Annotated in this window: 47 protein-coding genes (2 of these 47 cut by a window edge); 33 read left to right on the forward strand and 14 right to left on the reverse strand. The window is 36.1% G+C overall.

Going from position 1 to position 57,671, the window contains the following annotated elements:
* From KXJ69_RS01985 to KXJ69_RS02000, 4 genes are all read right to left on the reverse strand, one after another.
* On the reverse strand, window positions 1-220 hold the start of the coding sequence (locus KXJ69_RS01985) for a carbohydrate kinase family protein (protein WP_219050747.1). Its footprint begins 683 nt before the window's first position; 220 of the gene's 903 nt are visible here — the first part of the coding sequence; it begins with the start codon at window positions 218-220; the stop codon falls past the left edge of the window.
* Window positions 210-1,556: a sugar porter family MFS transporter gene (locus tag KXJ69_RS01990; RefSeq protein ID WP_219050750.1), complete on the reverse strand. Its 1,347-nt coding sequence runs from the start codon at window positions 1,554-1,556 to the stop codon at window positions 210-212. Before KXJ69_RS01990 ends, KXJ69_RS01985 begins: the two co-directional genes overlap by 11 nt.
* Complete coding sequence (locus KXJ69_RS01995) at window positions 1,546-3,102, reverse strand: glycoside hydrolase family 32 protein (protein WP_219050752.1); 1,557 nt, start codon at window positions 3,100-3,102, stop codon at window positions 1,546-1,548. Before KXJ69_RS01995 ends, KXJ69_RS01990 begins: the two co-directional genes overlap by 11 nt.
* Before the next feature lie 72 nt (window positions 3,103-3,174).
* Window positions 3,175-4,194 (reverse strand): LacI family DNA-binding transcriptional regulator, encoded by a 1,020-nt coding sequence (locus tag KXJ69_RS02000; protein WP_219050754.1) that lies wholly within the window; start codon window positions 4,192-4,194, stop codon window positions 3,175-3,177.
* Window positions 4,195-4,768: 574 nt separating this feature from the next.
* On the opposite strand from KXJ69_RS02000, the gene KXJ69_RS02005 reads away from it, so the two are divergent.
* The 24 genes from KXJ69_RS02005 to KXJ69_RS02120 all read left to right on the forward strand — a co-directional run bounded on the left by KXJ69_RS02005 (window position 4,769) and on the right by KXJ69_RS02120 (window position 38,532).
* Window positions 4,769-7,888, forward strand: a complete 3,120-nt coding sequence (locus tag KXJ69_RS02005; RefSeq protein ID WP_219050757.1) for a SusC/RagA family TonB-linked outer membrane protein — start codon at window positions 4,769-4,771, stop codon at window positions 7,886-7,888.
* 11 nt (window positions 7,889-7,899) lie between these two features.
* The gene (locus KXJ69_RS02010) at window positions 7,900-9,450 is read left to right on the forward strand and encodes a RagB/SusD family nutrient uptake outer membrane protein (RefSeq protein ID WP_219050759.1); all 1,551 of its coding nucleotides are present in this window, start codon (window positions 7,900-7,902) and stop codon (window positions 9,448-9,450) included.
* 172 nt (window positions 9,451-9,622) lie between these two features.
* On the forward strand, window positions 9,623-12,925 hold the full coding sequence (locus KXJ69_RS02015) for a VCBS repeat-containing protein (RefSeq protein ID WP_219050761.1): 3,303 nt from the start codon (window positions 9,623-9,625) through the stop codon (window positions 12,923-12,925).
* Between the two features lie 12 nt (window positions 12,926-12,937).
* Window positions 12,938-16,276 (forward strand): VCBS repeat-containing protein, encoded by a 3,339-nt coding sequence (locus tag KXJ69_RS02020; protein WP_219050763.1) that lies wholly within the window; start codon window positions 12,938-12,940, stop codon window positions 16,274-16,276.
* Complete coding sequence (locus KXJ69_RS02025; protein ID WP_255571154.1) at window positions 16,245-19,505, forward strand: CRTAC1 family protein; 3,261 nt, start codon at window positions 16,245-16,247, stop codon at window positions 19,503-19,505. Before KXJ69_RS02020 ends, KXJ69_RS02025 begins: the two co-directional genes overlap by 32 nt.
* On the forward strand, window positions 19,498-20,820 hold the full coding sequence (locus KXJ69_RS02030) for a vanadium-dependent haloperoxidase (protein WP_373422831.1): 1,323 nt from the start codon (window positions 19,498-19,500) through the stop codon (window positions 20,818-20,820). The genes KXJ69_RS02025 and KXJ69_RS02030 overlap by 8 nt, the downstream gene beginning before the upstream one ends.
* Window positions 20,821-20,911: 91 nt before the next feature.
* Window positions 20,912-21,805, forward strand: coding sequence for a GyrI-like domain-containing protein (locus KXJ69_RS02035; protein WP_219050767.1), 894 nt, complete (start codon window positions 20,912-20,914; stop codon window positions 21,803-21,805).
* A 28-nt stretch (window positions 21,806-21,833) separates the two neighbouring features.
* Window positions 21,834-22,991: a glycoside hydrolase 100 family protein gene (locus KXJ69_RS02040; RefSeq protein ID WP_219050769.1), complete on the forward strand. Its 1,158-nt coding sequence runs from the start codon at window positions 21,834-21,836 to the stop codon at window positions 22,989-22,991.
* 156 nt (window positions 22,992-23,147) lie between these two features.
* The gene (locus tag KXJ69_RS02045) at window positions 23,148-24,464 is read left to right on the forward strand and encodes an MFS transporter (RefSeq protein WP_219050770.1); all 1,317 of its coding nucleotides are present in this window, start codon (window positions 23,148-23,150) and stop codon (window positions 24,462-24,464) included.
* 12 nt (window positions 24,465-24,476) lie between these two features.
* Window positions 24,477-25,703 carry an MFS transporter gene (locus KXJ69_RS02050; RefSeq protein ID WP_219050772.1) on the forward strand — a complete coding sequence of 409 codons (1,227 nt, stop codon included), beginning with the start codon at window positions 24,477-24,479 and terminating at the stop codon, window positions 25,701-25,703.
* Window positions 25,703-27,574 carry an alpha,alpha-trehalase gene (locus KXJ69_RS02055; protein ID WP_219050773.1) on the forward strand — a complete coding sequence of 624 codons (1,872 nt, stop codon included), beginning with the start codon at window positions 25,703-25,705 and terminating at the stop codon, window positions 27,572-27,574. Before KXJ69_RS02050 ends, KXJ69_RS02055 begins: the two co-directional genes overlap by 1 nt.
* Window positions 27,575-27,576: 2 nt before the next feature.
* Entirely contained in the window at window positions 27,577-28,512 is a 936-nt protein-coding gene (locus KXJ69_RS02060; protein WP_219050774.1) for a carbohydrate kinase family protein, read from the forward strand.
* Window positions 28,513-28,531: 19 nt separating this feature from the next.
* The gene (locus KXJ69_RS02065) at window positions 28,532-30,184 is read left to right on the forward strand and encodes a solute:sodium symporter family transporter (protein WP_219050775.1); all 1,653 of its coding nucleotides are present in this window, start codon (window positions 28,532-28,534) and stop codon (window positions 30,182-30,184) included.
* Between the two features lie 85 nt (window positions 30,185-30,269).
* Complete coding sequence (locus KXJ69_RS02070) at window positions 30,270-31,019, forward strand: DUF481 domain-containing protein (RefSeq protein WP_219050776.1); 750 nt, start codon at window positions 30,270-30,272, stop codon at window positions 31,017-31,019.
* Between the two features lie 105 nt (window positions 31,020-31,124).
* Window positions 31,125-31,454 (forward strand): arsenosugar biosynthesis-associated peroxidase-like protein, encoded by a 330-nt coding sequence (locus KXJ69_RS02075; RefSeq protein WP_219050777.1) that lies wholly within the window; start codon window positions 31,125-31,127, stop codon window positions 31,452-31,454.
* A 9-nt stretch (window positions 31,455-31,463) separates the two neighbouring features.
* Window positions 31,464-32,528, forward strand: coding sequence for an arsenosugar biosynthesis radical SAM (seleno)protein ArsS (gene arsS / locus KXJ69_RS02080; protein WP_219050778.1), 1,065 nt, complete (start codon window positions 31,464-31,466; stop codon window positions 32,526-32,528).
* The gene (locus tag KXJ69_RS02085) at window positions 32,528-33,025 is read left to right on the forward strand and encodes a rhodanese-like domain-containing protein (protein WP_219050779.1); all 498 of its coding nucleotides are present in this window, start codon (window positions 32,528-32,530) and stop codon (window positions 33,023-33,025) included. Before arsS ends, KXJ69_RS02085 begins: the two co-directional genes overlap by 1 nt.
* A gap of 1 nt (window position 33,026) precedes the next feature.
* Window positions 33,027-33,704 (forward strand): TIGR04282 family arsenosugar biosynthesis glycosyltransferase, encoded by a 678-nt coding sequence (locus KXJ69_RS02090; RefSeq protein ID WP_219050780.1) that lies wholly within the window; start codon window positions 33,027-33,029, stop codon window positions 33,702-33,704.
* Window positions 33,697-34,509, forward strand: coding sequence for a purine-nucleoside phosphorylase (locus KXJ69_RS02095; protein ID WP_219050782.1), 813 nt, complete (start codon window positions 33,697-33,699; stop codon window positions 34,507-34,509). Before KXJ69_RS02090 ends, KXJ69_RS02095 begins: the two co-directional genes overlap by 8 nt.
* A gap of 45 nt (window positions 34,510-34,554) precedes the next feature.
* Window positions 34,555-35,523, forward strand: a complete 969-nt coding sequence (arsM, locus tag KXJ69_RS02100; RefSeq protein WP_219050784.1) for an arsenosugar biosynthesis arsenite methyltransferase ArsM — start codon at window positions 34,555-34,557, stop codon at window positions 35,521-35,523.
* Window position 35,524: 1 nt separating this feature from the next.
* Entirely contained in the window at window positions 35,525-36,409 is an 885-nt protein-coding gene (locus KXJ69_RS02105; protein WP_219050786.1) for a sterol desaturase family protein, read from the forward strand.
* A 32-nt stretch (window positions 36,410-36,441) separates the two neighbouring features.
* Entirely contained in the window at window positions 36,442-37,242 is an 801-nt protein-coding gene (locus KXJ69_RS02110) for a DUF547 domain-containing protein (RefSeq protein WP_219050788.1), read from the forward strand.
* Between the two features lie 18 nt (window positions 37,243-37,260).
* Window positions 37,261-37,962, forward strand: a complete 702-nt coding sequence (locus tag KXJ69_RS02115) for a TIGR04283 family arsenosugar biosynthesis glycosyltransferase (protein WP_219050790.1) — start codon at window positions 37,261-37,263, stop codon at window positions 37,960-37,962.
* Window positions 37,963-38,220: 258 nt separating this feature from the next.
* Window positions 38,221-38,532 carry a hypothetical protein gene (locus tag KXJ69_RS02120; RefSeq protein WP_219050792.1) on the forward strand — a complete coding sequence of 104 codons (312 nt, stop codon included), beginning with the start codon at window positions 38,221-38,223 and terminating at the stop codon, window positions 38,530-38,532.
* 16 nt (window positions 38,533-38,548) lie between these two features.
* Here the strand turns inward: KXJ69_RS02120 and KXJ69_RS02125 are convergent, their stop codons facing one another.
* A complete protein-coding gene (locus tag KXJ69_RS02125; RefSeq protein WP_219050794.1) occupies window positions 38,549-39,553 on the reverse strand; it encodes a glycoside hydrolase family 113 in 1,005 nt (334 codons plus the stop codon).
* A 97-nt stretch (window positions 39,554-39,650) separates the two neighbouring features.
* Between KXJ69_RS02125 and KXJ69_RS02130 the strand changes: the two genes are divergently transcribed.
* From KXJ69_RS02130 to KXJ69_RS02155, 6 genes are read left to right on the forward strand one after another with little or no spacing between them, the layout of a single operon-like run.
* Window positions 39,651-40,961, forward strand: coding sequence for an NAD(P)/FAD-dependent oxidoreductase (locus tag KXJ69_RS02130; RefSeq protein ID WP_219050796.1), 1,311 nt, complete (start codon window positions 39,651-39,653; stop codon window positions 40,959-40,961).
* Window positions 40,958-42,547 carry a 4Fe-4S binding protein gene (locus tag KXJ69_RS02135; RefSeq protein ID WP_219050798.1) on the forward strand — a complete coding sequence of 530 codons (1,590 nt, stop codon included), beginning with the start codon at window positions 40,958-40,960 and terminating at the stop codon, window positions 42,545-42,547. Before KXJ69_RS02130 ends, KXJ69_RS02135 begins: the two co-directional genes overlap by 4 nt.
* A 20-nt stretch (window positions 42,548-42,567) precedes the next feature.
* Window positions 42,568-43,263, forward strand: coding sequence for a glycosyltransferase family 2 protein (locus KXJ69_RS02140; protein WP_219050800.1), 696 nt, complete (start codon window positions 42,568-42,570; stop codon window positions 43,261-43,263).
* Window positions 43,260-44,750 (forward strand): cellulose synthase family protein, encoded by a 1,491-nt coding sequence (locus tag KXJ69_RS02145; RefSeq protein WP_219050802.1) that lies wholly within the window; start codon window positions 43,260-43,262, stop codon window positions 44,748-44,750. Before KXJ69_RS02140 ends, KXJ69_RS02145 begins: the two co-directional genes overlap by 4 nt.
* 58 nt (window positions 44,751-44,808) lie before the next feature.
* Entirely contained in the window at window positions 44,809-45,720 is a 912-nt protein-coding gene (locus KXJ69_RS02150) for a lipid A-modifier LpxR family protein (protein WP_219050804.1), read from the forward strand.
* On the forward strand, window positions 45,704-46,606 hold the full coding sequence (locus KXJ69_RS02155) for a lipid A-modifier LpxR family protein (protein WP_219050807.1): 903 nt from the start codon (window positions 45,704-45,706) through the stop codon (window positions 46,604-46,606). The genes KXJ69_RS02150 and KXJ69_RS02155 overlap by 17 nt, the downstream gene beginning before the upstream one ends.
* On the opposite strand, the gene KXJ69_RS02160 is transcribed toward KXJ69_RS02155, so the two are convergent.
* Window positions 46,603-47,835 carry a M28 family peptidase gene (locus tag KXJ69_RS02160; protein ID WP_219050809.1) on the reverse strand — a complete coding sequence of 411 codons (1,233 nt, stop codon included), beginning with the start codon at window positions 47,833-47,835 and terminating at the stop codon, window positions 46,603-46,605. The two genes, KXJ69_RS02155 and KXJ69_RS02160, sit on opposite strands and share 4 nt — an antisense overlap.
* Before the next feature lie 30 nt (window positions 47,836-47,865).
* Here KXJ69_RS02160 and KXJ69_RS02165 point away from each other — a divergent pair, with 30 nt between their 5' ends.
* Entirely contained in the window at window positions 47,866-48,969 is a 1,104-nt protein-coding gene (locus tag KXJ69_RS02165; protein WP_219050811.1) for a TolB family protein, read from the forward strand.
* An 84-nt stretch (window positions 48,970-49,053) separates the two neighbouring features.
* The gene (locus KXJ69_RS02170; protein ID WP_219050814.1) at window positions 49,054-50,397 is read left to right on the forward strand and encodes an MptA/MptB family glycosyltransferase; all 1,344 of its coding nucleotides are present in this window, start codon (window positions 49,054-49,056) and stop codon (window positions 50,395-50,397) included.
* Here the strand turns inward: KXJ69_RS02170 and KXJ69_RS02175 are convergent.
* The 6 genes from KXJ69_RS02175 to KXJ69_RS02200 all read right to left on the reverse strand — a co-directional run bounded on the left by KXJ69_RS02175 (window position 50,366) and on the right by KXJ69_RS02200 (window position 55,714).
* A complete protein-coding gene (locus KXJ69_RS02175; RefSeq protein WP_219050816.1) occupies window positions 50,366-50,779 on the reverse strand; it encodes a VOC family protein in 414 nt (137 codons plus the stop codon). The two genes, KXJ69_RS02170 and KXJ69_RS02175, sit on opposite strands and share 32 nt — an antisense overlap.
* 138 nt (window positions 50,780-50,917) lie before the next feature.
* Window positions 50,918-51,214 (reverse strand): hypothetical protein, encoded by a 297-nt coding sequence (locus tag KXJ69_RS02180; protein ID WP_219050818.1) that lies wholly within the window; start codon window positions 51,212-51,214, stop codon window positions 50,918-50,920.
* A complete protein-coding gene (locus KXJ69_RS02185) occupies window positions 51,214-52,188 on the reverse strand; it encodes a deoxyhypusine synthase family protein (RefSeq protein WP_219050820.1) in 975 nt (324 codons plus the stop codon). Before KXJ69_RS02185 ends, KXJ69_RS02180 begins: the two co-directional genes overlap by 1 nt.
* Window positions 52,178-53,119 (reverse strand): agmatinase, encoded by a 942-nt coding sequence (speB, locus tag KXJ69_RS02190; RefSeq protein ID WP_219050822.1) that lies wholly within the window; start codon window positions 53,117-53,119, stop codon window positions 52,178-52,180. Before speB ends, KXJ69_RS02185 begins: the two co-directional genes overlap by 11 nt.
* Window positions 53,109-54,506, reverse strand: coding sequence for an arginine decarboxylase (locus tag KXJ69_RS02195; protein ID WP_219050824.1), 1,398 nt, complete (start codon window positions 54,504-54,506; stop codon window positions 53,109-53,111). Before KXJ69_RS02195 ends, speB begins: the two co-directional genes overlap by 11 nt.
* Window positions 54,507-54,850: 344 nt before the next feature.
* Complete coding sequence (locus KXJ69_RS02200) at window positions 54,851-55,714, reverse strand: pseudouridine synthase (RefSeq protein ID WP_219050826.1); 864 nt, start codon at window positions 55,712-55,714, stop codon at window positions 54,851-54,853.
* 503 nt (window positions 55,715-56,217) lie between these two features.
* Here KXJ69_RS02200 and KXJ69_RS02205 point away from each other — a divergent pair.
* On the forward strand, window positions 56,218-56,445 hold the full coding sequence (locus tag KXJ69_RS02205; protein WP_219050828.1) for a hypothetical protein: 228 nt from the start codon (window positions 56,218-56,220) through the stop codon (window positions 56,443-56,445).
* Window positions 56,446-56,448: 3 nt separating this feature from the next.
* Here KXJ69_RS02205 and KXJ69_RS02210 read toward each other — a convergent pair whose 3' ends face one another.
* A complete protein-coding gene (locus KXJ69_RS02210) occupies window positions 56,449-57,369 on the reverse strand; it encodes a geranylgeranylglycerol-phosphate geranylgeranyltransferase (protein ID WP_219050830.1) in 921 nt (306 codons plus the stop codon).
* A gap of 21 nt (window positions 57,370-57,390) precedes the next feature.
* Window positions 57,391-57,671: the 3' portion of a mevalonate kinase family protein gene (locus tag KXJ69_RS02215; protein ID WP_219050832.1), read on the reverse strand. The gene runs 658 nt beyond the window's last position; only the last 281 of its 939 coding nucleotides appear in the window; its start codon lies beyond the right edge, outside the window — the gene reads right to left on this strand; the stop codon is at window positions 57,391-57,393.

Genomic DNA, 57,671 nt, shown 5'->3' on the forward strand with positions numbered 1-57,671 from the left:
CTATCTGAATTCCTTCGATAGGGAAACTTTCCCTTTTAAGATATTCTAAAGCGTTTTTACCATTGTCATCATCACCTAATCTACTTATTATACCTACTGAATGTCCTTGACTATGTAATCGTAAAGCTACATTTAGAGGAGCGCCTCCAATCACTTTTTTTGTTGGAAAAACATCCCAAAGTATTTCTCCAAAGCATACGATGTCTTGATTACTCTTCATTAGGCACCAATTGTTTTTCTAAATCTTCTAAGGAGACTCCTTTGGTTTCTGGCATGACAAATAATACCCATATAAATTGAAAAACCATCATGATAGCAAAGAAAAGGAACATACTTCCAGCTCCAATTTTTGCAATTAAAAGTGGCACTGAAGAAGGAATTATAAAAGCCAATATCCAGTGTGTCGATGTGCCTATAGATTGTCCATAAGAACGCACGTGGTTTGGAAAAATTTCAGAAATATATACCCAAATTACTGCTCCTTGTCCTATGGCATGGGCTCCTATAAATACAAATAAGGAAATGGGAACAATCATTCCTGTCCATCCGTTAAAAAATGCCAAGGCCACAAAAGTTAAGGAAGCAATGTAACCAATGGAGCCAATGATCATAAGTTTTCTTCGTCCAAGTCTATCTATTAAATACATCCCTAATAGGGTAAAGATTAAATTGGCAACTCCTATACCAATGCTACCAAGCAATGCCGCTTGGTTGGCTAGACCCGCCTCTTCAAAAATTCGCTTGGAATAGTATAAAAAAGCATTTATTCCCGAAAATTGATTAAAAAAAGCAATGGCAAAAGCCAATAAAATGATGCGTTTGTATTTTTTTTGAAAAACCGTCTCTTTACTATGACCGCTTTCTGCTTCCATGATTTTTGCAATGGCCACATCTGGGTCAATATCTGGGTTAATTAAAGCAATCACTTTTAATGCCTCCTCCTTCCTATCCTTTATAAGTAACCAGCGAGGACTTTTGGGGACTCCCATTACCATGAGTGTATAGATAATGGCAGGGACAGCTTCTATGCCTATCATCCATCGCCAAGCATTTTCAGAAACTACATAGGTACTAATTAAGTAATTGGAAACGAAGGCGACTAGGATACCAAATACAATATTAAATTGATAGGAAGCTACCAGTTTGCCACGGTTTTTAGGCGAAGCAATTTCTGCAATATAGGCAGGTGCGGCTATAGTTGATGCCCCCACTCCTAATCCTCCTAAAAAACGGAAGAACGCAAACAGCCAAGGATCATTGGAAAGTCCCGAACCTAATGCAGAAACTGTGTAAAAAATACCAATCCAAATTAAGGTGTTTTTACGACCCAATTTATTGGTTGGGAACCCTCCAAAGAGTGCCCCAAAAATGGTTCCGAATAAGGCAGAGCCCACTACTATATATCCGTGAAAATTGTCGTTGCTTCCAAATAGCGTATAATCTTTCCAAAGTTCCTGAAGCGTTTGTTCAGCTCCGCTTATCACAATAGTGTCAAACCCAAAAAGGAATCCTGCCAAGGCCACTGTAATGGACCAAAAAAATATTTTAATTTTCATTCCAAATGGATTTTATATTGTTGATTACTAAATTCGAAATAACAGCGCCTTCTGCACCAGAAATGTCTAGCTTAGTATAGACTTTCTTTGGAAAAATTTGATTGGTAAAAACATATTTCCCTTTATCGATGAATACTTCCACCGAAGATTGATCGATTATAATTTTTACCTCAACTCCTTTATCGATTGGCATATAGGGTTGTGACTGAATTTCTTTTCCGAAGGAGTCTTCAAAATCAACTATACCAGAACCGGTCCTGTCGAATAAAATTTTATTTTCTTTTGGATTAAAGGCTAAGGAAACTTTTTCAGAAAGACTGTTCCTCACTGAAACTGTAATTTCATCTTTAAAATTCATGGTGAAGGAAATTTCTTTATGATTTAAATTTTCAGCCTCCCATTCAAATGGCGCATCCAAAGTAATTGCATTAATTTCCTTCTCAAGTTTTTTGAGTTTATTGAAGTTAGCAATGGGATAGTTTTTTAAAAAGTATCCAGATTCATCCTTATCCAAAGTCAACTTTCTCGGAAGGGTCATAGCACTTCGCCAAACCTCAGTAGGTGTATCGCGTGCATAATTCCAGTTACTCATCCATCCAATAAAAAGGCGATCCTTGTTGGGAACATTATTATAGGTAACCCCTGCATAGTTATCCATGCCGTAATCAAGCCATTTTATATCTTCATGATTTGTAGTAAAGTTGGTGCCATCAAACTCCCCCACAAAATATTGGGTGCCAGAGCCACCGTTAGGAGCACCAGGGTTAATACTAATAAGCAAGACCCATTTTTCTTCCTCCGTTTCACCCACTTTTAGTTTAAATAAGTCTGGGCATTCCCAAACGCCTCCATGTGCTCCCTTGTCTTTTCCAAATTCACTCATCAATTCCCAATCTTTTAGATTTGGAGATTTGTAAAATTTTGCATGGTCTCCTGCTACTAAAATCATCACCCATTGAGAAGTGCTTTCATCCCAAAACACTTTAGGGTCTCTAAAATCTTTAATCCCGTCATTAACAATAACAGGGTTTCCTTCATATTTTGTCCAAGTATCCCCGTTATCAAGGCTATAAGCGATTCCCTGCGTTTGAAAATCTTTACGCCCTGCCTTTTCCCCTTCCATTAAATGGTATGTAAAAATGGCCACTAAAGGAGGGTTTTCTTTGGTTCCAAAACCTGAAGAATTATTTGAATCCACAACGGCACTTCCCGAGAATATGAGTCCCAATTCGTCCGGATATAAAGCAATAGGTTTATGGTCCCAATGAATCATGTCTTTACTAGTTGCATGTCCCCAATGCATAGGACCCCATACGATATCCTCTGGATAATATTGGTAAAAAAGATGATACACTCCGTCGTTATAAACCAAGCCATTAGGATCGTTCATCCATTTTTCTTGAGGCGTAAAATGAAATTGAGGTCTAAAGGGTTCTGAATAGCTATTTTCTGAAATTGTTTCAACAGGAATAGCTTCGTTTGCTTTGTTTGCATCTTTACAAGAAAAGAGAATTACCGAAAAAATGATGAGGAAGTATTTAGTCATCTTGAGAAATAAATTTTGTTAAATATAATTTATTTCAGCAACTAATTTAGATGAACTTATGGAAGTGTTGATTTACTTTGTGGAATTTCTCTTAATAACGTAAGTATCCAAAACCACCGTTTTAGGCTCGAATGGAACACCTTTCTTTTTGGCTTTCATTTCTTTGTAGAGAAGTTTAAAACTTTTTTTACCCATTTCAAAACCAGGTTGGTCCACTGTGCTTAAAGAAGGGGTAATCGCTTGGGATAAAAACCAATTGCTAAAGCCCATAATTGAAATATCGTCTGGAACTTTAATTCCTTTTTCATTAAATACGGCTATAGCACCTGTAGCGGCCATATCTGTGATGGCAAAAATTCCATCCACATCTTTTTTATCTTTTAATAATTGAAGTGCGGCTCTTCTTCCATCTTCATAATCCACATTCTCACAAAGATATACCAATGACGAATCGTATGGAAGCCCATGGTCTTCTAGTGCTTTTTTGTATCCTAAAAATCGGTCAATTGAATTTTGAGGCTGTAGGGCGCCTCTAAAATGAGCTATCTTTTTACAACCAGAATCGATTAAATGTTTTGTGGCCTCATACGCAGCCTTGCGATCATTAATAATAATTTTCGAGCAATTAACCATTTTTGAAATCTTATCGAACATAACCAAAGGAATATCATGACTCTGTAGTTCTTTTAAGTGAGCAATGTCAATACTCTTATTTGCTAATGACATCATGACGCCATCTACCCTTTTACGGATTAAAAGATCTATTTGTTTTTTTTCAAGCTTGTAAGATTCGTTGGATTGAAGAATTATAACAAGATATCCTTTTTTTTCTGCTTGCTCGATGATGCCGTTTACAACGCTAGAAAAAAAGTGATGGACCACTTCAGGAATAATAAGCCCTACCGTTTTAGATTCCTTAGTCCTCAAATTAACAGCAAAAACATTGGGCTTGTAATTTAGCCTTTTGGCTTCTTCCTTTACGCGCTCCTTTGTGCTTTTACTGACGTCTGAATAGTTTTTTAAAGCTTTTGAAACCGTGGTTATAGAAATACCCAGATTCTCGGCAATTTGTTTTAAGGTTACTTCTCTCATTAAGAAATTATTGTGTTGTTAGCAGACGCTGAAATATCAAAAGTATCCAAAAATAATCTTTTATTGACAATAAAACTTTTACGAAATAAAAAATCGAAAACGTTTTCGCCTGTTAAAATGGTGATTTTGTTGTGAATTTTTTAACAAATCAAAAAAAATAAATGAAATTAGCCCAACGAAAATTTTACAATTTAATAAGGTTTTCATAATTAAAGTCAAGTATTTGTTTGTTAAACCAGCTTGCCTTTTCAGCAAAATAGATTGACATTTTGTAAGAGCCAATTGGGTTAAAATAAGCGAAATATTTTACTCAATTGTATCAAAGGTAAGTAGGATTATTTTAAATCAATCCCCTTTATAACAACAAAGCTTAAAAAAGACATTAAGTTTTGAAGGGTGCGAAATTGGAATTAGCTATTTTTAAAGGGGATTGATTTATTTTTTGAAGATGTATAAAAAACAATAAAAATTTAGTTTTCTATGATGCAGGATAACTCCTGAAATCTTGGAAAATTATTGTATATTTCATAATTATTTATTAACATTAAAAATTAACTTTTAAACCTAAAATTATATGAAAAACAAACTACTAACTAAACTTTTGTTGCTCCCATTATTTATACTAATGGGTAGTTCCGCATTAGCGCAAATTACTGTTGGTGGAAATGTATCTGATGCTAACGGGCCTGTTCCTGGAGTAAACGTTATTGTTAAAGGGACGTCAAACGGAGCACAATCAGACTTTGATGGTAACTATTCTCTTGATAATGTTGCCACTGATGCTGTGCTAGTTTTTAGCTATATTGGATACACCACTCAAGAGGTTTCAGTTAACGGAAAATCAACTGTTAATGTATTTTTACAGGAAGATGTTGAGTCACTTGCCGAAGTTGTAGTAATTGGTTACGGTACAACTACTGTAAGAGATGCTACTGGTTCTGTTACGGCTGTAACCTCTGAGGATTTTAACCAAGGGGTAATTACATCGCCAGAACAATTAATACAAGGTAAGACCGCAGGGGTACAAATTTCACAAAGCAGTGGTGAGCCTGGAGCGGGTATTGACATCCGTATTCGAGGTGCTAACTCAGTTAGATCTAACAACAATCCATTGTTTGTAGTAGATGGTATTCCACTATCTGGTGGAAACACATCTGCAGAAGGAGCAAATATTGGGGTTGGTACTACAGCCTCTAAAAACCCTTTAAGTTTCCTTAACCCTAATGACATTGAAAGCATAAGTATCCTAAAAGATGCTTCTGCAACTGCTATTTACGGTTCTAGAGGTGCAAATGGGGTTGTGTTTATTACCACAAAATCTGGTAAAGGTGCACGTGGTAGTTCATGGGACTTTTCTTCAAATTTGAGTATTGCATCTGTTCCAAAAAAGTATGACTTACTTTCTGGAGATGAATTTCTAGAACAAACCGAGCTTGCTGGATTTAATGTTTCAGAAAAAGATTTTGGTTCAAATACAGATTGGCAAGATTATATTTTCAGAACTTCAGCTTCAACTAACAATGACTTATCGTATTCGAACAACTATGGTAGTGGTAACTTAAGAGCTACCTTTGGATATGGTAAAACTTTTGGAGTTGTTGAGAATAGTGATTTAGAAAGAATCACGGGTCGTTTAAATATGAATCACAGATTATTGAACAATAAACTTAAATTAGGTTTACAATCTTCAATTTCTCGTGTTAATGACGAAACTGCTCCACTTGGTGGAAGTGCAGGATTTAGAGGAGATTTAATCGGTGCTGCTTATTCAGCCAACCCAACTTGGCCAACAAATCCTGATTTTGATGGTACTGGAGGTCTTTTAAGTCCAGCAACGGCTTTAGCTTATACTCAGAATATTTCTAACACGAACCGTGCTTTAGTAAATTTCTCTGCAGAATATGCTATTATCCCAGAACTTTCGGCTAAAATTAACTTAGGTTATGATACTTCTGAATCAACAAGAACAGCTGTTGCCTCTGGAAGAGCAAGAAATTTTGACCAAGGAGCTTTTGGTAATGGTATTGGTGCTATTAATGACCTTAATACCGAAAGTAAACTTCTTGAAGCTACACTTAACTACAAAAAAGATTTCTCAAACTCATCTTTAGATGTTCTTGTAGGGTATTCATTCCAAGATTTCCAAAGAGATGGAAGAAATATAAGTGGATGGGGATTCTTTACAGAGGATATGAATGAAATGGGTGAAGACCTTGAAAACACAGCAAATAGAATTGAAGATAATATCACTGGAGATTATCAACAATACGGATATGCAGGAAATATTTCTGATGGTATTTTTGTAAACAGATTATTCCCAGAGCCATCTACAGATTTTATCGTAGGTCTTGGTAATCTAGGGGTTAAATCTTTATTTGTTGACACTTTTGATAATACCGATGAAATTCAATCGTATTTTGGTAGAATTAACTACTCAATCGCAGACAAGTATTTATTTACAGGAACAGTTAGAGCAGATGGTTCATCAAGATTTGGAGAGGATAACCAATATGGTATCTTCCCTTCTGGAGCGTTTGCTTGGAAAATCAATAATGAAGATTTTGTAGGAGATTCAGTTTCAACTTTAAAACTTCGTTTAGGTTATGGTATTACTGGTAACCAAGAAGGTCTAGGATACGGAAACTTTACCCAAAGACAACGTTACGCTGGAGGAGATGTAATTAGTGATGGTGGTGAAATCAACATTCCTGGTATTGTGGATGTATCATTCCCTAATCCTGAATTAAAATGGGAAGAAACAACTCAATACGGAGTAGGTCTAGACTTTGGATTTAACGATGACAGATTTACTGGAACAGTTGATGTATACAGAAAAGAAACAACAGACTTGTTATTTAATGTATTAGCAGCTCAGCCTTCTGTACAACCATTCTTATTCTTAAACTTACCTGATTCAAAAGTTGTAAACGAAGGAATTGAATTCTCTCTTGCTTATGATATTATTGACGGGGAGGATATTTCCTGGAATGCTGGATTTAATGTGGCTTACAACAAGAACATGGTTGAAGAATTACAAGGAGAATTTAACGCAGGTACTATCCGTGGACAAGGATTGTCTTTAGCATTTGCTCAAAAGCTTCAAGCTGGACAACCTTTATTCTCTTATTTTTTAAGAGAGTTTGAAGGATTTGATCCTGCAACTGGACAACCAATCCAAACAGACGTTCAAGAGTTTGTGGATAAAAGTGCTTTACCAGATTTAACTGGAGGATTTTCTACATCTTTCTCTTATAAAAACTGGACCGCTTCTACTTACTTTGCTGGACAATTTGGACACTACATCTACAATAACACAGCTAATGCATTCTTTACGGCTGGTGCTTTTAGAGGAGGTAGAAATGTACCTTTAGATGTATTAACGACTGGAGAATCTTTTGATGCAGCAGCAGATGTTTCTACAAGATTCTTAGAGAGCGGAGACTTTATACGTATGCAAAATGCTACTGTTAGCTATGCTTGGCCTTTAAAAGAAGATGCTTTCTTCTCAAACTTAGTTTTATCAGTAACAGGTCAAAACCTATTTGTAATTACAGATTACACAGGTCTTGATCCAGAAGTAAGCTCTTCACCTGCAGGTGCAGACTTACTTAATGGTTTACCTGTTTTTGGTATTGACTATGCATCTTTCCCAAGACCAAGAACTTTCACATTAGGATTTAATGCTAAATTTTAAAAAAAATGAATATGAAAAAAAGATTTTATAACTACTTAAAACCAATTTTTACAATTGCGTTTTTATCTATAATTACTGTATCATGTACAGACCTAGCAATTGAAGAAACTGATTCAATTATTGCTGAAGGATCTGTAGTATTTGAAGGAGTAGCAGATGTAGATGCTTCTATTACAAACCTTTATAATGATACTTATGGACAACTAGGAGATCAAGCAAATTTCTTTGCTTTGAACGAAGTTTCTACAGATGAAACTCTAGTACCAACAAGAGGAACCGACTGGGGTGATAATGGAATTTGGAGAACACTTCACTCTCATACTTGGAGTGCTACTCACCAATATATCCTTTCCACTTGGAATAACTTAAACCAAAATGTTTTGAGAGCATCTCAAATCATTGACCCTTTAAGTGGTCCAACTGCAGCCCAAGAAGCTGATGCTCGTTTCTTAAGAGCATTTAGTATGTACTTTGTATTGGATATGTGGGGTGTTGCTCCATATAGAAACCCAACAGATGGAGCCGATGTGAATCCTTCTGTTCTTTCTGCCCAAGAAGCCTATGATTTTGTTGTTAATGACCTAGAAACTGCTATTCCTAATTTACCCGCGAATGGCCCAAGTGAGAGTAACAATAGAGCTACAAAAGCAGCTGCTAATTTTCTTTTAGCAAAAGTTATTTTGAATTCTGAAAGATATACTGGCAGCGCGCCTAACTATCAAAGAGTAGTGGATCTTGTTGACGCAATCGCTGCAGATGGTTATGCATTACAAGCAGGTTATTTTGATTTATTCGAGCAAACTCTGGATAACGAAACTATTTGGTTCGCAAATACAGGTGTTGGAAATAGAATATGGAATGGATTACACTATAACCAAAACTCTCCAGATAACACTGGGGGTGGATGGAATGGTTTCTCAACCTTAGCTGAATTTTACGATAGTTTTGAAGGTGATCCAAATAGCAACTACGTTGGAGATAATCAAGAAGAAAGAAGAGGATGGGTGCCAGATGCATCTAATGCCAATTCAGATAACTTAGGTATTGGCTACGGATTCCTAATTGGACAACAATACAATGAGGATGGTTCAATATTAAATGATAGAACAGGTGAGCCACTTGTTTTCACTAAAGAAATGCCAGGACTTTCTGGAAATGGTGAAAACACTGGTGTTCGTATTATAAAATATCACCCAGGTGGAGAAGGTGGTTCATTTAGAGGACACGAAATCGTATTCCGTTATGCAGATGCTCATTTAATGAAAGCAGAAGCTATGATGAGAATGGGAGGAAGCGCAACAACTTTAGTTAACGAACTAAGAACTCTTAGAGGAGCAACTCCACTAGGAAGTGTATCTGAAGCAGATATGCTTGCTGAAAGAGGGCGTGAACTTTATGTAGAATTCTGGAGAAGAAACGATATGTTACGTTTTGGACAGTTTACTAGAAACTGGGAATTTAAGAATGAGGCTTCTGTTGGAGATCCAACTTGGAACCTTTATCCTATTCCAGTTAACGCATTACTTTCTAACCCTAACTTGGTTCAGAATCCTGGTTACTAATTTTAACCAGAAGCAAACTATAAAAGGTCGCCTAAATGGCGACCTTTTTGTTTAAAGTACTTCCTTAATTTTTCATTAATCTTTTTAATGTTCAATTAATTCAATGATGTTATTCTAAACCATAAATTAGCTTGCTAATTTAACTGCGCAAAATACCTCTCAAAATTTAGGCATGACCACTCAAAAAATTCTGCTTTTTATTTTACTATTTGTCATATTTGGGTGTTCAAAAAAAGAAAACACACTTTTTGTATCACTATCACCAAGTAAAACAGGTATTAATTTTGAGAACAAGATTGAATCTTCAGTAAATCTCAATATTCTCAATTATATCTATTATTATAATGGTGCTGGTGTTGCTTCGGCAGATTTTAATAATGATGGTCTTATAGACCTTTATTTTACCGCAAATCAATCGGATGATAAATTATTTCTTAACAAAGGTGATTTTCAGTTTGAAGATATTTCAAAAGAAGCAGGTATCAATAACGAAAAAGGATGGACCAACGGTGTCTCTATCGTAGATATTAACCAAGATGGATGGATGGACATCTATATTTGCAAAACCGGAAATTATCTCAATGTAAAAGGTCATAATCTATTATTTATTAACCAAGGAATCTCTAATAATGGGCATCCTACTTTTAAAGAAGAAGCAAGTCAATACGGATTAGATTTTATTAGGTTTTCTACCCAAGCTAGTTTTTTTGATTACGATCTGGACGGAGATTTAGATATGTATCTCTTAAACCATAGCACTAACCCTAATCAAAACTATGGAAAAGGCAGTATGCGAAATATCCCCAACAAAGAATCGGGTGATAAACTTTTTGAAAACAAAGACGGTTTATTTGAAGATGTTTCGGAAGTCTCAGGAATATTTCAAAGCAAATTTAGCTATGGACTTGGTGTTTCAGTAAGTGATGTCAATAATGATGGGTTTCCTGATATTTACATTAGCAACGATTTTTTTGAGAATGATTATCTCTACATCAATCAAGGTGATAAAACTTTTAAGGAGGTCATTCATTCAGAAAATTCTCCCATAGGGCACACCACGCATTATTCTATGGGGAATGATATAGCCGATATTAATAATGACGGTTTTACCGATATTATTTCGGTAGATATGCTTCCCGAAGAATTAAAAACCTATAAAACTTCGGGTACCGAATTTAATTACCAAAATTACTCCAACTATGTTAAAAATGGTTATGCCTATCAATTTATGCAGAATACACTGCAACTTAATAATGGTAATGGCAGTTTTAGTGAAACAGGATATCTAAGTGGTATTGCTGCCACCGAATGGTCTTGGAGCCCTTTAATAGCAGATTTTGACAACGACGGACTTCATGATATATACATTACCAACGGAATATTGGGAGCTACAAATGATATGGATTTTATCAACTTTATTGCCAATGATAATATTCAAAAGTCTTTAGGAAAAAATATGTCTGAAAAGGAAATGGAATTCATTAAAAAAATTCCTGAAAAGAAGACGGCCAATTATTTTTTCAGAAATACAAAAAACAATCAATTTGAAGATGTCTCTGAAGCTTGGTCTATAGAAACACCCTCTTTTAGCAATGGAGCTTGTTATGCAGACCTAGACAACGACGGTGATCTGGACCTCATTGTAAATAATGTAAATGAACCTGCTTTCGTTCTAGAAAACAAACAAAACGAATCCCCACAAAAAAGAAATTATCTTAAGGTTACATTTGAAGGAAGCCAAACAAACCGATATGGAATTGGAGCAAAGGTGATTGTCTACAGTGGAAATCAAAAAGTACTAAAAGAGAACTATACCACAAGAGGCTATCTTTCGGCAGTAGCTCCCCAGTTACATTTTGGGATGGACACGATAAAAAAAATAGATTCCATTCATGTTGTTTGGACAAATAAGTCATTTGAAAGTATTAAAAATGTTGAAGCCAATCAAACCCTACAATTTGTTCAGAAAAATGCAAATGGAGATTACTACAGAATTTTCAAATCTCAATCAAACGTTCTGTTAACTCAAGTTGATACCCCCCTGCCCTATTCGCATAAAGAAAACACCAATATTGAATTTAACCGTAATCCACTCATTCCTTTTTCAACTGCTAATGAAGGTCCTGGGGTTTCTGTTGCAGATATTAATAATGATGGTTTGGAGGATATCTTTTTAAGTGGTGCCAAAGGACAGGAATCTCACCTATATCTACAGAATAAGGAAGGAAAATTTGAAATGCAACAAAAGGAATTATTTCAAGAGGATATATTAAACGAAGATGTTTCACATGTTTTCTTTGACGCCAATAATGATGGCTTTAAAGATTTACTAGTGGTTAGTGGAGGTAATGAATTTAGAGAAGGGAAAGCACTTTCGCCAAGATTTTATAGAAATGAAAAAGGCGTTTTTAGAAAGGACTCAACTCAATTTAAAAATGTATTTGTCAATGCTTCTAAGGTCACTACTATCGATTTTGACAATGACTCCTTTTTAGATGTATGCATTACTTCTAATGTGGTTCCACAAAAGTTTGGATACACCCCTAAGCAATATGTATTCAAAAATGATGGAAAGGGTAATTTCGTGGATGTCACCGAACTTTATGGAAACGAATTCATGAACATTGGAAATTGCAACGATATTATTTGGGTAGATCTTAACAACGATACTTTTAAAGATGCCATTGTGGTGGGTGATTGGATGCCTATTTCCGTTTTTATAAATGACGGAAAGAAATTAACCTTGCAAAAAGGTAATGTATTAGACGCCACTAACGGATTTTGGAACACGATCAAAGCTGCCGATTTTGACAATGACGGTGATATTGACTTGGTTGCTGGAAATTGGGGACTTAATTCCCGTTTAAAGGCTTCCCATAAAGAACCAATTACCCTTTATAAAACAGATTTTGACAACAATGGTTTTGAAGAAACAGTGGTCACCTATTTTTATAAAGGAACTGAAACCACAGTAGCCTCAAAGGAGGAATTGTCCAAACAAATGCCTTTTCTGAACAAACAATACTTATCGTTTAATGACTTTGCGAATGCGACTGTGAAAGAAGTTTTTTTAGAAGAAAAACTCAATAATTCGCTTCAAAAAAAGGTGTACGAATTGGCATCTTGTTATTTTGAAAATACTGGGAATAATACCTTCAAAAAACATACTCTTCCTTTTGGTGCGCAAGTCTCATCGGTGAATGATATTTGGGTAGAAGATGTTAATAATGACGGAAATTTAGACCTCCTATTAGTAGGCAATAATTTTGAAATTAGCACACAATTAAGCAGATTAGATGCTTCTAGAGGTGTCTTATTAATTAATGACGGAAAAGCTAATTTTACCGAAAAGAAAGACGAAAAGTTTATGTTGTCAGGTGCATGCCGTAGCATCGAGAAACTAACAATTAAAAGCGAGACGTATTTAATTATCACTCGTAATAATAACACACCATTATTTTTAAAGAAAAATTAATTGAATATCCATATGCAATTTTCAAAAACAATCATAATTGTCTTAGCTCTCATAGTTATAAGTTGTACTACCAACAATGACGAAAAGACTAGTAAAGAAGAGACCACGCCACTTTTTTCATTAGTAGCTTCATCACAATCTAATATTACGTTTACCAACAAGGTTGTAAACCAAAAGGACTTCAATATTTTTAAATATAGAAATTTCTACAACGGTGGTGGTGTTGCTATTGGAGATATCAATAACGATGGTCTGTCTGATATTTTCCTTACCGCCAATATGGAAGAAAATAAATTATACCTCAACAAAGGCAATATGGTTTTTGAGGATATTACTGAAAAAGCTGGAGTAGCTGGAAACAAGCCTTGGTCAACAGGGGTGGTTATGGTAGACATTAATGCCGATGGCCTATTGGATATTTATGTGAGCAATGCTGGAAATATGGAAGGGGAAAATCATAATAACGATTTGTACATCAACAATGGAGACCTCACTTTTACTGAAATGGCCAAGGAATACAATCTTGCCGAAACCGGTTTTACCACTCATGCTTCTTTCTTTGACTATGACCTTGATGGTGACCTAGATGCCTATATTTTGAATAACAGTAATATTCCTGTCAGCAGTTTAGGTTTTGCGCATCAGCGAGATGTAAGAGCTCAAGATTGGAATGTTCCAAAAATGTTTCGAGGTGTGGGAGACATGCTTCTTAGAAATGATAATGGAAAATTTGTAGAGGTGAGTGAAGAAGCTGGTATCTACGGTAGTTTAATTGGGTTTGGACTAGGTGTTATGGTGAGTGATGTAAATAATGACTTATACCCAGATATTTATGTGTCCAACGATTTTTACGAGCGAGATTATTTATACATCAATAATCAAGATGGAACCTTTACAGAAGATATCGAAAATTGGATGTCGCACCTTTGTTTATCAGCTATGGGTGTTGATATGGCAGATATAAACAATGACGGAAATGCCGATATATTTATCACGGATATGCTTCCCGAAGGTGACGAACGGGTAAAATCTGTGATGGAATTTGAAGGCTATAATGTATTTAAACTGAAGCAAGGCAAAGATTTTTATCAGCAGTACATTCAAAACACACTGCAATTGAATAATGGAAACGGTAGCTATTCTGAAATTGCCTATTTCAGTGGAGTTTCGGCCACCGACTGGAGTTGGTCTGGATTGTTATTTGATATGGACAATGACGGATTTCGAGATATTTTTGTGACAAACGGAATCAATCACGACCTCACCGATCTCGATTTTGTCGACTTTTTTGCTAATGAAATTATTCAGGATATGGCGCTCACAGGAAGAAAAGAAGCCATTGACTCCATCATTAATAAAATGCCCGTAGTCCCTATTCCAAATTATGCTTTTAAAAACAATAGGGATTTAACGTTTAGCAATGAAGCAGAGGCTTGGGGACTAGGTGTGCCAAGCATGTCTAATGGTGCAGCCTATGGCGATTTGGATAATGACGGAGATTTAGACTTAGTCGTGAATAATGTAAATATGCAAACGTTTTTATATGAAAACAATTCAGAAAAGGTTTCCAATTACAATCACATCACCTTAAAATTTGAAGGTTCACAAAAAAACCCGTTTGCCGTGGGTACTACTGTTAAAATGTACTACGAAGGAAACGTTGTCCTGCAAGAACTAATCCCTTCGCGAGGGTTTCAGTCTTCAATGGACTACCCAATGACTATTGGCTTAGGAAATACCAAAAAAATTGATTCCATTCGTGTGATTTGGCCAGACCACACCACCTCAAAAATGGAGCAAATTAATGCTAATCAAGTTATTACTTTTAAACATAAAGAGAATATTGGAGTGTTTAAAATTCCGAAAAAAGAAACTCAAAAAACACTTCTAAAAGAAATTCCAAATACGCTATTGACAAAACACAATGAAAACGAATACAACGATTTTGACTATGAAGGGCTTATCTACAAAAAAATATCCCAAGAAGGACCTTGCCTAGCAACTGGGGACATTAATGGAGATGGAAATGAAGATGTGTTTATTGGAGGAGCAAAAGATCAAGCGGGTACCATTTTTATACACAATGGAAATGGAGATTTAAAACCGAAAAAAAGTACTGCCCTTGAAATAGATCGTGCTTTTGAAGATACTGCAGCCTCATTTTTTGATGCCGATGGGGATGGCGATTTGGACTTAATGGTAGGCTCCGGTGGGAATCAAGTTAATGAATCGGCTCGAGAGAGTATTCGGTTGTATTTAAATGATGGCAAAGGCAACTTCACCAAAGGAAGCCTTCCTCAAGTATCCAATATCAATAACATTTCTACAATTGCGGCAAACGATTTTGATAATGACGGCGATATCGATGTATTTGTGGGTTCACGAAGTATTGTTGGGGTGTATGGAATGGATCCTAGTCATATTTTATTACGTAATGAAGGAAATGGCGTCTTTATAAATACTGCGCCAGATATAACGAAAGAGCTAAAACTAAGTGGAATGATTACCGATGCCAAATGGGTGGATATTGACGGCGATTCTCAAAAGGAATTAGTTACCGTTTCAGATTGGGGTGCCCCTTTGGTATATAGAAATATAAATGGGGTTTTAAAGAAACAATCTTCCACACTGGACAATCTTCAAGGATGGTGGAATATTATTCAGCCTGTAGATATTGACGGCGATGGGGACGAAGATTTTATTTTAGGGAACCAAGGGAAAAATCTTCATTACACTCCTTCTTCAGAAAACGTGATGAAACTCTGGGTGAACGACTTTGATAATAACGGAACTTTTGAACAAATTGTTACCCAAACTATTAATGGAAAAGATATGCCTGTGCATCAAAAAAGAGAATTAACCACGCAAATGGTGGCGCTTAAAAAGCAAAATTTAAAAGCTTCAGAATATGCAAAAAAATCCATTCAAGAATTATTTCCGGAAGCCGTATTAAAGAAAACCACCGTAAAACAAGTAACTACTTCCGAAACAATGATAGTCATAAATAATGGTGATGGAACGTTTGCTACCAAACCGCTCCCTGCACGATCACAACTATCTTGCGTATGCGGAATTGCCTGTGCCGATGTCAACAAAGATGGAAAAACGGATATCATTATGGGTGGAAATAATTTTGAATTTAAACCACAATTTTCTCGTCTTGATGCAGATTATGGTAATGTGCTTTTAAATCAAGGCAACTTAGATTTCGAATGGCAAAATTATAATGAAAGCGGATTCTTTATAAAGGAAGAAGTGAAACATATTCAGCCCATAAAAGATAAAAATGGTAATGTGTTTTTTGTAGTCGCTATTAATAATGAAAAACCTCGAGTATTTGCAATTAATTAAAACATACTGGATCCTTACTATTTTTCTACTCTTATTGGCGAGTTGTCAAAAAGAGGAGCAAACGCTATTTTCGTTATTATCTCCCTCAAAATCGGGGGTGACTTTTCAGAATACCATTACTGAAACCGACTCTCTCAACATCCTCGATTACCTCTATTTCTATAATGGAGGCGGAGTTGCTATGGGTGACATTAATAATGATGGTTTACCCGATTTATATTTCTCGTCCAATCAGGAAAAAAATAAACTTTACCTCAACAAAGGGAACTTAACGTTTGAAGATATTACATTAGAAGCAGGCGTTCAAGGAAATAGCACTTGGAATACAGGAACCATCATGGTTGATGTAAATGGTGATGGATGGCTCGATATTTATGTGTTAGCCGTGGTGGGCATTAATGGTTTTGAAGGCCATAATGAATTGTTTATCAATAATAAAGACAATACTTTTTCTGAAGAATCGAAGGCATACGGGCTCGATTTCCAATGCTACGGAACTTCCGCTGCCTTTTTAGATTATGATTTGGATGGCGATATGGACCTCTATATTTTGAACCACGCTGTACATACCGAAGAGTCCTTTGGAAGAGCTCAAATCCGAAACATCCGAAACGAAAAAACAGGTGACAAACTCCTTCGAAATGATGGCGACACTTTTACCGATGTAAGCGAAGAAGCAGGAATTTTTGGGGGCATAAATGGTTACGGTTTAGGAATTTCTGTAGCCGATTTTAACCAAGACGGGTATCCCGATATTTATGTGGGAAATGATTTTCACGAGGACGATTATTTCTATTTAAATAATGGGGATGGCACCTTTACTGAAAGCCTTCGGAAATATTTTGGACATACCAGCCGCTTCTCTATGGGGAATGACGTGGCAGACATCAATAATGACGGTTGGCCAGATTTATTAACGCTGGATATGTTACCAGAAGAGGATAGTGTTATTAAATCCTCTGAGGGAGATGATATGTACCAAACCCTTAAAATGCGTACTCAGCAATACGGATATCATTATCAATATACCCGAAATATGCTTTTTGTAAGTCAGCCAGATGCTCCATATTTAGAAACTGCCTTGTTAAGCAATGTGGCCGCCAGCGATTGGAGTTGGAGTGCACTATTTGGCGATTATGACCAAGACGGGAAACAGGATTTGTTTATCTCCAATGGTATTCCAAAACGACCTAATAACTTAGATTTTATACGCTATATCTCTAATGAAGAGATACATAATAAACTAAATAATTCCCGCCTAGTCGATCAAAAAGCTTTAGAATTAATGCCTTCTGGAAAAGTAGCTAATTACTTTTTCAAAGGAGAAAATGCCTTACAATTTAAAGATGTATCCAAAGATTGGGGAGCTGGACTTCCTTCCATTTCTGGTGCAAGCGCTGTGGGCGATTTGGATAATGATGGCGATTTAGATATCGTTTCGAACAATAGTAATGAACCCGCAAGCATTTATATTAACAACACCAATGGAAATAACTCCTATTTGAAACTTCAATTTCAATATCAAGATAAAAACCCACAAGGCTTCGGAACTAAGGCAATATCATACAAGAATGGTATATTGCAATATAAAGAATTAAATACCGCACGCGGATTTCAAGCCTCGTCGCAACCCATTATTCATTTTGGATTTGGAACTGAAAAGACCATTGATTCGTTAAAGATAATTTGGCCTAATAAAACTCAACAAGTGCTTAAAAATGTTGCCGTTAATCAATTGTTGACCATCAAGCCAGAAAATACAGTTTCGTATTCTTACCAACAAAAAGAAAGGAAGAAACTCTTTACAAAAGTAGAAGGAAATTTAGGGATTCATTACACTCACAAAGAGGACAATCACACCGATTTCAACTACCAGAAACTTATTCCTTATGAAGTGTCGGATAGAGGGCCCGCTGTGGCGATTGGTGATATGAACCGTGACGGGAAAGAAGATATTTTTTTGGGGGGAGCTAGAAATCAGATGTCTGTTATTTATTCCCAATTAGAAGAAAAATTTCAATTAAGAGATGCGCCAAATTTGGCAATGGATAGTATTAGTGAAGCCGTCACTTCCTGTTACCTTAGCCTTGATGGAAATTCACAATTCATAAATTTAGTAGGTAAGGGAGGAAACTTAATATCACCAAGTTTAAAAGTGTTTCAGAATTCCTTACTAACAGAAACCAATGACACACTTTTTATGGAGCGTTCATTCGATAGTACATACTTCAATACTTCAGTCATAAAGGCGATGTATCAAGAACTGGACAAAACAAATGAGATGACACCCATTTTTATTGGAAATCATTCTGCACCCATGGATTTCGGAAAAACCGTTCCGTCTTATATTGTTGGAACTACCCCAAACATGATAGAACTAAAGGATCTTGGCATGGTCACCGATGCACTGTGGGACGACTTTAATGGCGATGGACAAATAGATTTAATTGTCGTTGGCGAATGGATGCCCCCTCGTTTCTATGAATTTAAAAATAACTCTTGGGAAGAAAGCTTTCCCATGCGTGAAAAACTGAACGGTCTTTGGCAAACGATAATTCCATTTGATATGGATGATGATGGAGACCAAGATTATCTTTTAGGAAATTGGGGATTGAACAGCAAGTTTAAAGCCTCCTCAACATTTCCGATGAAAATGTACTACGCCGATTTTGATGAAAATGGAAGTACCGAAACGGTGGTGGCTATTGAAAAGAATGGAAAATACTATCCGCTTTTAGGATTAGATGATCTCGCAGGGCAAATGGTATTCCTTCGTAAGAAATTCAATACCTATAAAGACTTTGCAGGTAAAACCATGGAAGAAGTTTTTGGGGACAAATTGAATAAAGCTACTATTTTTGAAGTTCACACTTTGGCTTCAGGATTTTTGAGAAACAACAAAGGCAGCTTTACTTTTGTATCGTTTGCCAATGAACTTCAAATTTCACCTATAAAAGCCTTTGTGGATTTCGATTTTAATGGAGACGGAAAAACGGAAGTCCTGGCCGGAGGGAATTATTTTGGCGTCATTCCTTTCCATGGAAGGTATGATAGCTTTCCAGGTGCTTTAATTTCTTCAGAAAGTGAAATCACTTTAGGAAGTAGTTTAGGACTCAATTTTACCCAAAAATCTGTTCGACATCTAAAAATAATTTCAATTAAAAATAAACCCTATTTATTAGTCGTAAATAATAATGATAAAGCCGAAGTATATGAAATCAATGAGTAAAATAGTTGCCATTTTGATGGTCCCACTGGTATTATTAGGTTGTAAAAAAGAAGAACCCATTGTAATTACCAGCACCGATTATCAAAATGCCGTTGACAAGGTTACCGAAATCATGGTACACGATATTTTTTCGCCACCTGTAGCTAGTAGAATTTACGCCTATCCCAATATTGCCGCCTATGAGATTATTGCACAGAATAATCCTTCGTATCAATCATTGGCTGGCCAAATAAAGCACCTCTCGCCTATTCCAACAACCGATAATAAAAATGTAAACTATCCCTTGGCAGCATTAATTGCACATATGGATGTAAGCAAAACCGTCATTTTTTCGGAAGAAATGATGGAGCGTTACAGCGATAGTCTTTACAACACATGGAAAGGTCAAAATGAAGCTGTATTTAATGCCTCTAAAGAATATGGTTTACAAGTGGCAGATCACATTAAATCATGGATGGATGGTGATAATTACAAGCAAACACGTACCATGCCTAAGTTTACCATTATCACCGAAGAGCCCTCACGGTGGCAACCCACACCTCCTTCATATATGGATGGTATTGAGCCGCATTGGAATAAAATACGTCCTTTTGTTTTGGATTCGGCTTCTCAATTTAAACCTGTTCCTCCGCCAGCATTTTCCTTAGAAAAAGAAAGTGATTTCTATAAAGAGCTGGAAGAAGTGTATACCATTTCAGAAGAAATTACAAAAGAAGGGGAAGAATCTGAAGGGCTTAAAATTGCACAATTTTGGGATTGCAATCCTTATGTTTCGGTGACACGAGGACACTTAATGTTTGCCACCAAAAAAATTACTCCAGGTGCCCATTGGATGGGGATTGCCGAAATAGCATGTAAAAATACCGAGTCCAGTTTTGAGGATACGGTCTATGCCTATACAAAAACGTCCATAGCCTTATTTGATGGGTTTATTAGCTGCTGGGACGAAAAATATCGAAGCAACCTCATTCGCCCAGAAACATTAATCAATCAGCATATTGATGAAAACTGGAAGCCCATTTTACAAACCCCACCCTTCCCAGAGTATAGTAGTGGACACTCGGTAGTTTCTGGAGCTTCGGCTACGGTATTAACCGATATCTTTGGTGACAATTTTAAGTTTTTAGACGATACCGAACTTCCCTACGGACTTCCAGTGCGTTCGTTTTCTTCATTTAAGGCGGCAGCGCAAGAGGCAGCGATTAGCCGTATGTATGGAGGAATTCATTATCGTGCTGCCGTTGAAAATGGCATCAATCAAGGAGTGCAAGTAGGAAATCTTGTAAATGAAAAACTTAAAATGAAGGTAGAGTAATTATGAAATGCCCTTCAACAAAATTTTCAAACCCTCCGAAGATGAATAAATAGGGCATTCCATCTTCTGAATCGTCAAATATCTAATACAGATGAAAATAATTAAAGGAGTTTTTATTTTTGGAATTCTTGGCTTTCTAATTTGGTACTTCTTTATCAAAGAATATGATTACCAGATAAATTTTGAAACTAAAACCACTATCGGTACAGTAAATCAATCCATTAAATCTTGGAATTCGTCTTTGGAAAACCCCCAGCCTATTCAACAAATTAACGAAGCGGAACTTCTTCAAACTATAAGGCGAAACGATTCCACCTATACGTATTTATGGAAACTGAAAAACGTAAACGATAGTACCGTTAAGGTTTCAGCATTTGTAAAAAACGAAGCGCATACCTTTAAAAACAGAGTCCTTATCCCCTTTTCGGAACCTATTCTCGAAAAAACAGCGAAACAAACTGCGAAAGCATTTTTGGAATCGCTTCAAAATCATTTAAAAGAAATAAGAATAAAGATTGAAGGAATAGAAGATTCCCCCAGTAGTTATGCTGCTTATGTTTCGGTCGATTGTCTTCAAATTGAAAAAGCCAGGGGTATGATGGCGAATTTCAGTCTGCTTTCTTCTTTTATTGATGAAAATAATCTCGAAGCCAATGGGCGTCCTTTTCTTGAAATCACCTCTTGGAATAGAGAGAAAGATAGTATTTCCTATCATTTTTGCTTTCCGTTTAAAAAAACCGATTCTGTAAGAGGGAATGCATTTATTTCCATTAAAGAGTTTCCTTCAAAAAAGAGTATGAAGGCGGTTTATAATGGAAATTATATTACTTCCGATAGAGCATGGTATGCTTTAGAAAAATATGCCAAAAACAAGAATCTCGAAGTAAGTATGCTTCCGATAGAAGTATTCCACAACAATCCCAATATGGGAGGGGACGAATTGCAATGGAAAACCGATGTTTACCTTCCCATAAAAGAAGATTAATTGTAACTTCGTATACTAATTTCAATCCATGCAATTTTCCGATCTCTATACACAAGCGGTATCGTTATTACATAACCTAACCACCCCTAATGGAATTTTGGCTAGCACTATTGAAGCCGATAATTACAAGCGCATTTGGGCACGAGACAGTATGGTTTGTGGTATTGCTGGACTATGGATTAAGGATGAAATAGTTATTGAAGGATTAAAAAATTCATTACTTATTTTGGCTAAAAGTCAGAATGAACTAGGAATGATTCCTTCCAATGTGTTGCCCAACGGAACGGATGCCTCCTTTGGAAGCTTAGTGGGGCGAATAGATGCTAATACCTGGTTTATGGTAGGGGCTTGTTTATATTTTAAAGAAACCAAAGATGAAGCAGCTTGGCAACTTTTAAAACCTGCCATTGAAAAATGTCGCATTTTCTTAAAAGCTTCCGAATTCAATACTAAAGGGTGGATTTACACACCTCTAAGTGGGAATTGGGCCGACGAATATCCCATACACGGATATACCCTGTATGATAATATGCTGAGGCTTTGGAGCGAAAAACTATTCTTGGAGATTGAAGGAAAAAGTACCACAGAATGTGAGGCTATTTTAAAAAAAACAGAAGCCAATTTTTGGCCTTCTGAAACTATTGAAGACAAGCTCATCTATCAAAAGCCTGCTCTTCAAAAAGCGCAACAGAAAAAGCAAAACCACTTTGGCGCTTTTATTTTGCCAGGAAAATACGACTTGCGATTTGATGCCGCTGCCAATGCTTTAGCGCTGCTTCAGTTTCAATTGAATAATACTCAAAAAGATGCTCTTTCAACTTTCATAGAAACACTTCCCAATAATTTAATTCCTGCTTTTTGGCCTGTCGTTACAAAAGAAAATGACGATTGGAATTTACTAGAAGGAAATTATTCTTTCAGTTTTAAAAATCATCCTGGCGATTTTCATAATGGTGGCATTTGGCCTGTATGGATGGGACTATTTTGTTTAGGACTTTCAAAAAATGGAATGAAAAAAGAAGCTCAAAAGATTGTTTCTGCATTTACCGAAACAGTTTTAGAAAATAAAGCTTGGGATTTTCAAGAATATTTCAACTCCAAAACTTTAAAAGTTGGAGGGAAAACGCAAATGGGTTATACGGCATCAGGCATTGTCTTTATGAATTTGGCAATAAACAACGAATAATAATCACACTTTGTCTATTTCGATAACGTTTTCGTTGCCATATTCCTAATTTACCCTTTTAAAAAATCTTTTTTTCTTAAAAATTGTAGATATTACAGTGTTATTTGCTAAGGTTTGGCAGTAACATAAAACTAACGACTCATAAATTCTTCCTTTATGTCTAAAAAACCAAGTTTATCCTTTTGGCAAATTCTAAATATGAATGTTGGATTTTTAGGAATCCAATATAGTTTTGGGCTTCAGCAAACTGCCATAAACCCTATATTTTTATACCTAGGAGCACCAGAAGAAATGCTTCCTATTTTAAATATTGCGGGGCCTGTTACAGGTTTAATAGTGCAACCAATCATTGGAGCCATGTCTGATAAAACTTGGTCCTCTCGTTGGGGAAGACGCAAGCCTTATTTTTTAATAGGCGCGCTCATGGGAAGTATATGTTTGTTCGCATTCCCGCATAGTCCATTGTTATGGTTTGCTGTTGGATTATTATGGATTTTGGATGTGGGTAATAATATGGCAATGGAGCCGTATCGCGCTTTTGTAGGAGATAAACTACCTGAAAAGCAATTGAGCTTAGGATACCAAATGCAAAGTTTATTTGTAGGTGCTGGAATTCTTTTGGCTAATGGATCTATCGTCCTGTTTCAATATTTGTTTGGCGATGAAACAGTAGAGGTTGCGGGAACCATTCCGCAATGGATTTATTATTCCTTTTATATTGGTGCATTTCTTTCGTTAACCACCATTTTATGGTCTGTGATCAAAACACCGGAGATTCCTCCAACTGATGATGAAATGGATGAAATCAACAAAATTAAAGCACTACCCTTTCTTCAAAAAGCGGGGAAACCCTTTGTGGAAATTTGGGATGCCATTAAAGAAATGCCCAAATTTATGTGGAAAATTGGTGCCGTATACCTATTTCAATGGTATGCGCTTTTTATTTATTGGCAGTTTACGACACCCCTTTTCATGAAAACATTTAATTATTCTACTTCTGAAGCAGCTTCCCAAGCCGCCAAAATGAGTCTCACCTATAACACGGTGACGATGATAGTGGCGCTTATGTTGGTACCGTTAACTCTCAAGTTTGGAGGTAAAAAGATATATGCTTTAAGTTTATTGGGTACCGCCGCGGCATTGTTTTCGATTCCATATATCGCAGACCCTAATTTGGTCTTAATCCCAATGGTGTTATTTGGTATAGGCTGGGCTGCTATGATGGGAATTCCCTATACCATGGTTTCCAAAGTTGTGCCGCAAGAAAGAAGAGGGGTCTATATGGGAATTTTAAACATGATGATTGTCATTCCCATGTTTATACAAACTCTAAGTTTCGGTCCTATTTATAAATATTTATTAGGTAACAATGCCATCAACGCCATACTCTTTGCAGGAGTCTTTTTTGCCATCGCAGCCTTTTTAGCCATGCGACTTAACATTACCAAATCGGTTTACGAAGAGGAATCTTAATACTAACTTAATATGAAAAATGCAGGTATTAAAATATCACTATTCCTAATTTATTTTGTTTTTGCCGCACTATTGAATAGTGTGGGAATATTAGTGGAACGATCACAAACCATTTATGAAATCGCAAAGCCCGATGCCGCATTTTTAGAATTATTTAAAGACCTCTCCATTGCCATTATGGCCTTTGCAGTGGGCTCTTTCTTGCCTCGACTTGGATTTAAACGCGCTATGCTTATTAGTTTAGCGGTGGTATTTTTTGCTTGCTTGGGCATGTATTTTGGCAATTCATTCTGGTCTGTTAAGCTCTTATTTTTAACCACAGGATTAAGTTTTGCCGTTGTAAAAGTGGCCGTCTTTGCTTTAATTGGCTATATAACCGATTCCAAAAAAAGTCACAGTTCATTGATGAATCTAATTGAAACTGTATTTATGCTGGGGATTATTTTCATGTATGTTATTTTTCCGCTGTTCTTCAACGATGAGGTGGATAAAAATGCATGGCTTCGGGGATATTTATTAATGGCAGCCTTAATAGCCGTTGCCTTCATAATTATCTTATTTTCAAAATTTGATATTACTTCAAGCCCTTCCGAAGGTTTTTCCAAAGACTTTGCACAAATGCTTAATTTATTTACGAAACCCCTTATTTGGGTGTTTGTTGCATTTGCATTTTTATATGTGATGACCGAGCAAGGTATCATGACCTGGCTTCCCACTTTCAATAAGGACACTTTAAAATTAGATGCCAAATTGAGCTCTCAAATGGCAGTGTTATTAATGGTTTCTATAGCTTTAGGAAGGTTTTTAACCGGGATAATTGCTAAAAAAGTAAAATGGTTTTACATCTCAGTTGTATGTGTCATCCTTGCTGTGGTATTGGTTCTTTTAGTGCTCCCACTTGCGAAAAACATCGATGCTATTGAAATTAATTCGTTAGCAGATTTGCCCGTGGTTTCATATTTATTTCCCTTAATTGGATTGTTTTTAGCACCTCTTTATCCATTGGTTAATTCCACCGTATTAAGTAGTGTTGAAAAAAGCAAGCACAGTTCACTAGCCGGTATACTAACATTTTTCTCAGCTGTGGGTGGTACTTTAGGATCACTTTTAATAGGAAATTTATTCGATTCCTTTGGTGGGGATAAGGTGTTTTATCTATCCCTAATCCCTTTTGCCCTAATGTTTTTTATCTTTTTTATTATCAATAGACTTACAACTGAAACTACCTTGGAATCATAATGATTTTCAACCTTAACATACAAAGTACATTAGAAGCATTATTATCCCAAGAAGATACCGATGGCGATAAAAAAATTACCATCGAAGATCAAGGGCCTAAATCGTTTATGCTGAACAGTACAAATGGCGAATCCTATGAGGTGAAAGGCACTTATTTTCTTTCGAACCTATTACAAGAATTAGTTTTGGCATTAGACACTAAGGAAGAGATTGCTGAGATTTCCATCCATAATATTGAAGAAGCTCCCACCCAAAGAATTTCTAGAATGATTCGTGAGAATTACTGGAACGGACTTACCCGAACGATGGATGAGAAAGGAATTCAGGAATTATTAAGTGACACCAAAAATGAGTCGCTTGAAGCCGAATCTTTATTAAGGGTCTATGTGCCACAAAAAGATGTTTTAGCATTAGACTATTATATGCGATTAAAGCATTCTATGCCATTGGAAGTTATTCAGTTACCAAAGAAAATTACTCCAGAGTACGTAAAAAAGCTAAATAACAAACCAGGCATTTTATCCTTAAAACTTTCTGAAAAAGACGATGAAATTAAAGGAGAACCGTTTGTAGTTCCTGGGGGAAGATTTAACGAAATGTACGGTTGGGATAGCTATTTTGAAAGTATTGGCCTACTCATAGACGGTCGTGTGGATCTTGCCCTAGGAATGGCAAATAATTTTCAATACGAAATTGAATACTACGGAAAAATATTAAATGCCAATAGATCCTATTATTTAACCCGAACGCAACCACCTTTCTACTCTTCTTTAATTGTTGAAATATTTGAGAAAACCAAAGATAAAAACTGGTTACAAAGTCATTTACAAACAGCGATTAAAGAATACGAAACTGTTTGGATGGTGAAAGGAAAACGGCTCACGGAGAATGGATTAAATCGGTACCTCGCCGAAGGTATTGGCAAACCTCCCGAAGCCGAAGAGGGTCATTTTCATCACGAAATAGCCCAATATGCCAAAGAAGCAAATATGTCTGTTGAGGCTTATGAAAAAGCGTATGCGAAGGGTAAAATTGAAAATCCTGGGTTAGATAACTACTTTGTACACGACCGAAGCGTTCGCGAATCGGGACACGATACCTCCTACCGATTGGAAGGCATTTGTGCCGATTTAAACGTCGTAGAACTCAATGCCTTTTTATACAAATACGAAACCGATTTTGCCGACATCATTCAGAATGAATTTGATAACTCTTTTATTGTTGGGGAAAAGGAATACACTTCATCCTATTGGCTTAAAAAAGCTTCCGAAAGAAAAGAAAAAGTAAATTCTCTACTTTGGAATGAAGCCAAAGGAATGTATTTCGATTATAATTTTAAAACACAAAAGCAAACCAACTTTGTTTCAGCTACTGTTTTTACGCCGCTTTGGGCAAAAATGGCTTCAAAAGAGCAAACCAAAAAAGTAATTACCAATGCCCTTCCGTTATTAAAAGAAAAAGGAGGAATTGCATCGTGCACCAAAGAGAGTCGTGGAGAAATTTCAAAAGAACGTCCGCAAAAACAATGGGATTACCCCAACGGATGGGCACCCCACCAAATGATGATTTGGAGAGGATTACAGCAGTACGGATATGAAATCGAACTACAGGAATTGGTCTATCGATGGTTGTATATGATTACCAAAAATGCCGTGGACTACAACGGCACTATTCCTGAAAAATATGATGTGGTAAGTGCTACTCATAAAGTGTTTGCTGAGTACGGAAACGTAGGCACCGAGTTTGAATATATTACCAAAGAAGGATTTGGCTGGATGAATGCATCTTACCAATTAGGATTGTCCTTATTGGATTCAAAATACATTTCACAATTAAACGAATTAACAACACCCGAAACTATTTTTAAGTAAGAATGAGTAAAGAAATTGACATTGTTTGTGTGGGAGAAACACTTATCGATTTTATTGGCGAACAGACCGAAGAACCTATTAACAATACAAAGGATTATCATCGGTATTTGGGAGGAAGTCCTACCAATGTAGCGATGAATATGGCTCGCTTAGGAGCGCATGTAGAAATGGTCGCAACGGTTGGCAAGGACGGATTTGGAGATTATATTGTTACTCGTTTAAAAGAGGCAGCTGTAGGGGTTCATTACTTAGCTGAAACTTCTGAAAAACCGACCACAGTCATCTTCGTAAATAGAACGGTAAGCACCCCAGAGTTTATTGCATTTAGAGGTGCAGATACATTAATTAATGAAGAGCAATTACCGGATACTTTACTTCAGAATGCGAAGATTTTTCATACAACTTGTTTTGCATTAAGTAAAAAACCCGCCAGAAATACTATCTTAGAAAAAGCAAAAAAAGCAAGGGAATTGGGTTGCCAATTAAGTATTGATATCAATTATTCTGAAAAGATTTGGCCCAACACAAAAACGGCAAAAAAAACCATTGAAGCGTATTGTAGTCTAGAACCCCTGGTGAAGGTAAGTCAGGATGATGTAGATCGCCTATTTGGCAAAGGGATGTCTCACCAAGAGGTCTTTAATCACTTACACGCTTTAGGTGCTAAAATGGTGTGTTTCACCCTGGGAAAAGAGGGCGCAAAACTTAGTGAAAAAGGAAAACCTGTAATATCGCTTTCGGCTTTAAAAGTGGAAAAAATTATGGATGCTACGGGAGCGGGAGATGCTTTTTGGAGTGGGTTCTTATTTGCTTATTTAAAAGAAAAATCGAATGAAAAATGCATGGAAGCCGCCTTAAAAATGGCTGCCATAAAATTGCAAAACGTAGGAAGAATACCAGACTATGCTTCAGTAATTTCTGAAGTTTTAGACATATAACACTTAAACACTAACGACTATGACAGTTTTAACCTTTATCGCATTTACGCTTCTCGTGGCCATCATTTCCTATTACGCTACCCGAAAAACAGATGAAAGTAGCGCAGATGGCTACTTTTTGGGAGGAAGAAGTTTAACCGCTGGGGTCATTGCAGGTTCCCTACTGCTCACTAATCTTTCTACAGAACAAATTGTAGGATTAAACGGTTCGGCTTATGAAAGTGGATTGTCCGTTATGGCTTGGGAAACCTTGGCGGCTATTGCGATGGTTGTTACTGCCCTATTTTTATTGCCACGTTACTTAAAGGGAGGACTTACTACAGTTCCTCAGTTTTTAGCAAAACGGTTCGATGTAACTACCAAAACGATTACTTCAGGATTATTTTTAACAGGGTATGCGGTAGTGCTTTTACCCGTTATTTTATATTCAGGTTCGGTAGCGTTAAGTGGCATGTTTAATGTCCCAGATGCACTTGGAATTACAGAAACACAATCCATTTGGCTATGTGTTTTTAGCATAGGTATAATAGGTTCTATTTATGCCATTTTTGGAGGATTAAAGGCCGTTGCCGTATCTGACACTATTAACGCGATTGGTTTGTTAATTGGTGGGTTATTGATTCCTGTATTTGGACTTTTGGCCATTGGAGATGGAAGTATTACCGAAGGAATCACCACCTTAACCACTTCACACCCAGAAAAGTTTAAATCGATGGGTGGCCCAACAGATCCTGTTCCTTTTCACACCATTTTTACAGGAATGATGTTGGTACAGTTATTTTATTGGGGGACCAATCAGCAGATTATTCAAAGAGCATTAGCTGCAAAAAATTTGAAGGAAGGACAAAAAGGATTACTTCTGGCGTCTTTTATAAAAATCCTTGGGCCTATTATTGTGGTATTACCTGGATTAATTGCATATCATATGTTTAGCGGAAACTTAAGCACGGTAGATCAGGCGTATCCTGCTTTAGTTGCTGAAGTATTGCCACCCGTACTTCTTGGGTTCTTTGCTGCTGTTATTTTTGGAGCGATTCTAAGTTCCTTTAATAGTGTTTTAAACAGTTCTGTTACCTTATTTGGAATCGATATTTACAAACAACATATCAATGCCGAAGCAGACGAAAAATTAGTGGTAAAGAGAGGAAAAACCTTCGGGATTATCCTTGCCATTGCCGCCATGTTTATTGCACCTTTAATAGCAAATGCAGGAAGTTTATTCGATTATTTACAAGAAATTAATGGAATTTATAGCATCCCCATTTTAACCATCATTGTAGTAGGATTTTTAACAAAACGTGTGCCCGCCATCGCTGCAAAAATTGGGTTGCTTTCGGGTTCAATATTGTACATTATAAGTCAGTTTATTTTACAACCTCATTTTGTTTCAAAAGCAGTGGCTGAAGCCAATGCTAATGGAATTACCGATGCAGCAACCCTTAAAGCGATTGAATCTCAAGCCTATTTTGGGTTGCACTATCTAGATGTTATGGCCATTTTATTTTTATTGAATGTAGCTATCATGTTGTTGATTGGTAAGTTTATGCCTCGAAAAGAAGCCTATGTTCAAGAATATACAGAACAAGTAGAAATTACACCATGGAGCAAAGCAAAACCTGTAGGAGCACTTGTGGTCATAATCGTGGTTTCTATTTATATCTATTTTAGATAAAACTTATTTTAGTTGAATGTTGAATTCTGAATTTCATTTTTTGGGATGCTGATTATTTAGTAATTTTCGGGTTGAAATTAAAACCATGAAATATCTAACCATCCTTTTGTTGTTTGTTTCCCAACTTTCATTTGCCCAAATTTTAAATGTAGAATCCCTTCGAAAAGTTACCGATACTTCAGGGTGGTCTGGGGCGGTGAACCTTCATTTAGAATTAAAACGAAACACTAACGATTTTATAAACTTAGGAAGTAATATTCACGTTCAATACAAAATGAACAAGCATTTAGTATTGTTTAAAAACGATGTCTCTTTTGAAAAAATTGAAGGAGAAAGTTTCGATAATAGTCTGGTTTCCCATGTTAGGTACAACTATCGTTTTCATGACAGGATTGCCTGGGAAATCTTTACGCAAGGGCAATACAACAAAATAAATTTGATAAATTTCAGAGGGTTATTGGGTACAGGCCCTCGTTTTAAAATTTCCAATTCTGAAAATTATAAGTTTTATTTAGGCACTCTAGCTATGTTTGAATATGAAGAAGTAGATGACGGTGTAACCCCATTGCAACGAGACATTAGAGGAAGTAGTTATTTATCGTTTAGTTTATATCCTACTGATAAAATTTCGTTTGTGAGTACTACTTATTATCAACCAAATTTTAGTGCTTTTAGTGATTATAGAATTTCGAGTCAGAGTTCCTTTTTAGTGACCGTTTTCAAAAATTTTGCGCTTCAAATTAATTATGTCTTCACCTATGATGCTTTTCCTGCGGTGGGCATTCCAAAATCTCAATTTAATTTCAATACAGGCTTTACGTATAGTTTTGATTAATTTATTAAAACAACGTAAGCTTTTTATGTATTCATAGACTACTTCGTTATATTTACCGTGTAGTGAAACCAACACCGTAAGTGTTACGTAAATTAGAATAAAACCATGTCTTATTACGATCCAAAAGATTTAAGAAAATTCGGCAATATAACCGACTGGAGTGAGGAATTGGGAACCAAGTTTTTCGATTACTACGGAAAAGTATTTGAAGAAGGTGCGCTTTCGGCTCGAGAAAAATCACTAATTGCCCTCGCAGTTGCACATACCGAAATGTGCCCCTATTGTATTGATGCCTATACAAAAGACGGGTTACAAAGAGGCATTACCAAAGAAGAAATGATGGAGGCCGTTCACGTAGGGGCCGCCATAAAAAGTGGCGCAAGCCTAGTTCATGGGGTTATGATGATGAATAAAGTGAATAAGCTAGACGGATAAAAAATATTTATGACGAAATTAAAAACACAATCTCTGCATAAAAGAGAAAGTGAGCTTGCCAAAGCAAACAAACAAGTTGAATATCTTTCTAACGGCATCTTTGCTGATGGAGAACTTCCCACTTTTGCTAAAAAGATTAAAGAAACTAGTCAGTTTCCTTTAAAACCCAAGAAGTTAGAAATTCTACAAATTAATGTAGGGTATATGTGCAATCAAGTGTGTGAGCATTGCCACGTTGATGCCGGTCCCGATAGAAAGGAAATTATGACGCGTGAAACTATGACGCAATGTCTTGAAGTGATAAAAAATACTGGGGCGCATACTTTAGATTTAACCGGAGGTGCGCCAGAGATGAATCCCGACTTTAGATGGTTTGTAGAAGAAGCCAGTAAAGCCGGAATTAAGGATTTTATCGTCCGTAGTAATTTAACCATTATTGTCGCTAATAAAAAGTATCACGACTTACCAGAATTTTTTAAAAAACATAATGTCCATGTGGTAAGCAGTATGCCACACTGGACCAAAGGAAAAACCGATAAACAAAGAGGTGATGGTGTTTTTGATGCTTCCATAGAAGCATTAAAAATGTTGAATGATGTAGGCTACGGAAAACCAGGAAGCGATTTAAAACTAGATCTTGTTTATAACCCAAGTGGTGCTTTTTTACCCGGCGATCAAGAAGGTCTTGAAAAAGATTTCAAAAAAGTACTTTCTGAAGAATTTGATATTCAGTTTCACAATTTATTTGCGATAACCAATTTACCTATTTCGCGATTTTTAGATTATTTAATTGCCAGTGACAATTATGAAGATTATATGTATTCTTTGGTGGAAGCATTTAACCCTTCCGCAGTGTCTAATGTCATGTGTACCAATACCCTTTCGGTAAGTTGGGATGGTTGGTTATACGATTGTGACTTCAATCAGATGTTGGAGCTTAAAGTGGCAAGTAAAGTGAAGCACATTTCAGAATACAACGAAGCCATTTTAAACGATAGAAATATTATTATTTCTCAGCATTGCTATGGTTGTACAGCAGGAGCTGGAAGTAGTTGTCAAGGAGCCGTTGCCTAATGAAGGTTTTATTAGTATTCATATCACTTTTTTCAGGTGTGTTACTACACGCACAACATTCTATTGATGCCTTGTTAAAAGCAAATAACGAAGATGGAATTCCGTATATCTCCGTGACCGAAGCTAGAATGTTTCAGCTTCATAATAAAGCCATCATTTTCGATGCGCGTGAGCGTGAAGAATTTGAAGTGAGTGCTATTCCTTCCGCAAAATACATAGGTTATAAAGGCTTTTCACCCGAAGAAATTGCCCAAACCTTTCTTGATAAAGACAAACTCGTCATTGTGTACTGCTCTGTTGGCATTCGCTCTTCTACCATTGCCAAAAAGTTAAAAGACTTAGGTTTTACCAATGTAAAAAACCTATATGGGGGCATTTTTGAATGGAAGAATAAAGGTTTTCCTGTAATAAATCAAACTGGAAAAGAAACAGAAAAAGTGCATATTTATTCAAAAATGTGGGGAAAATATCTTGAAAAAGGAATTAAAGTAATGTAAGATGGGATTGGTTACTACTAATAAAAATACTGATAATGCAGAAGATGTTTTTCATTTTCCCACTTCGAAAAACTTGCTATTAATTTTTACCCGAAATCCTGAATTAGGGAAATGCAAAACGCGATTAGCGGCTACCATTGGTGATGAAAATGCACTGGCACTGTACCAATTTTTACTGAAGCATACTGCCAAAATAACGCGCAATGTGACCGCCGATAAATATGTCTATTATTCTGAAGAAATCTGGGAAAATGACCATTGGGATAATGCCATCTACCATAAGCGAACTCAAAAAGGTAATGATCTTGGGGAACGCATGGCAAATGCTTTTGTACAAGGATTTAAGGACGGCTACGAGAAAATTATTATCATTGGAAGTGATATGTTCGATATCAATCAACTGGAGATAGACAAAGCATTTTTAGTGCTAAATTATAACGACTTTGTCATTGGTCCTGCCGAGGATGGTGGATATTATTTATTGGGAATGAAAAAAATGTACCCTCGGCTTTTTCAACAAAAAGCATGGGGGACAGCTTCGGTTTTAGAAAACACCTTACAAGATTTGGAAAAAGAAAGTTTTGGTCTACTTTCCCAAAAAAATGACATTGATATTTATGAGGATATTAAAAATATTGAGGCTTTTAAGCCCTTTTTAAAACAAAACACCCATGGTTAGAAACATACATGAAGCCACTGAATTCCTTCAAAAAAGAGGCTTTGAAAAACCTGAAGTAGGAATCATTTTAGGCACAGGTTTAGGACAACTCATCGATAAAGTTTCGATTGATGCGGAAGTTAGTTATAATCACATTCCCAACTTCCCAACAGCTACCGTTGAGTTTCATAAAGGAAAATTAATTTATGGCTCCTTAGGCGGAAAGAAAGTAGTTGTGATGCAAGGACGTTTTCATTTATATGAAGGATATACCCCTAGAGATGTAACCTTTCCAGTAAGAGTGATGCACAAGCTTGGGGTTAAGCATTTATTGGTAAGTAATGCGGCTGGCGCAATCAACCTCAACTTTAAAAAAGGTGAGATTATGTTAATTGATGACCACATCAACTTACAAGGTTCCTCCCCACTCGCATTTTTAGGGGTGGAACATCTTGGCGAGCGATTTGTAGATTTAAGTGCACCTTATGATACAGATTTAAACCGGAAGATTGAAAAAATTGCTTCAGAAAATAAAATCACCCTTCATAAAGGTGTGTATGCAAGCGTTTTAGGCCCACAATTGGAAACCCGAGCCGAGTATCGTTATTTAAAAATTATTGGAGCCGATGCTGTTGGAATGAGCACCGTTCCCGAAGTTATTGTTGCCAATCATTTAAAACTACCCGTAGCGGCTGTGTCCGTTTTAACCGATGAATGTGATCCCGACCATCTAAAACCTGTTAATATAGCCGATATCATCAAGCAAGCTGGAATTGCAGAACCCAATATGATTACCTTATTTACAGAATTGATAAAACAGTTGTAAGTAATAATCAAAAAAGAAGACTTTACTAAAACTTAATTCATTTTTATGAGCTACCTAGATACTACCCACGATGTTTATAAACAAGCGGCCCTTACACCAGATGTTGGACTATGCTGTACCACCAACCCAATTTGGGAGCTCCCTGGGTTAAAAATTCCAAAAATAATGCAGGAAATGAACTACGGTTGTGGTTCTACGGTGCACCCTAGAGATTTAAGCAACAACCCTAAGATTTTATATGTAGGTGTTGGGGGCGGTATGGAATTACTTCAATTTGCCTATTTTTCTCGTCAAAAAGGTGGAGTCATTGGAGTAGATGTTGTAGATGAAATGTTAGAGGCTTCTCGTAAAAACTTTATAGAAGCTGAAGCTCAAAACCCTTGGTTTAAAAGTGATTTTGTAACCCTTAAAAAGGGAGACGCTATGAACCTTCCTTTGGAAGATAATAGTATTGATGTAGCTGCTCAAAATTGCTTGTTCAATATTTTTAAAGAGGAAGATTTAAAAGCTGCCATTGCCGAAATGTACCGCGTTTTAAAACCGCATGGAAGATTAGTAATGAGCGATCCCACCTGTGAGCAACCTATGAACGAAACGCTGAGAAATGATGAGCGACTTCGTGCACTTTGCCTTAGTGGAAGTTTACCCATAAAAGACTATATAAAAGCACTAACCGATGCGGGTTTTGGCACTATTGAAATTCGAGCCCGTAAACCGTATCGTATCTTGGATCCAAAACATTACCCAACCGATGAATTAATTTATATTGAATCTATTGAAGTAGCGGCCATTAAAGACCCAATGCCTGCAGATGGACCTTGTGTTTTTACAGGAAAAGCTGCTATTTATTTTGGAACCGATGAGTATTTAGATGATAAAAAAGGGCACGTTTTATTGAAAAATCAACCTTTGGCAATCTGTGATAAAACTGCCGGAGCTTTAGCAGGATTGGGGCGTGATGATATTTTTATAAGTGAATCGACCTTCCATTACGATGGCGGGGGTTGCTGTTAATATGGAAAAGTATCTTGAAATATTTAAAAGTTCGTATCAAGGATATTTCAACTATTTACTTGATGAAATTACCGGTTTTCATTGGGAAAATTATTTCTACGGATTAATCCTTGTTTCGTTGGTAGTTTGGGGATTGGAATTGTTATTCCCCTGGCGGAAAAATCAGAAAGTGTTCAGAAAGGATTTTTGGCTGGATACCTTTTATATGTTTTTCAATTTTTTCCTTCTGAACCTGATTGTTCTCATCTTCCTTTCCAACACAGCCGAAGCCCTATTTAATGATTTTCTGTCACTATTTGGACTTTCGGTTTCTAATTTTCAGTTATTGAATCTTAATGACCTCCCTTGGGGATTGGGCTTATTTATCTTTTTTATTGTTTCAGACTTTGTGCAATGGAATACCCACAGGCTATTACACAGAATCCCCTTCCTTTGGAATTTTCACAAAGTGCATCATTCGGTAAAAGAAATGGGCTTTGCAGCACATCTTCGCTATCATTGGATGGAACCTATCGTATATAAGTCCATGTTATATATTCCACTGGCAATTATTGGCGGATTTACAGTAGAGTCTGTTGCTATTGTCCACTTTACAGCACTTGCCATTGGGCACCTTAATCATGCTAATTTAGGATGGGATTATGGTATATTGAAGTATGTTTTTAACAATCCAAAGATGCATATTTGGCATCACGCAAAAAAACTTCCCGACACTGTAAAGTATGGCGTCAACTTTGGACTAAGCCTAAGTGTATGGGATTATCTGTTTGGAACAAACCACGTCCCGTATGATGGAAGAGACATTCCATTAGGTTTTTTAGGTGATGAAGATTTTCCAAAGGATTTTATTCATCAAGAATTATATCCCTTAAAAACCAAAGAATAGGCTTTTCCGTATATAGATTTAAAACAAACAAGATGAAAATTATCATTAAACTTATTGCTATTCTATTTTTTTCACAAACAATCCAAAGTTGCTCCTTACTCTCTGCTGCTGGTTTAAGCAGCCAAGGACAACCCGTTAAAGAAGTGACAGAAGATTTATCGTCTTCAGTTACAGCTTTGGTAGATCATTCACAATGGGATGCTTTATTAAAAAAACACGTGGATAAAAATGGATTGGTGGACTATAAAGGTTTTTTAAAGGACCGTTCACAATTAGATAGTTATTTAAAAATGCTTTCTGAAAATGTTCCTACAGAAGCTTGGAGTGTTCAGGAATTGTTGGCTTATTACATTAATGCTTATAATGCATACACAGTAGATTTAATTCTGGATAATTATCCTTTAAAAAGTATAAAAGATATTAACGGGGCTTGGACTAAGGCCATCGTTCCTATTGGCGATAAAACTTTGTCGTTAGGCGGAATTGAAAATGGAATCTTACGTAAAATGAACGAACCTAGAATTCATTTTGCCATTAACTGCGCATCATTTTCTTGCCCCGATTTACTCAATGAAGCCTTTACCGCCGATAAAATAGATGCACAATTAGACAAGGTAACTCGGTCGTTCATTAATGGACCCAAAAACGAAATCAGTATTAACAGTTTAAAACTTTCGAAGATTTTTGATTGGTATAAAAAGGATTACGTTATAAATGGTGAAAATGATGTTATTGGTTATGTCAATGCCTATTTGTACAAAAAAATAAAAATAAACCCCAATGCTACGATTACATATTTTGAATACGATTGGGATTTAAATGAACAAAAATAGTTCGTTATATTTGAGGATATGATTAGCATTATCATTCCTGTACTAAATGAAGCTTCAACAATTTCTACACTGTTGAATGATATTGCTGAAAAAGCTAGTCTTCAAAATATTTCTGAAATCATTATTGTGGATGGAGGTAGTACTGATACTACTATTGATCTTGCGATTCAGTTTTCTGAAAAATTACCTCTTGTCATTTTAAAATCAGATAAAGGACGTGCCAAGCAAATGAATTTAGGTGCTGGGAATGCTACGGGAGAAATACTCTATTTTCTTCACGCAGATACAGTATTACCATACCATTTCGATTCTCAAATAATTTATGAAATACAAAAAGGAAACCTAGCCGGTTGTTTCCGTATGAAATTTGATAGCCAGCATCCTATTTTAAAAATGTCACAATGGTTCACTCGTTTTAATTTTAAAAGTTGTCGTGGTGGTGATCAAACGCTATTTATAACCATAGATGCTTATAAATCTTTAAATGGTTTTAACGAAGCATATACCGTTTATGAGGATTGTGAGTTCATAAACCGTATTTATGATCAATTTCATTTCACAATTATTAAAGATTATGTAACCACCTCGGCTAGGCGGTATCAAAACAATGGTACTTTAAGGCTTCAGTTTCACTTTTTTGTTATTCATTTAAAAAAATGGTTTGGAGCAACCCCTAACTCGTTATCTAGATATTATTATAAAAATATAATATCCCATTAACCCTTTCAACAATTCAAATCTTACAAAAAGTTGCTGTTTTCTGAAAATTTAAATATGAAATTATAGTCTTTCAACGATAATATTATACACTTAATCTATAATATGTTGATTTTATGTATTTTACGTAGGAATTATTTGTTTTTCAGAAGTAATATTTAATACATTTGTATTGTAGGAATTTTCGCATGACTGTATTTTAAATTAAATAATTGCGAATTACCTACAAACAAAATATAATTCATTTTCAAAATTGTAATTATGAAGCCCCTCATCACTTACATTAAAAAAATCGCAATCCTTTCGATAATTTTAACCTCTTATGGTAGTATGGCTCAAGAAGAAGTTGATTTAAAAATTAATTCAGAAAGTAAAGTCAGTAATACAACTACACTTATTACTCTTCAAACAGATTCTGTTACAAATAGGAAACCTTCAGTTCAAAAAACTGTTGTGCTATCTATGGCTCTAAAAGAATTAAATTTCAAGTTAGACAACGTTATTATTAAGAACCAAATGTTAGGTGCTCGTAATTCAACCCTAATATCAAGCATTGATATAGATAGGCATTAAATTATTGTTTCATCGGTTAGTTTTTATAAGCCCGCTTTACACTTTGTTGAGCGGGCTTATTTTGTGGGGTAAACTGGTTGTCCTTTTCTCCCCCTACTTTTCCATGAGCAATAAACCACTTCCAAATAAATCCTCCAGCAAACCACGGTTCATTCCAAATTTCCTGGTACAGGCCTTCCAATAAATTGGTTTGAGCTTCGAAGTTTATTGATGGTAATTCGTGATTGCTATCCCAAGGTTCCTTTCCAGCAAAGTCAACGCTTCGGTATCCATATTCGGTGAATAAAATGGGTTTATCAAACTTCTCTGAAACAGTTTTAAGCTCTTCTTTCCAAGGTTTCCACCCAGCTTTGGATTCTTCTACAGAAGGGGTTTTAGCTTCAGAAATTGGAAAATAAGCATCAACGCCAATATAATCTAATTGATCCCAAAAAGGAACTCTCTTGTACTCATCCCAATTGGCTGCATAAGTTAATTTACCAGAATACACTTTTTTTATTTCTGCAATAAGGTGTTTCCAATAAGTGGGGCGTTGCATTACAAATTGTTCTAGCTCTGTCCCAATACAAAATACCTTTACTTGAGTTGCCTCTGCAAGTTTCGCGTAAGTTAAAATAAAATTACGGTACTCATTTTCAAGTTGTATCCAATCTTCTTCAGAATTCATTTTTAAATTTCCTGTAAACTCCCCTCTCCATATCCAAATTTGAGGTTTCATCATCACCTCTATCCCATCTTTGTGAAGCAATTCTATATATTGTGAAGCACCTGCAGACGTTTCTCCAAACCATTGCCTATCAGTATCAAAAATGATTTCAGGATGATCTAAGGTTCTAATAAAACCAAAAGGCATAATGGCTGCGTAATTGGCATGTATCTCCTTAATAGGCGGTATTTGGATTTGCTGAAGTGAATCTGGAGAAGCTACAAAACTTACACCGTTTATGGAAGTTTCGTCCATTTGAGCGCACCCAAAATTAACGAAACTTAATAGATAAAATAGCATCAGTTTTTTTCCCATTGCCCGAAAAATACAATTTATTATCAATATAAATTGGAGGAATTTTGTAATGTATGTAACTTTAAATGCGACATAAGACTACAACTCGCAAAAGCCTATGGAACATATTGTCATTATTGGAAATGGAATTTCTGGGGTTACCGTCGCAAGGCATATTCGAAAACGTTCCAATAAACGAATTACCATTATTTCTGCTGAAACTGATTATTTCTTTTCAAGAACAGCACTTATGTATATCTACATGGGACATATGAAATATGAACACACCAAACCCTATGAAGATTCTTTTTGGAAAAAAAACAGAATCGATCTTAAAAAAGGATTTGTTTCTGAAGTAAAACCGAAAGACAAAAAAATAATTTTTAATGATGGTGAGGAAATGGCTTTTGACAAGCTCATTATTGCCGTAGGTTCAAAATCGAATAAATTTGGATGGCCAGGTCAAGATTTGGAGGGTGTAAGGGGGTTGTATGCGTTTCAAGATTTGGAATATTTAGAACAATTTGCCCCTAATAAAACCGTGTGTAAAAAAGCCGTGATTGTAGGTGGAGGACTAATTGGGATTGAATTGGCAGAGATGCTTTCCACTCGAAAAATTCCCGTCACTTTTCTCGTACGCGAAAGTAGTTTTTGGAATGGTGTCCTTCCCAAAGGCGAAAGCGAAATGTTGAACCGACACATTAAAAGTCATCATATCGATTTACGACTTTCTTCCAATTTAAAGGAAATTGTTTCCGACGAAAACGGAAAAGCCAAAGCAGTGATTGTTGAAGAAACTGGAGAGGAAATTCCTTGTGACTTTGTGGGACTTACAGCGGGCGTTACACCCAATATAGATTTTTTAAAATCCAGCGAAATTGAACTTGGCAGGGGAGTAAAGGTGAATCGTTATTTGGAAACTAACTTTGATGATATATATGCTATTGGCGATTGTGCCGAGCAATACCAACCCATTGGGAACCGAAGAGCTATTGAAGCTGTTTGGTATACGGGACGGATGATGGGTGAAACCGTTGCGCAAACTATTTGTGGTACCAAAACCGAATACAAACCAGGACATTGGTTTAACAGTGCTAAGTTTTTTGATATCGAATATCAAACCTATGGTTGGGTTAATAGCGAACGAAATAAAAAAGAAAATGAAATCCATTTTCACTGGAAACATAAAGACGACACCAAATGCATTACCGTTGCCACCGACAGAGATTCTGGAGCTTTTTTAGGAATCAATACCTTCGGAATACGAATGAAGCATGAAATTTTTGATCGATGGCTTACGGAAGAAAAATCGACCGATTATGTCATGCAGCATCTTTCTAAAGCCAACTTCGACCCAGAATTTTATGCAACTTTCGAAAATGAAATCCTTTCAGCCTATACAAATCAATTTCAAACCATAAGCTCATGAGTACTGTACAAAGAGATATGTCTTTAACAGGACAACCCCCTAAAAGCTTAAATGGGCTTCAAAAAGTTGCCACCGTGTTAGGCTTATCAGGATTAATGATTATACTATTAGCTGGATTCAACCTAAATTTTCCTAACAAAGGACTTTGGTTAACCATTTCTCTAGTGGCACTTACGGCAGGAATCATATTGTTTGCAAAAGCCACCTATGCTAACACTCAAGAAGGTATAAAAAACGATGGCGTTTGGTTTAAATCCATTTCCAGTCGAGGGTTTTGGGCGTGGATTGCGGGACTCTCCCTTACTGGTTTTTACATCATTCTCTATTTCTTTCCGCAGTTTTTAGGGTTACGCTCTGAAGGAGCAAATACTGGAATCATTGCTCTTTTTGACCCCTTAAGTAGATTGTTAAGTGGCAACCAGGCCAGTCAGTGGTTTGTATATGGAACTTTATACACGGTGGCTATTTTTGCCTTCGGAGTTAAGTTTATCTGGAAATACCGTCACAATCGGTACGAAAAACTACGCACCATTAGCGTTATGTTTTTTCAAACGGCGTTTGCTTTTTTGATACCCGAATTTATGGCGCGATTAAATTCTGAAAGCTTTAATCTCCCCTATTACGATTTAAAAAATATTTGGCCGCTTAACTATTATAATTTTGAACAGTATCGAGTCGATAGCTTTATCTCTTCTGGAGATGTTGGACTCGCATTATTAATTTTTGGTGTGATTTCCATTTTCGTCATCACACCCATTCTAACTTACAAATATGGTAAGCGTTGGTATTGTAGTTGGGTTTGTGGCTGTGGTGGTTTAGCCGAAACTGCAGGGGATTCCTTTAGACACTTAAGCGATAAAAGTGAATTTGCTTGGAAAGTGGAACGATGGGTTATTCATAGTGTGTTGGTTTTTGTCATTGTGATGACTACAGCGGTTATTTCAACTTACTTAGGGTATGATTCTGAAAAATATTGGCTAACAAAAGATGTGTTTTTAATAGGTGTTGCGGTTTTTCTTGCACTTCTTTTTGGAGTTATTTGGTTTTTCAAAAAAGAGGAACTAAAACAAGATGCTCGGTATGGTGCCATAGGTTATTTAGTTATTGTTCTTTCATTTATTGTCATTCATTACGCATCGGGAAGTAAGCTGTTCTTTTTTGAAGCAGAAACGCTTCGGAAGTCCTACGGATTTTTAATTGGCGCTGTGTTTAGTGGCGTCATTGGTACAGGCTTCTATCCTATTTTTGGGAGTCGTGTTTGGTGTCGATTTGGTTGTCCTATGGCGGCAATTTTAGGATTGCAACAACGATTGTTTTCAAAATTTAGAATAACCACCAATGGAGGACAGTGTATTTCTTGTGGAAATTGCTCCACCTATTGCGAAATGGGGATCGATGTTCGAGCCTATGCTCAAAAGGGTGAAAACATTGTGCGAGCCAGTTGTGTGGGATGTGGAATATGCTCAGCTGTTTGTCCAAGAGGGGTTTTAAAATTAGAAAATGGCCCTCTTGAAAATCGTATTCAGGGAAATGAAATTTTACTAGGAAACGATGTGGATTTAATGAAGTACGTAAACAATAATTAATCTTTAGAAAGCTTTTCTACATGCCCCAAAATATTAAAGTCATTATTCCTGCTTATAACGAAGAAGCTTCTATTGCTTTGGTTATTCAAGACATCCCGAAAATAGTTTCAGAAATAATCGTGGTGGATAATAGTTCTACCGACCATACTTCGGAAGTAGCTAAAAAAGCAGGAGCAAACGTGCTTTCAGAAAAAAACAAAGGATATGGTTATGCGTGTTTAAAAGGAATGGAGTATATCGCCAGTCATTCTGAAAAACCAGATATAGTTGTTTTTCTTGATGGAGATTATAGTGACTACCCTGAAAAGCTTTCCGAAATTCTAACCCCTATTATCGAGAATAATATTGACTTTGTTATTGGAGCTAGGGTTAAAAGCCTACGAGAAAAAGGGTCGATGACAGTTCCACAACTTTTTGGAAACTGGTTGGCAACCACCCTGATGAAACTTTTTTTTAATTCAAAATTTACCGACTTAGGGCCTTTTCGAGCTATTAAATATCCCGTTCTATTAAGTTTGAACATGGAAGACAAAACCTATGGTTGGACTGTAGAGATGCAATTAAAGATTTTAAAGAAAAAATATAACTATCTCGAAATCCCTGTTCCATACCGCAATAGAATAGGTGTCTCAAAAGTTTCAGGAACCATAAAAGGTGCTATCTTTGCGGGTGTTAAAATCTTAAGTTGGATTTTTAAATACAGCTTTAAAAAATGATCTGGGAAACCGTTGTAATTGTAATTTACTCTATTGCTCTTTTGCTTATTTTCTTCTACGCATTGGCACAACTCAACCTGCTTTTTAATTATTTACGTGCAAAAAAAAATGACAAAGAAAGCCCTAAATTCGATTTAACAAATCCTGAAGAAACTCCATATGTAACCATCCAGTTGCCCGTCTATAACGAGCTATACGTTATGGAACGACTGCTTACAAACATTGCGAAAATTGAATATCCTGAGGGAAAACTAGAAATTCAGGTATTAGATGACTCTACAGATGAATCTTTTGAACAAACAGCTAAGCATATTAAAGAACTTCAGCAAAAGGGTATAAATATCCACCACGTAACTCGGGAGGACCGAAAAGGCTATAAAGCGGGTGCTTTAAAAGAAGGGTTAAAAACTGCCAAAGGAGAATTTATCGCCATTTTTGATGCCGATTTTCTACCAAAAAAAGACTGGTTACTTAAAACCATCCCCTATTTTAAAGATGCGAAAATTGGTGTAGTACAAACACGTTGGGGACATTTAAATAAGGACTATTCTATCCTTACAAGAGTCCAAGCCTTTGCTTTGGACGTACATTTCACACTAGAACAAGCAGGTAGAAACAACCAGGGACATTTTATTAATTTTAACGGTACCGCTGGTGTGTGGCGTAAAGAATGTATCCTAGACGCTGGGAATTGGCAAGGCGATACACTTACCGAAGATTTAGACTTAAGTTACCGTGCCCAATTAAAAAACTGGAAGTTTAAATATCTGGAAGGGGTGGAAACCCCTGCAGAACTTCCTGTGGTGATTAGCGCAGCTCGTTCACAACAATTTAGATGGAACAAAGGTGGGGCAGAGAATTTTCAGAAAATGTCTTGGAAGGTAATCACCAATAAAACGATTCCATTTAAAACAAAGGTTCATGGGATTCTTCATTTATTGAATAGTACCATGTTTTTAAGTGTTTTGGTTGTGGCGCTTTTAAGCATCCCGATGTTGTATATTAAAAATGAATATGCCCATTTAAAAATGTACTTTATCGTGATGAGCTTCTTTGTATTAAGCACCCTCATCTTTTTTATTTGCTATTGGTACACCTTCAAAAAGACCTATGGTGGAGGATTTATAAAGTTTATTGAATACGTAGGCATGTTTTTTGTCTTTTTTTCCATAGCTATGGGGTTTTCGGTACATAATACAGTCGCTGTTTTGGAAGGTCACTTTGGTAAAAAAAGTGAATTTATTCGCACTCCTAAATTCAATTTAAGCAGTTTAAAAGATAATTGGCGAACGAATAAATATCTTAAAAAAGGAATTTCAGCAAACGTCATAATTGAAGGGCTTTTAATGCTCTATTTTGCATTTGGGATGTATAGTGCCTTTGTTGTTGGAAACCAAGGGGGTGATTTTGGACTGTTTCCTTTTCACTTAATGTTGTTTATTGGTTTTGGTTTTGTATTTTTCAAAAGTATAACGAGTAAAGTATAATAAAATATAGCAAATCATTAACTCGAAGCTTTCCTATTTCATTTTATGTATTATTGCGATGGTGGCAATACCTTCTGTTTTTGGACAAAAGGACACTACTTCAATTTCAGAAAAGAGGGTTTATACAAAACAATTTGAATTACGCCACGATAACGATTTTCTTCATTTTACAGATCAGTACTACTCAACCGGAAGCTTTTTAGGACTAAGGAGTCTCATTGAACCCGGTAAAGACACACTTCAAAAAAAACATTTTGGTTTTTATTTGTTTCAGGAGATTTACACCCCTTCAAATATCACTGAAACCAATACCCTCTATTTTGATCGACCCTATGCAGGAATCTTAGGGTTTTTAACTGAATACTCATTAGCCAATCAAAAGAGGTTTCTAGAATATAGATTAGCCATGGGGTTTACGGGGCAAATGTCTGGTGCCGAAGGACTCCAAAGTTTGTTTCACACTGCAGTTGCAACAGATTCTCAATCCTCCACATGGAACGACCAAATAGCCATGAGTCTCCATGCGAACTTGTACGTTAACTATGCCTATGAAATTAAGTTTCAACCCAATCCGTTTAGTGTTCATTTTGCGATAAATCCATCGTTAGGTTTTGGAACTAGAGATATGTATCTGGAGCAAGATGCTGTTTTTTACTTCGGAAAAAGAAGTCCTATTACCGAAACCACGGCCTACAAACAATTAGGAACAACAGGCGAACGAGAATTATTTTTTGCCATTCGTTTGGGGTATCGATATGTATTTCATGATGCCATGTTAGAAGGAAACCTATTTAATGACAGATCTACGTTTACTGTAACACCTTACAACCAACTTTTTCTTTATAATTTTGAATTGTACTACAGAAAAGGAAGAAACGATATAAAGTTTACCTACAATTTTGAAACACCCAGAAATAGAGCTGCAGAACCGCATTTATATATGACGCTAACCCTTGCGCGGAGTTATTAAATATTCACTTTTCATTGTATCGTTATTTTTAGGAAACGCCTTAAAAGTAACATCACAAAACGTTACTGAAATTCCTAGAAACCAACTTGGAATCTCTCATGACAATGATTTTTTAGTGATAACAGACAGGTATTATACCTTTGGTCTTTCCCTTTTTTATATACATAGCTTAAATGAAGGCATTTTTGAAAACACCGAAGAACAAGTAAGCTTTAAACTGTTTCAGCAGGCATATACCCCTACAAACCTAGAAACCCAAATAATTGAAGAAATGGATAGATCCTATGCCGGATTTTTGGGGTTAGAGACAGGGTGGTCTGTTGTAAAATCAAATACATTTTACCAAACAACTTTACTTTTTGGGATTGTTGGGCCTTCTTCTGGGGTAGGACAATTTCAGAGATGGTATCATGATCATATTGTTGAATATAAAACCCCTACTTGGACAAACGAACTACCTAATAATTTACACGCAAATCTATCTTTTCAATTTACAAAAGAATGGGAGTTGATACCAAATCCCTTTGGTGTTCGATTTGCCTTTAGCCCTTCGGTGGTGGTAGGTTCAAAAGATGTTTTTATTCAACCAGAACTGACGACATATTTTGGAAGGAGAAGTTCACTAGAAAATAGTATGGCATATGGACAAATTAACAATTTGGAAAAAGAAATCTATTTCTCACTAGGATTTGCCTATAAATATGTTACTAAAAACACCTTTTTGGTATTAAATAACATTGAAAATGAAGTATTTCTTTTCAACTTTAATTTTCACCACCGGTATTTAACAAAAGAATACCGAGTAGGATATCATTATTATACTAAAGAAGCAAAAGGACTTGATAAGCACCAATATATAAGTTTAGGGTACGCTAAGAGCTTTTAAAACTCAATCTCCACCTCTACTTTTTCACCATTTCTTTCAATAATTGCTTTGGTTTTTTGACCTTTTTCAAAAGAAGATAGTGCACGCATATAACTCATCATATCTACCACAGTGCTATCCCCTAATTTTTTAACCACATCTCCTTTCTGTAAGCCTGCTTTTTGTGCAGGTTTATCTTCACTTACCCCGTCAATACGCATTCCTTCACCTGTAAATAAATAATCTGGCACAACTCCCAATGCCACTTTAAACTCCGGCACATCTTCTCGCTCATTTTTTGTTTTTCTGAAACCTAATTTTGAATCGTCTTCCAAATCCAAAACAATGGCAAAAATATAATCGGATATCTTTTGCATTCCTTCATAATTCAACTTTTCAGAATCATCACTGGGTTTGTGATAATCTTCATGTTGTCCTGTAAAAAAATGAAGCACCGGAATATCCATCAAATAAAATGAAGTATGATCACTTGGACCAATACCACTTTCATGTTCTGCTATAGTAAATCCTTGATTGTTATTCGCAAAAAGGATTTGTTTAAACACAGGAGAAGTACCCACACCATGAACCGCTAAGGTACTTTCATCATTTAATCTACCTACCATATCCATGTTAATCATCAAATTCACTTGCTGTAAATTGATGGTTGGATTCTTAGCAAAGTAATTGGAACCCAAAAGCCCCATTTCTTCACCCGAAAAACCAATAAAGAGAAAATTACTTTGAGGATTATCTAGTTTTTTTAATCGATCTGCTAATTGTAACATCACCGCTACACCACTAGCATTATCATCGGCTCCATTATGGACTTCAGGAATATCTCCACGAAACAAGGAGCCTTCCCCACCTAATCCTAAATGGTCGTAATGCGCACCAATAACCACTGTTTTGGAAGCATTATTATCTATGAATCCCACCACATTTTTACCTGTTTGCACACTATCCCCTTTGGCCACAAATTGAACCGCTTCATGTGGATTTGAACTTGGCTTAAAACTAAACTCTTGAAAAAAGCCATCCATTCCTTTAGGATTGAGTCCGATTGCGGCAAACCTTTCAGCGATATAATTTGCAGCAGCAATCTCCCCTTTGGTACCTGTTTTACGACCATTAAGAGCGTCCGAGGCTAAATAGGCAACATCTTCTTCCAAAGTTATTTGTTTTATTTCGGGAGTATCTTTACACGAAACTAAAATGACTAGCAAAAAAAGGGTAAGAATTAAGCGCATATCTTTATTTTTGTGCAAAATTACTTTAAAATGAAATATCTCGTTGCCATAATAACTATTTGTTTGTCTTTTTCTTGTAAGAATACTGAAGAGAAAAAAAATGAAGTGCCTGTTACTGAAACCATTGAAACAGTAAAAGACAGCCTTATATACCCAGAAGAAAGCCATTTTAAATCGCTTAGACAAGTCACTTTTGGAGGTGATAATGCAGAAGCCTATTGGAGTTTTGACGACACACAATTGGTATTTCAATCTAATTATAAAGATTGGGGCGTGGAATGTGATCAAATGTTTTTAATGAATGTTAATGACACATTTAAAGACTCCAAACCTCCTATGATTAGTACAGGAAAAGGGCGTACGACTTGTGCCTATTTCCTGCCAGATAACAAACATTTTGTGTACGCTTCTACCCATTTAGTTGATGAAAATTGTCCAGAGGTTCCACTACGTGAAAATGGAAAGTATGTATGGCCAGTGTACGATAGCTTCGATATTTTTGTGGCAGATCTTGAAGGAAACATTACCGCACAACTTACTCATGAAAAAGGGTATGATGCCGAAGCTACGGTATCTCCCAAAGGTGATAAAATTGTGTTCACCTCTACCCGTAGTGGTGATTTAGAATTATATACCATGAATATTGACGGAAGTGATGTAAAACAAATCACAAACGAACTTGGCTATGATGGAGGTGCATTCTTTTCGCCCGATGGAACCAAGCTTATTTTCCGTTCTTCACGTCCAAAAACCGAAGCCGAAATAAAAGAATACAAAGATTTATTGGCCCAAGGATTAGTGCAACCTACCGAAATGGAACTCTATATTTGTAATGCAGACGGAAGCGATTTACGACAGCTTACTAATCTAGGAAATGCCAACTGGAGCCCTTTCTTCCATCCAAGTGGTGAAAAGATTTTATTCTCCAGTAATTTTGAAGCCGAAAGAGGATTCCCATTCAACTTGTATATGATTGATGTTGATGGTAAGAATTTGAAGCGAATCACCCACGGTGAGACATTTGATGCCTTTCCAGTATTTAGTAATGATGGAAAGTACTTGGTATTTTCGTCTAACCGAAACAATGGAGGTACAAGAGACACCAATCTCTTTATTGCTGAATGGCAAGACTAGGTCGTACAGCGACTGCCTAAAATAAATATATTGTCAAAATACAGTTTTAAACAGTATCTAACTCCTGTGCTATTTGCTATAATCATGGCAAGTATGTATGGGAGTTTTGCTTATGACCTTGTTAGAAGCGATTTTACAAAACTGATTTCTTTATTTGGAGGGCTTTTCATTTTAACCTATCAACTGACTAAAATGTATGGTTGGAATTTTAAGCTCTTACTAGGTCTAGGCATCTTCTTCAGAATTATTTTTCTATTTGCTACCCCCAATTTATCACAAGACTTTTATCGTTTTATTTGGGATGGGCAAGTACTTATGCAAGGCTATAGTCCTTATTTAGTCTCTCCTGAAACATATTTACAAAATCCATCATTAGCTGGTTTTGTAATACCGCAAGCCGAAGTTTTATACCAAGGAATGGGAATGCCTAGTATTGCGAATTTTACCAATTACCCACCCATGAATCAGTTGTGTTTTGCTTTGGCTACATATTTTGGAGGAAAAAGCATAATTGGATCGGTCATTGGATTGAGAATTATTATCATCCTTGCAGACATGGGGATTCTTTACTTCGGAAAAAAGATACTTGAAAAGCTGAATCTACCCATCCAAAATATATTTTGGTACTTTTTAAATCCTTTTATCATCATCGAACTCACTGGAAACTTACATTTTGAAGGAGTCATGCTCTTCTTTTTTGTGGTTTCCATCTTTTTTCTTCAGAAGAAGAAATGGTTATTATCGGCTGTGTTTTTAGGGCTTTCAGTATCAACGAAATTAATTCCATTAATTTTCCTTCCTATTTTCTTTCAGTGGTTTTGGAAGAAAGAATATTCGTTTCCTGAGGGTATTGCAAACCTTACTAAGTATTACTTAGTTGCATTGGGAACAGTCATTATTACTTTTTTACCGTTTATTTCTTCAGAATTTATGACTAATTACTTAGCCACAAATGCACTTTGGTTTCAAAATTTTGAATTCAATGCAAGTATTTATTATATCATTAGGGAGATAGGCTTTCAAATAGTAGGTTGGAATATTATTGAAACGGTTGGAAAAATACTTCCGCTTATTGTAATTGCCTTTATCATTGGAATCACATTTTTCAGAAAAAACACCTCTTTAATACAACTTGTTTCAGCAATGTTGTTCAGTATTTCTTTTTATTTTTTACTCTCTACAACTATTCATCCTTGGTATGTAGCAACGCCATTACTCTTATGTATTTTTACAAAATATAGGTTCCCCGTTGTTTGGAGCGCAACGGTAATGTTAAGCTATATAGCCTATAATGGAATTATGGTTGAGGAAAATTTCTGGCTCATTACATTGGAGTATGGCATCGTTGCAGGGTATGCCATTTGGGAAATTTTCTTTAAAAAGGAGCCTAAATCATTTAGCTCTCAAAAGCCGATTCTGGGTTCTTAAAGCACTTAAACTCGATTATATATCCGTTAGGATCTCTAAGAAAAAAGGATTTATGCTCTCCAGGCTTTCCTGCCAAGAATTTGGTTTCATCAATGTGCAAAAAATCTTCGGCCTTCATCTTTTTGTATAGTTTTTTCCAATTTTCATTTGGTAAAATAATTCCATAATGAAAGGAAGGAAGCACTGTCTTTTCAAAGCTATAACTTGGATATGTAAATTTAAAAGTCCCTGATTTACTAAACGTCATCTGGTGACCAAATAGATTAATATCTACCCAATTTTGAGATTTTCTGCCACAAGAAGCACCAATGATTTGAGTATAAAATTTCTCGGTAGCATCAATATGCCTGCAAGGCAACGAAATATGAAATTTATGTTCCATAGCTATACTTTTTTTCCTACTCTGAAAATAAGGAATTTCTAAATAAAAAATATAGCTACACTAAAGAATTATAAACATAAAAAAGTTGGTAACTCCAATGAACTACCAACTTAATTACAATTTTAGGATGGCATTTATTTAATAATCGTCATCTGCATCTTCATCTGCCATTTCTGGAGTTTCCTCTGTTCTTTCGTCATCATCAAAAGTATCATCGTCTTCGTCATAATTCTCCATAGTATCGGCAAGTCTTTTACTCACTTTTACTAGATACATTGTATCTTCGGTTCTTACTTCAACGGCTTCAATGATTTCATTTTGGGCGTTACGAAATACAATAATATCTTTTGAATCATAACCATTCGGAAATTTTTCAACAAGCATTTCTAAAATTTCCTTGTTCAGTTTTTTAAAATCTACAATAACTCTTTTCATTACATATCTAATAAGTAAGCAAAAATTAGGGGTGCTACAATGGTAGCGTCACTTTCAATAATATATTTTGGGGTATTGATATCTAATTTCCCCCAGGTAATCTTTTCATTAGGCACGGCTCCAGAATAGCTTCCGTAGCTCGTCGTTGAATCACTAATTTGACAGAAATAACTCCAAAACGGTGTGTCTGTTCTTTCCATATCTTGATACAACATTGGCACCACACAAATTGGGAAATCACCAGCGATTCCACCACCAATTTGGAAGAATCCAATTCCCTTTTGGGAGTTGCCCGTATACCAATCGGCTAAAAAAGTCATATACTCAATACCACTCTTCATAGTAGAGGCTTTTAATTCCCCTTTTAGCACATAACTGGCAAAAATATTCCCCATAGTACTATCTTCCCAACCTGGAACGACAATGGGTAGATTTTTTTCGGCGGCCGCATACATCCAAGAATTTTTTATGTCTATTTCGTAGTACTGTTCCAATACACCACTAAGCAATAATTTATACATAAACTCATGCGGAAAGTAGCGTTCTCCTTTAGCTTCGGCATCTTTCCAAATTTTTACTATGTGCTTTTGCAGTCTACGGAAGGCTTCTTCTTCAGGAATACACGTATCGGTGACACGATTTAAGCCTCTTTCCAACAAATCCCACTCGTCTTGCGCAGTTAAATCACGATAATGAGGAACTCTTTCGTAATGAGAGTGGGCCACCAAATTCATTAAGTCTTCTTCGAGGTTGGCACCCGTACACGAAATAATATGCACTTTATCTTGACGGATGACTTCAGCAAATATTTTTCCCAATTCTGCCGTACTCATGGCACCAGCCAAAGAAACCAACATTTTGGCACCGCCATTAAGTTGATCTTCATAGCCTTTTGCCGCATCCACTAATGCCGCAGCATTAAAGTGCAAATAGTATTTTTGAATAAATTGAGAAATTGGTCCTTTAGTAGTCATCGTTGTCGTCGTTAAATTTTGAAGGAGATGTTCCTTTTTTATTGTCGTTGAAATTACTTTCATACTCGTCTTCGCTATCTTCTTCTGAAAATTTATAGCTCAACATTTTGTAGTACAATTTTGCAGCTAGAAAATCTGAAGATTTCTCTTCGGGTCTTGGACAAAGTTCCACGATATCAAATCCAACCACATTTTTTTCGGCAAATACTTGCTTTAAAAACTCAAGCGTTTCGTACCAAAACAATCCTCCTGGTTCTGGAGTCCCAGTTGAAGGCATTATGGAAGGGTCGAATGCATCTAAATCAATCGTGATAAATACATTGTCACCCATAGCCTCAATAACGTTGTCCATCCAATACTCATCGTTTGCCATATCGTGTGCAAACCACGTTTTTTCGGTGTCCATGACACGGGTTTCGGCAACATCCATACTCCTAATTCCTACTTGAAGTAAGTTTGTTGTTTGGCTTGCTTCATATAATGCGCAAGCGTGATTGCATTTGGATCCCTCATACTCCTTACGAAGATCTGCATGGGCATCTAGTTGCAATACGGTTAAATCGTCAAACGTTTCATTAAATGCACGAATAGTTCCTATAGAAATACTATGCTCACCACCAAAGATGGTTACAAATTTGTTACGTAAGATATAATCTTTAACTGTTTTGTGCACGATATCCACTACTGCTTCTGGTGAAGATTTTTCGGTAATAGCATCGGCAAGGTAAATACCTTGTTTGTACACTTCGGTTTCGGTTTCGATGTCGTATAACTCCATATTCTCTGAAGCATTTAAAAAAGCTTCAGGTCCTTTATCTGCTCCTTTTTGCCAGGTGCTAGTTCCGTCATACGGAACTGGAATTAATACTACTTTACTTGTTTCCAAAGCAGCATACTGCTGTGGAATGCCTGCATACGTTTTACTTGTCATAACCTAAAATTGAAAGCAATTGTTCGCTTGTTTGTTCATTTGAAAATACTTGGGTTGTTATGTTCCCTTCCTTGTCTTTATCGATTAAAATATGTTTAGGCGAAGGAATTAAACAGTGTTGTAATCCTCCAAAACCTCCTATAGATTCTTGATACGCCCCTGTATTAAAGAAACCAATATACAAAGGTTTATCTTTTCTGAATTTTGGTAAATAAATAGCATTCGCATGCTGCTCACTATTGTAGTAGTCATCGCTATCGCAAGTGAGTCCTCCCAAAAGTACTCTTTCGTATTCATCGTTCCAACGATTAATAGACAGCATAATAAACCGCTTATTAATTGCCCAAGTATCTGGTAGAGTAGTGATAAAAGAGGAATTGATCATATTCCACTTTTCGCGATCGTTTTGTTGTTTTTGGTACAACACTTCGTAAATAGCACCGCCACTTTCTCCTACCGTAAAGCTACCAAACTCGGTAAAAATATGAGGCACTGGCACATCTTCTTCTTCACAAGCAAGATTGATTTGGTTTACAATTTCATCAACCATATAGCTGTAGTCGTATTCAAATGCCAACGAATTCTTAATAGGAAAACCACCTCCAATATTTAAGCTATCCAACGAAGGACAAATCTTTTTTAAACGTGTATATACTTTTAAGCATTTCGATAATTCGTTCCAGTAATAAGCATTATCTCGTATCCCTGTATTAATGAAAAAATGTAACATTTTAAGTTCCACCTTTTCATTGTTTTTTACTTGATTTTCGTAAAACGGAACAATGTTTTTGTAACCAATACCCAAACGAGAAGTATAAAACTCAAATTTTGGTTCTTCTTCGGAAGCGATACGAATTCCTATTTTAAAATCCTTTTTTATTTCACTAGAAAGTAAATCGATTTCTTCATAATTATCGATAATGGGAATGCAGTTTTCGTGACCGCTATTAATTAAATCGGCAATATTGGTAATATATTTATCCCGTTTAAATCCATTACAAATAACAAACGTATCATTTGCTATTTTTCCTTCCGCTTTTAAATTTTTTACAATATTAATATCGAAAGCCGAAGAGGTTTCAATATGAATATTGTTTTTTAAAGCTTCATTTAAAACATGTTTAAAATGCGAGCTCTTGGTACAATAGCTGTAATTATAAGTTCCCTTATAATCGTGCTTTTTTATCGCTCGAGCAAACCAACGTTTTGCTCTTTTTATGTTATCAGAAATCTTTGGGAGATAGGTAAATTTTAATGGTGCTCCGTATTCTTCAACAAGTGCCATTAAGTCTATATCGTGAAACTGTAGGTGATCTCCATCTAAATTAAATTCGTCTTGTGGAAAATGATATGTTTGATCTATAAGATCAATATATTTTGTGTTCATTATGAGTTAGTAGTTCAATGTTTACAATAGGAATATATCCTTAGTGGATAAATATAAAAGTTTTTGTTCTAATTCCTAATAAAATCAAACAATTATAGGCAACAATGCCCATACTTTTTTACGTAAAAAGACGGTTACCCAAAAGGCAGGAGAATAGGAATTTTTATCTAGCTTTCGGTTGCTTACCTGGTAAACTGTTTTTGAAGATACTTTCCTAAACTTCAAAAACCCGAATGAAAAAAAATCTTTCAATTGTGTATTGCTAAAAGCGGAGCAAATGTAATTTTTTTTATGAAACACAAAACTTTTTGAAGAAAAATTTTAAAGTTAAATTTTTTAAGAAATTAAGCCATGGAAAAGAGGTTAATTTCCTCTGCCGTTAAGGTTCTCCAACGCCCTCGTGGCAAGTCTTTTTTGGTAAGTGGCCCAAGCGTTACACAATCTACGCGTACCACTTGATAGTTTAAATGTTCAAAAATATCACGGATAATGCTATTCCCCATATTTTTAATCCTTAATCCCACTTCTTTTTTAGGGGCATTATCTACATATTTTATCTCTTCTACAGTAACTTCTTTTCCATCAATTTTAAATCCTTCTTGAATTTTTTGAAGATCATCACCCTTTAGGTTTTTATCCAATTCTATATGGAACAAACGCGACATCCCTTTTTTATGAATCTTATTAATTAAGACATCGTCATTGGTAAAAAGAAATAATCCGGTAGCATTTCTACCCAAGCGCCCCACAGGTTTTACTTTGGCACTGGTAGCGTTGGCAATTAAATCCATAACCGTTAAACCTTTACTCTCGCTATTGGTTGAAGCCACTCCTTTGGGCTTATTGAGTAAAATATGCGTGACAGGCTCCGGATTAATTCGACGGCCATCGAATTTAACCTCATCGGTAGGTTTTACTTGAAAGCCCATTTCATTAATAATTTTACCATTTACGGTAACCAAGCCTGTAGCAATATAGGTATCTGCCTCACGACGGGAGCAAATCCCACTATTGGCAATATATTTATTAAGGCGAATACCGTCTCCCGGTTTCTTTTTTGAAACGCCTCCTTTATTTTCTCTGGAAATAGGAAGTTTTGACGTGTCCTTTTTAATAGGAGCATTTCCACGAGCATGACTTCCCTTACGCACATTATTACCACCTCTTCCAGATGGTTTTCCTTTACTCCCTTGATCTCTTCTGCTCATAGTACTGTTTTATTGAAAATTTGGTGCAAAGATACAGCAAGTATTGAAACTAAGATGATTCCTAAGAAAACTTTAGGTATTAGCATAAAGAAAGGGAGAAACAAGACATAAGACGTAGGACAAAATTAACATTCGTGCACAAACTGCCACATCTGTTGTGGTATATGCCAATGGTGTAGCGGTAAATGCCAACTGAGCAGGAGAAATAGCCAATCGAGTGGGGGAAATTGCTACCCGTGTGGGAGAAATTGCTACAGCTTGTGGGTTAAATAGCCACTTGTGTGGGGGAAATTGCTACAGCTGTTGTATATACTGCTACTTTTTAGGACTTCACGACTACCTAGTTACAATATCCTTTTTCCTATCTTTGGGAGGGTTGCCACAAGGATGAGCAATAAAATTATTAGTCATAGAAATTATACAAAAAAAAATGAAGTTCAGCAAGAAATAACGGAACGGAACTAAAATTGCACAACAATACACACATATAACTCTTTAACCCCATGAACAACAACACAACAACAGTAACCTGTGGCCAATGCCGAGGACAAGGCACCACCGTCTGGAACGGCAATAAAACAACTTGCTTGGGTTGTCAAGGAAGTGGAAATGTACGGGTAGCAGCACCTGCAACTTTATGTGGGCAATGTCGCGGGCAGGGCACCGTTATTTCTCAAGGAAAAAGAGAACAATGTGGTGGTTGTGGTGGCTCTGGGTATTTTAAAGGGTAATAATTATAACACCCCCACCCAACTCAACCTACGTAATAACACATCTACATCTAGCAACACAATACTAAATACTCCTATTACAATTCCTAAACGTAAGATGGTATGTAGTAAAATGTAGTGAAGTTTTGCTTGAGACACCCAAAGAAATAAGACAAATACAAGTAATGCTAACGTGGTAGCAAGAAAGTAATACCGCATATAACCAATCTCAAAATAGGTCAATAAAAAGAAAATAGGAACTAAGGTTAGTGCCGCTAAAATAGTGAGCATCCATTTAGAGACCTTTTCTCCATAAACCACAGGAATGGTACGGTAGTTTTGAGTTAAATCCCCTTTAATATTTTCTAGATCTTTTACCAATTCCCGCATCGAAATTAAAAGAAACAAAAAGGTAGCGTGAACAAAAATGACCAATGCAAAATTGTGATAATAAATAAACACGGCAAAAAAGGGCACTACCGCTAAAATTGCTGCGGTGAAGTTTCCAATAAAGGGATATTTTTTAAGTTTATGAGAATAAAACCACAACATAAAAATATAAACAGAAAAGAAAACTACCGCCTTAAACGATACATAACTAGCGAATACTACCGAGAGAAAATTGAGCACAAAATAGGTGGTCAACTTGGTGCGCTGACTCACCAATCTATCAAGCTTAGTCTTTAATGGTCTATTGATTAAATCCTTCTCTCTATCGTAAAAATTATTTATAATATATCCGCCCGCAATAGCACTTGCAGATGCCAAGACCAGCATTAAAAGATTTACATCAAACAAGACTTTACGCCCAGGTAAGTGTGGCGCCATAATGTAAATAGCCGCTAAATATTGAGCAATGACAATAACTAAAATGTTGTATCCCCGTACCACAGAAAACAAACTGAAAAGTTTTAATAAAAAGAGTTTTTGCTTTCTGCTCAACATCACGGAGCCGTTTTAGAAAATCTAGAAGTTGTAAACGACTTCTAGTTTGTAGTCTTTTAAAGCCGCTTTGGCCTTTTCAAGGTCTTCAGTAAACCCTAGCATATAACCACCTCCACCAGAACCACATAATTTTAGGTAATAGGCGTTGGTATCAATTCCTTTTTTCCAAAGATTATGAAATTCTTTAGGAATCATAGGCTTAAAGTTGTCCAGCACGACTTTGGAAAGATGCTTTATATTTCCAAACAGTGATTTTACATCTCCTTTTAGGAAATCTTCCACACAAGCATCGGTATGCTTTA

It is taken from the genome of Halomarinibacterium sedimenti, from assembly GCF_019312585.1.
Taxonomy (GTDB): Bacteria; Bacteroidota; Bacteroidia; order Flavobacteriales; family Flavobacteriaceae; genus Halomarinibacterium; species Halomarinibacterium sedimenti.

What these genes read in the sequence shown, in the direction of transcription:
- KXJ69_RS01990 (WP_219050750.1), bottom strand. Translation starts at nt 1,556, where the DNA reads ATGAAAATTAAAATATTTTTTTGGTCCATTACAGTGGCCTTGGCAGGA.
- KXJ69_RS01995 (WP_219050752.1), bottom strand. Translation starts at nt 3,102, where the DNA reads ATGACTAAATACTTCCTCATCATTTTTTCGGTAATTCTCTTTTCTTGT.
- KXJ69_RS02000 (WP_219050754.1), bottom strand. Translation starts at nt 4,194, where the DNA reads ATGAGAGAAGTAACCTTAAAACAAATTGCCGAGAATCTGGGTATTTCT.
- KXJ69_RS02005 (WP_219050757.1), top strand. Translation starts at nt 4,769, where the DNA reads ATGAAAAACAAACTACTAACTAAACTTTTGTTGCTCCCATTATTTATA.
- KXJ69_RS02010 (WP_219050759.1), top strand. Translation starts at nt 7,900, where the DNA reads ATGAAAAAAAGATTTTATAACTACTTAAAACCAATTTTTACAATTGCG.
- KXJ69_RS02015 (WP_219050761.1), top strand. Translation starts at nt 9,623, where the DNA reads ATGACCACTCAAAAAATTCTGCTTTTTATTTTACTATTTGTCATATTT.
- KXJ69_RS02020 (WP_219050763.1), top strand. Translation starts at nt 12,938, where the DNA reads ATGCAATTTTCAAAAACAATCATAATTGTCTTAGCTCTCATAGTTATA.
- KXJ69_RS02025 (WP_255571154.1), top strand. Translation starts at nt 16,245, where the DNA reads ATGAAAAACCTCGAGTATTTGCAATTAATTAAAACATACTGGATCCTT.
- KXJ69_RS02030 (WP_373422831.1), top strand. Translation starts at nt 19,498, where the DNA reads ATGAGTAAAATAGTTGCCATTTTGATGGTCCCACTGGTATTATTAGGT.
- KXJ69_RS02035 (WP_219050767.1), top strand. Translation starts at nt 20,912, where the DNA reads ATGAAAATAATTAAAGGAGTTTTTATTTTTGGAATTCTTGGCTTTCTA.
- KXJ69_RS02040 (WP_219050769.1), top strand. Translation starts at nt 21,834, where the DNA reads ATGCAATTTTCCGATCTCTATACACAAGCGGTATCGTTATTACATAAC.
- KXJ69_RS02045 (WP_219050770.1), top strand. Translation starts at nt 23,148, where the DNA reads ATGTCTAAAAAACCAAGTTTATCCTTTTGGCAAATTCTAAATATGAAT.
- KXJ69_RS02050 (WP_219050772.1), top strand. Translation starts at nt 24,477, where the DNA reads ATGAAAAATGCAGGTATTAAAATATCACTATTCCTAATTTATTTTGTT.
- KXJ69_RS02055 (WP_219050773.1), top strand. Translation starts at nt 25,703, where the DNA reads ATGATTTTCAACCTTAACATACAAAGTACATTAGAAGCATTATTATCC.
- KXJ69_RS02060 (WP_219050774.1), top strand. Translation starts at nt 27,577, where the DNA reads ATGAGTAAAGAAATTGACATTGTTTGTGTGGGAGAAACACTTATCGAT.
- KXJ69_RS02065 (WP_219050775.1), top strand. Translation starts at nt 28,532, where the DNA reads ATGACAGTTTTAACCTTTATCGCATTTACGCTTCTCGTGGCCATCATT.
- KXJ69_RS02070 (WP_219050776.1), top strand. Translation starts at nt 30,270, where the DNA reads ATGAAATATCTAACCATCCTTTTGTTGTTTGTTTCCCAACTTTCATTT.
- KXJ69_RS02075 (WP_219050777.1), top strand. Translation starts at nt 31,125, where the DNA reads ATGTCTTATTACGATCCAAAAGATTTAAGAAAATTCGGCAATATAACC.
- arsS (WP_219050778.1), top strand. Translation starts at nt 31,464, where the DNA reads ATGACGAAATTAAAAACACAATCTCTGCATAAAAGAGAAAGTGAGCTT.
- KXJ69_RS02085 (WP_219050779.1), top strand. Translation starts at nt 32,528, where the DNA reads ATGAAGGTTTTATTAGTATTCATATCACTTTTTTCAGGTGTGTTACTA.
- KXJ69_RS02090 (WP_219050780.1), top strand. Translation starts at nt 33,027, where the DNA reads ATGGGATTGGTTACTACTAATAAAAATACTGATAATGCAGAAGATGTT.
- KXJ69_RS02095 (WP_219050782.1), top strand. Translation starts at nt 33,697, where the DNA reads ATGGTTAGAAACATACATGAAGCCACTGAATTCCTTCAAAAAAGAGGC.
- arsM (WP_219050784.1), top strand. Translation starts at nt 34,555, where the DNA reads ATGAGCTACCTAGATACTACCCACGATGTTTATAAACAAGCGGCCCTT.
- KXJ69_RS02105 (WP_219050786.1), top strand. Translation starts at nt 35,525, where the DNA reads ATGGAAAAGTATCTTGAAATATTTAAAAGTTCGTATCAAGGATATTTC.
- KXJ69_RS02110 (WP_219050788.1), top strand. Translation starts at nt 36,442, where the DNA reads ATGAAAATTATCATTAAACTTATTGCTATTCTATTTTTTTCACAAACA.
- KXJ69_RS02115 (WP_219050790.1), top strand. Translation starts at nt 37,261, where the DNA reads ATGATTAGCATTATCATTCCTGTACTAAATGAAGCTTCAACAATTTCT.
- KXJ69_RS02120 (WP_219050792.1), top strand. Translation starts at nt 38,221, where the DNA reads ATGAAGCCCCTCATCACTTACATTAAAAAAATCGCAATCCTTTCGATA.
- KXJ69_RS02125 (WP_219050794.1), bottom strand. Translation starts at nt 39,553, where the DNA reads ATGGGAAAAAAACTGATGCTATTTTATCTATTAAGTTTCGTTAATTTT.
- KXJ69_RS02130 (WP_219050796.1), top strand. Translation starts at nt 39,651, where the DNA reads ATGGAACATATTGTCATTATTGGAAATGGAATTTCTGGGGTTACCGTC.
- KXJ69_RS02135 (WP_219050798.1), top strand. Translation starts at nt 40,958, where the DNA reads ATGAGTACTGTACAAAGAGATATGTCTTTAACAGGACAACCCCCTAAA.
- KXJ69_RS02140 (WP_219050800.1), top strand. Translation starts at nt 42,568, where the DNA reads ATGCCCCAAAATATTAAAGTCATTATTCCTGCTTATAACGAAGAAGCT.
- KXJ69_RS02145 (WP_219050802.1), top strand. Translation starts at nt 43,260, where the DNA reads ATGATCTGGGAAACCGTTGTAATTGTAATTTACTCTATTGCTCTTTTG.
- KXJ69_RS02150 (WP_219050804.1), top strand. Translation starts at nt 44,809, where the DNA reads ATGGTGGCAATACCTTCTGTTTTTGGACAAAAGGACACTACTTCAATT.
- KXJ69_RS02160 (WP_219050809.1), bottom strand. Translation starts at nt 47,835, where the DNA reads ATGCGCTTAATTCTTACCCTTTTTTTGCTAGTCATTTTAGTTTCGTGT.
- KXJ69_RS02165 (WP_219050811.1), top strand. Translation starts at nt 47,866, where the DNA reads ATGAAATATCTCGTTGCCATAATAACTATTTGTTTGTCTTTTTCTTGT.
- KXJ69_RS02170 (WP_219050814.1), top strand. Translation starts at nt 49,054, where the DNA reads ATGGCAAGTATGTATGGGAGTTTTGCTTATGACCTTGTTAGAAGCGAT.
- KXJ69_RS02175 (WP_219050816.1), bottom strand. Translation starts at nt 50,779, where the DNA reads ATGGAACATAAATTTCATATTTCGTTGCCTTGCAGGCATATTGATGCT.
- KXJ69_RS02180 (WP_219050818.1), bottom strand. Translation starts at nt 51,214, where the DNA reads ATGAAAAGAGTTATTGTAGATTTTAAAAAACTGAACAAGGAAATTTTA.
- KXJ69_RS02185 (WP_219050820.1), bottom strand. Translation starts at nt 52,188, where the DNA reads ATGACTACTAAAGGACCAATTTCTCAATTTATTCAAAAATACTATTTG.
- speB (WP_219050822.1), bottom strand. Translation starts at nt 53,119, where the DNA reads ATGACAAGTAAAACGTATGCAGGCATTCCACAGCAGTATGCTGCTTTG.
- KXJ69_RS02195 (WP_219050824.1), bottom strand. Translation starts at nt 54,506, where the DNA reads ATGAACACAAAATATATTGATCTTATAGATCAAACATATCATTTTCCA.
- KXJ69_RS02200 (WP_219050826.1), bottom strand. Translation starts at nt 55,714, where the DNA reads ATGAGCAGAAGAGATCAAGGGAGTAAAGGAAAACCATCTGGAAGAGGT.
- KXJ69_RS02205 (WP_219050828.1), top strand. Translation starts at nt 56,218, where the DNA reads ATGAACAACAACACAACAACAGTAACCTGTGGCCAATGCCGAGGACAA.
- KXJ69_RS02210 (WP_219050830.1), bottom strand. Translation starts at nt 57,369, where the DNA reads ATGTTGAGCAGAAAGCAAAAACTCTTTTTATTAAAACTTTTCAGTTTG.